Genomic DNA, 45,458 nt, shown 5'->3' on the forward strand with positions numbered 1-45,458 from the left:
CGCCTGACCAGCGAGAGCACCATCTCCTGGCGCGACCCGACATCACCGGATCAAGCTCGCATAACAGGATGAAAGAACGGGAGGAAACGACCTCTTAGAGTCGGCCCCGCCCACGCGGGGGTAGCTCCCGCTGTGCCTCGCGGACGTAGCCCTCCTGCTCGTCGGCCCCGCCAGCGCGGGGGTAGCTCGTGGGGCATCGGGTCCTCCTGGTCTGGAGCGGTGTCGTCCCCGCCAGCGCAGGGGTAGCTCCACGACCGCGCCGGACAGCGGAGTGCCGTGCGGGTCGGCCCCGCCCACGCAGGGGTAGCTCGCCGTGGGCGTCGTCCCCGTCAGCGTGGTGGCATCTGCGGTTCATGGGCCAGGGCCCGTTTGGACAGGGAGTGTTGTTGTGTGTTCCGGTCGGTGTGGTGGGGACGGTGTCGTCTGGTGCGGGGCACACTGGTGGGCACGTGATGGAGGTGAAGGGAAATGAGCGTTGCCAGCTTCGCGCACCACCATGGGCCCTGGACCGTCGATGATGTCCTCGCCCTACCGGAAGACCGATCCGTGCGCTACGAACTACTGGGGGAGTCCCTCGTGATGTCTCCCGCGCCAGGCGTGCGCCACCAGAGGGCTAGTTACCGACTCCACGTCGCCCTCGACGCGGCAGCACAGGCCGCGGACGCCCCGGTCGAGGTACTCGAAGCGATCAATGTGATCTTGCCGTCCGGGCTGGTCGTCCCCGACATCGTCGTCGCCGACGCCGGCGCGACCGTTGAGGACACCGTCAGCATCGACGCCGAGGCCATCCAACTCATCATCGAACTGGTCTCGCCCGGGAACAGGACCATGGACCGCAAGATCAAGCCCTTGCTCTACGCCGAGGCCGGAATCCCGCACTACTGGAGACTCGAGTTCACCCCAGCCCCCCGCCTGATCGTCAGTGAACTAGAGACCGGCCGATACGTAGAGAAAACGATCGCGCTCCCCGGCACCGTCACCCGAATCGAGACCCCGTTCCCCATGAAGATCGACCCAGCCGGAATCACCCAGCAGTAACACCAGACCAAAACCCAGCAGCCACCAACCCACCACACCAACCCACCACAACAAGCTTCCGCAGGCCATGGAACGTGCCACCCCCACCCACACAGCGGGACGTCCTCCTCCGCTCGTGGCCTGGCAGATGACGCCCGGTGTCGCGTCCCCAACTACTCACGGTAAGCCCCGCGGGAGACAACCCCGTAAGTGCACGACCTGCCGCCATGCACGCCCACGCAGAGCAGCCCAACCCACACAGGCCGGGCCGTGAAGCATGTAAAGCAAAACACCATGATCACGTTACAAACCCACAGGTCACGAAGAGTCGTCCCCGCCAGCGCGGGGGTAGCTCTCACAAGGACGGCCGGGTGACCCCGGCCGGGATGTCGTCCCCGCCAGCGCGGGGGTAGCTCTCCACGCGGTCCGCAGTACAGATGGTGGCGGGTGTCGGCCCCGCCCACGCAGGGGTAGCTCCCCGACGTTCTCCAGCGCCTTGATCGCGGACGCGTCGTCCCTGCCCACGCAGGGGTAGCTCGGACAGTGCCGGGGCAGCCGGAGGTAGGTTTGGGTTGTCCTTGCCCACGCAGGGGTAGCTCGGAAACGTGGGCGCCCGCGGACGCTGACGGGCTGTCGTCCCCGCCCACGCGGGGGTAGCTCTCGAGGTCGCGCTGATCGAGGGCGGATCTGCGGGTACGCCCCGCCCACGCGGGGGTAGCTCGTTGGACCGGCCGGGGAGGGACGAACATGCGTAACGGCACACGAGGAAGGGCGTCAGTCGCTTCGGCCCTTCTCGATTCGTTGTCCGCCCCGCCAGCGCGGGGGTAGCTCGGTCGGCAGATCGGGTGAGTACGGCGCGAGCGTGTCCGCCCCGCCAGCGCGGGTAGCTCGGTGTGCAGCATCGGCGCGGTCTGCCGAACCGGGTCCGCCTCGCCAGCGCGAGGGTAGCTCCTCGTGCGTGACCACACCGTCGTCCCACATCATGTCGGCCCCGCCAGCGTGGGGGTAGCTCGTGCTCAGGCTGTCCGGCGGCCGAACGCTTCTCGTCGTCCCCGCCCACGCAGGTAGCTCGGGCAAAGCCGTGACGGTCACGGCCCCGCCGGGGTCGGCCCCGCCAGCGCGGGGACTGCTCGTGCCAGGCTGATGTGGTCGGCCCACGCTGGGAGGCGGCATCAGCGATTGCAGTCGTCGGTGCAGAAGTGTTCGCTGCGCCGTGTGCCGGCGATCGTCGCTTGCCATTCAGCCTCGTCGTGAGATGAGTCGGGCGAGTGCTTCCGTGGGCCAACAGAGCCAATCGAGGAGAGGGCTGGTGATCACGAACCAATGGACACTCACACGGCCATGCTCCTTCTCCAGGATCCTTGGCGCCTCGTCCCGGTGCACGTAACGAAGGTACCTACGGCGAATTGGTGTTCCGGCTATCAGCAACACCGGTGAAGCGACAAGAATGACCGCCGAGACCAGGGACCTCACAGCGGCGAGTTTGCCCCTCTCTTCATATCGCATGTGCTCAGTGTGCTGACCCTCACCGTCTCTGCCAGCCTGCCCTGCGGGTTTTGGTAACGACCTTGTAGGGGGCGGACCACCGTTGAGTGCCCTGCTGAGGCCATGAAATATGTGGCACTGGCGGCTCTTTCAATCCGAGGCCGCTCGGCCAACGCCGCAGGGCGTGAAACAACAGCTGGCTACTGGCCTGTGGCCTGCCGCAGCGTCACGAGCGGAGCAACGACCGAGCGGTACTCGACTCCGAGTCCATCCCGTTCGCCTCCTACAAAGACATCCTCTTCGCGGCCGCGCAGTCGGCCGTCGATGTCCCCGATGGTGGTGCCCGCGCCATGTCCGGTCGTCGTGCCCGGCCCGGTCGTCGACGACGTCGGCCAGGAGCAGGAGCTCGTCCTGGAGCACTTGGCCCACGAGCAGGTCCTCGACTGGCGGGTGTGGGAGATGGAGGACCACGGCGTGGTCTTGGACCACACCGGGTCGCGCTGCGAAGCCTGACCACATCGGCCCCAGCTGGAAAAGGCCCAGCACCCGCCAGCGCGGGGGTAGCTCATACGTGTCCGACGTGACCCGCGACCAGATCGCGTCGTCCCCGCCCACGCAGGGGTAGCTCCCAGCGCTGAACCCGCCGCGGTTCGGTCCCGTAGTCGTCCCCGCCCACGCGGGGGTAGCTCACGACCGGCGCGAACGCGTCGACCGTTCTGGACGTCGGCCCCGCCCACGCGGGGGTAGCTCGGATCTGGGCAAGGCACTGCTCTCTGGGATGACGTCCGCCCCGCCAGCGCGGGGGTAGCTCGAAGGTCCGCCTGTGCGCACACCCCGGCAGGTGGTCGGCCCGGCCAGCGCGGGGCAGCTAGCCGCGGCCGCGCAACTTGAGGAACCGGTCTCGGCCGCGCGGGTCCTCAGCCCTGCTGACTGTGCCCCGTCCACCCGTCGCCACCCCGGTCCCGGAGACCGCCGGCGACGACCAGGAACTGGTCCTCAAGGACCTGACCCGCAACCTGGCCGTCAGCAGCCACGCTGCCACCGTCGACCAGGTCGCCCACGACCACATCGCCTGGTAAGGCGAGCACATCGCGCAACGCTTGTTCACTCAGGCGTTCGTCGCGAGCGTGCAGCGCCTCGCGGGCCTGGGCACCTGGAGCTCTGCTACCGCCTGTGGGGCGGGCATGAACGGCAGCGAGTGTTCGGCGTCGACCTGGCCCGGGTGGCGCTGCGGGCCATGATGGCGGCGGCACGCACCAACGGCGGCAGAGCGTCGCCTTCCTCGGCAAGCCTGTCACGTACGCCTGGTTCGCCTGGTCCGCGACGACGGAGTCGCCACCACGAAGCCGATGGTCACCCGCCTCCCCGAAACCACCGCGCAGGGGGCGTACGCCGCCCAAGGCGAGACTGACATGGTCATCTGGCACACCGGGCTCTGCCCGGCACCCGTCCACCGCGCTGGCCCTCGGACGCGCAGAACCTTGGCCACATCGCCACCGAGCACTCGTGCCGTGGACGAGCCGTACCTGCGCAAACGTCAGGCCGGTTCAGGCGAGGTGTTCGCCGGTTGTCGAGGGGAGTCTTCCGACTCCCAGATGAAAGTGTCTCTGTCGGTGCCGGCTCCCATGAAGGGCCAAGTTCCTTTTATCTGGGTGACACGTTCGGTGGGGTGCGGGAGCGGTTCTCCGCGTAAGTACGCTCCCAGGCAGGCAACGGCGTCCGCACACAAGAAGATCCGGTCCACGCGCTGCTCTTCCCACGACCTCGTGTCATCAGGTGGAGAGAGAGGCAGGTAGAGCGTGGTGACCCGTACACGCTCTCGCAGTTCGGCATGCGGTACACGCTGCATCAGAACCTGAACGGTAAGGATCCGCTCTTGAAGCGAACGCTTCGCGGCGCTGTCCTGCTCTCCAGAACGGCGTGCCCCATGCCAGATGGCGAGCAGATGCTCCAGGGCTTCCTCGGTCGCGGCGGTGGCACGGGCCTGAGCTTCAGACTCTCGCCGGTCTGCTGCCTGGCGTCGATGGTTGATGGTCGTGGACCAGATCGACAGTCCACCTCCGATTCCGGTACCGACCAAGCCGGAGACTGCCGCAACCCATACCGCTGCATCCATGAAGGTGATTGTGTCCGCAGGATGCTTTGGGCGGTAGATCCCTTGGCAGTGGAAGCACATCCCGCGCCCTCGCATGCGGGCCCGTTCCTCAGTGAGCCCCCAGCCCACGCGGGGGTATCTCAGCCATGGGCATGATCGACCACTGTGACTCCATGTCGTCCCTGCCCAACACACGCAGGGGTAGCTCGCACTCCGCCACCCCGCGAGGGGGTGTGCGTTGGTCGGCCCCGCCCCCCGCCAGCGCAGGGGTAGCTCGCATCATGCCGCTGCGAGGTCGTCCCGAGTGGACCCGAGATGTGCCGCGACGAGCTACCGCCTCCCGCGCCACCGCGGCATCGACTGTCGTCCCCGCCCACGCACGGGTAGCTCGTTCGTCCCTGTCGTCGTCCACCACCGCCCCCGGTCGTCCCCGCCCACGCAGGGGTAGCTCGCTGAGGTGACCCGCGCCGACGACGGATGGCAGGTCGTCCCCGCCCACGCGGGGGTAGCTCGCCCCGACGCGGACCCGTCCGTCGGCCCCGTGATGGGCTCGAGGAAGCCGATAGTGCAGCCGTGGCGGGGTGGACGTGGTCGCACATGCAGGTGCATCGCTTGTGGTCGACTTCCCAGGGCCCCGCCTGCGGCATCGGCGGTGGCGGTGTCCTGCTCTTCGTCGTCGTTGACCTGGGTGCCTGCCCGCCGGAGCAGGGGCTCCCAGATGGGAGTCGTTGGTGTAGGCGTGGGTGGCGGCGTGAGGTGGATCACGCATCGAGATCAAGTCAACTGGGCGCACTCACAGGGCGAATCAGATGAGCACGACTGTAGATTCTGTTCTGACTATTACCTGATTGCTTCCTGGGGGAAACTTGCGTCGTTCGCGCATGAAAATTCTGGCCTCGGTTTGCGCCGTGACTACCGTGTTCGCTGTTCTCGGTATTGCCCCCGTGGCGAGTGCTGCCGCGCCGACCCAAGAGTGCAGCCTTCTCTACAATGCTCGTATCACCTTCTGGGCTATGACGTGCAGTCAGCCGGGCGAGCCGATGATCGGGGGGTTCGCTGCATGGCGAAACGTTCCGATTGCTTTCGATCAGGTCGACACGGGGTCAGCAACTGTCAAGGCAGCTAACTATGTGCGCCTCATGCCTAACACGGCGACTAGTTCGTTCTCTCCAAATATTGAGATCGGCCTTTATGCAGAGAAGACCGGGAAGACCACGCACACGTACGGGCCGCGGTGGATGGAGCAGGCGGCTGGTGGCGGTCGCCTGAAGGCCATCACGGCCGGAGTTAACCCGAACAAGCCGGATGGTCGTAACCATACCTATATGACGCTCCGTCAGGATACGGGAGATCAGTGGGACATTCTTTACGACTTCAACAAAGTTGGTTCCACTGCAAATCAATTGAAGGTGATCGGTGGCAACACCAATCGCATCGACGTCGGCCTTGAGGTTACTGGGCAGACATTCATAGATGTTCCTTCGATCGGGAACCGACTGCAATTCATGACGGGGAACAAGGTGTGGCAGAAGGTGGTGACTGCCAATGTGGCTAGATCCGTCACTCTGCCTGGATGTAGCACAACCCAGAAGCCGCCAAACTGCTTCACTGTCAGGCTCACTGATAGCAGCGAGTTCACCCAATGGAGCGTGAGTAAACCGCGCCGGCAGGCTGCTGCCGTGGCTTCGCCAGGGATGACAACAACTCCGTCCCTGCACGGACCATCAATTCACGGAGCTACTCTTCCCTCCACATTCAATGGCGTGGATCAGCACGCTTTACAGGCTTGCATGGAGACTGATCCCGATAGTTGCCTGACCACCGTACCTGGCTTGTCGGAGTGTGTGGTCACCGTACGGATTTGCAACGCCGCTGCATTGCCTTCCGGCGGTAGTTCCGAGGGCGACTCAGCCCGTGCAGATATATCGTCCGCCGACATACGAACTCGAGCCGCCACCGCCTTCGACGTACCCGGGAACACTCTGTCTGTCGAATCGCCTACTTCACCCGCCCGGGCGGGCGCGCGACACTCAGAAGGCACGAAGAGTACTGACGGAACCTGGACAGTTTCCTCCACTAGCCCTACCCCTGGACTGCAACACACCGGCCGCCTCTTCGACGGATTGGTCGCCCGCTACTGTGCATACACAGGTGCCCTGCTAGAAGCATGTTGGGGCGAACCCTGCAACACTCCGTGACAAGTCACGTGCCACAGTTTCCCGTCCTCTCATCGCACTTACTCGGAGACCATTGGTGAGCGTACACACTGCACTCAAACGCCTCGTGCGTGGCGCCGCTGCCACAGCAGCTCTGGCGTTGCTTACCCCGACCACCACCGCCGCCAACTTCACCTCAACCATGAGAAATTCGACTCCCGAGGCCGGGGCGTTCGTAGATGCTGCATCCCTGCCCGCCAATGAGCTGCGAGGCTTCAACCACCCCATCTCGTACGCCGACTACGCTCGACAGCAAGGCGCGAAGCCCGTAGCGCGGCAGACAATGAGTAATCCCGTTCCCGCCAATGATCAGAATCTCTTGCGGCAGCAGTGCGCTACACACGCGGAGCGGGCAAAGACCGCGCGGGGGTGGATCAAATCTCGATTCGAGAGTTGCCAAAAGCGTCCGTTTGATCTGGTCTTACGTGATAAGCGGGGCACTACCACGATCGGCCGCCTCTGGTTCGATCAATGGGTTCTCGGCTTCACCCATGATGGAGATCGCCGCGTCGACTACATCGCCAGTATCGAGAACATAGTCGTCCAACCCGAACCGCACGAGGACGCCACCAAGTGGCGCATCGGGCAGCACTTCCGTGAGAGCACCAACGCTTCGGAAAGCGACGCGGATGCCACGGTAACTGCACCACAGGCCACGGAACGCGATGAACTTCTCGGAGTGTGGGACGGTGCGCCTAAATGGACCCTTACCTACACCTCACCACACAAGGGGCCTCTGTACCGCCAGGGAAATTACCAACGCGTCTTTTCGACCATTTCGATGGACCTAAGCGTCAGTTCCCCCAACTCCTCCCCTTATGAAGGCGGTAGCGCCACTTACACCTCCAGTGTTCGCTATGACTACGCTGGTCATGTGGCGGGTAAACATAGAGGAACGGTCTTCACGGAAGCCCGAGTGGAGCTCGTCCTGAACCAGAATGATCCGCTAGTAGACGAAAGCGCACTTCATATTTACGATGCCCTGAATCGTCCCGAACGCACCTTCCCATCCTGGCCGGGAAAGACGATCCCAGGTCTCACGACGCCGCTTCATCGGATGATTGATGAGGTCAAGAAGAAAGACAACCGTGAAAAATCCATCAAAGAATGCAAGAAAGTCTGGGGGAATTACGAAGGGAGCCGCCTGGAGTGTGATGAGTATCCTTTTGCTACCACCCACGAAGGCTCCACGAGCGGAGGCGAACGATTTTCCGTCCGCCTGATTAGCGGCATGGATAATCGCAAGAGCGGAAATGCTCTTAATTTGACGTACACCAACAATAGAGTGCTAGATAAAGACCCATTTTATGTGAAGATAATCAATGAATAGAGAGGTCTCATTCCCGTGACACTGCTCGCCGAACACGCGCTGAAGGCCACTCCCGGCCGCGGTGTTCTACAGGTGTACGACGTTGAAGCCTACGAAGGCGATGAAGCGGCCCTGGATGCTGCGGAGGTACAGGTTGTCGCCGGCAACGGCTACCACTTGTACCTTCTCAGCCTGCAACCAGACATGGCCGTCCAAGTTGTCATCCGTGTCTGGGACACACCACCTTCGCCACCCGCTGACGCCGAAGGCCACGTCAACATCAGTCTCGAATCAGCGACGGGCATCCTCGTCATCGGTCAACTTGACTCCGGGCCAGCAGGCGACATCAGCCTGCCCCGACCAGGTGTCTACGACGGCCACGCTTGGTGGCAGAACCGAGAAGCGGCAGCCGAGTACTATGCCTCCACACTCCAAAACGTCACGGACGACACTCCCGACGGCTACCTTGTTCAAGCGTGGGAGGAGTGCCCGGTCGTTGAACGCTACGTCCTCGACCTTGCCTACATCCGGGAACCGGAACCCGTCAACGACCCCATCCAGTAGGGATGAGGGACGGCAGAGCCTCCCGCTGGTGGTCCTCTGTAGGCGCCATGTCGCGTAAGGCGATGACCACATCTTCCCGCATATCCACCGGGTGAGGTCGCAGCTGCTCGTAGTAACTACCAGCCCGTCCTATTAATCCGAAACGCTTTGATTTAGGGCTCGTTGATGGTGTGACTACCCTGGTAGGGATGTGCGGGTCTGGGCGCCGGACGCGTAGGCGGCTGTGCGGTTGCTGGCGGTGTCGGCGCTAATGGAGAGGCAAGGTTGAGTTGTGGGCCGCCTGTTCAAAGCGTCGGTGAAGACCGTGAACAACAGTATGTAAAACAAAGCGTCGTGAAAGACGAAGAGCTACCCCCCCGCCAGCGCGGGGGTAGCTCGGCGTTGCGGGGGTTCGGCCTGGGTCCCCTGTTGTCGGCCCCGCCCACGCAGGGGTAGCTCCATGGTTTCTCCCTTGTGTCCGTGTACTGGTGGGTCGTCCCCGCCCACGCAGGGGTAGCTCGTACGCGCTCCTGCTCCGCATGGTCACCCGCCTGTCGTCCCCGCCCACGCAGGGGTAGCTCGCGGGTAGGGAGGTTGAGGGGATCGGTCGTATGGTCGTCCCCGCCAGCGCGGGTAGTTCGGGGAGCCAGTCGCAGTGCGCACGCTCCCACTTGGTGGGTGTATAGGGTGTGCCCCGCTGCGGACATGGAGTGCCGGATGCGTGCGTCGAAGGGCTGCCCATCTCGGATGGTCTGGCTTCAGCGGACGCAGATCACGTGCGCACCCCCACGGCGATCGTGTTAGACCCGCCGAGTGTGGACAGCGCTCGCAGGATGATCGCGAGGCGCCGCTCACCCAGGTGTTCCAGCGGCCACAGGGGCACTTGCCGTGGGAACGCGATCGCCACGACGAAGTCGAGGAACGCCCGCTCGCTCGTGTCGAGGACGAGGGCCTTGCGGTACTGGTCCTCGAACCGGGTCCACTCGCAGTACACCCGCATCCCCGTGTCGACCAGGAGCAGGGCACGAACATCCGCTCGGGCCAGGACGGCGTCCTCCTGGACGAGCGCGGTGACCGCGGCCCGCATCGAGTGGTCCACCTCCGCGGCCCACTCCACCAGCCGGTCGGTCAGCAACTCGGGCGGAGTCGTCTCCGGCTCGGGCTCGAAAACGACGACGGCCGCCGGTTCCTCGCTCATGCCGCCGCCCCTCGCTGGAGGACGTCCGACAGCCGCAGCGCGACAACCGCACGCACGCGGCCGAGGTCGACGAGAGCGGGGGCTCCCTGGGCTACCGCGAGGGACGGCAGCACGAGTCCCGCCCCGTCGAGGGCCTGCCGCAGGAACTCGACGCCGGGAAACGGGACGACGGTGACATCGAGGGCTGGTCTGGTAGCCATAGGCGGACGGTAGAAGCGCAGGGTTTCTCGCCGCATCCCCAGTTTCACGAAGTCTCTTGACTCATCGGCAGAGTTGCGCAAGGTTTCCCATGCGTGTCAATCCCTGTGCGTGTCAAGAGCGTTGACCTCGGAAAGGCTGGGAGCCACATCGCTCATCACACCGGAGGACCTATGCGACGACTGCGCTTCAACGGCACCGGCTCCGGCGGGGGCGGTTGCCCGGGCGTACACGAAGACCTCGACAGTGGGGAGGTCGTCGTCCACGGGGCACAGGTCACGGACCCCGCCGACCTCAAGCAGCTCCAGCATTTCGATGACGGTGAGGTCGCCGTGATCGTCCCCCGCAACACTCTGGTCGACTTCGGCCCCCGCGACGAGACGCCCCAGATCATCAACGCCGATGACGAGTTCGATCGGCTGTTCACGGCGTTCAACCACACAGCGTGGCGCCTGGAGACGCGGCGCCGCTACGCCAGCGACGAAGCCTGCGCAACGTGGCAGCAGCACATCGCCGGGGAACCCATCGACTGGGACTACGACGACGCATGGTGCCGCAATGTTCGGCAGCAGACAGAGGCTGGCAAGCGGATCGAACGCGTGCGGCTCGTAGACACCCCCGCCACCTCGGGGCAGCGGTACCTGCACAGCAACGCTGTCAGGAACAACAGCGTCGGCGAGGACATCCGCAACCTGACCCGAACCAACGCCCAGCACCTACACCTGCCCAACGAGGACTTCTGGCTGTTCGACTCGCGGCTCGTCGCCCGCCTCGTGTTCGATGCAGACGACAACCTGACTGGCGCCGAGCTGATCACGGAGCCGGCCGCGGTCAACCGCTACTGCCAAGTGCGCGATGCGGCCTGGCACCATGCTGTCCCATCCAGCAAGTTCAAGCTCGACTAGCGACGAGGCCCGGTGAGCACCGACTACCAGCAAGCACGCGCAGCCCTGGGACACAGGCTCCGGGAGCTCAGACTGACTTGCCCTGATGGTCGGCTCACCGGGCAACAACTCGCCACCCGCCTCGGTGGTACCTGGACCAAGTCCAAGGTCAGCAAACTAGAGAACGGCAAGCAGACTGCCGATGCTGGCGACCTCCGGGCGTGGGCGAGCGCAACCGGGCAGCCCGAGGCGTACGACGGGCTGCTCGCGCAACTGCGGGGCTTCGAGTCGCACATCAGGTCGTGGCGCCGGCAACTGTCCTCAGGTCACCGCCCGGTGCAGGAGGCGATCACCGCCGAGCACGACCAGACGCGGGTGCTGACCATCTGGGAGAGCACCCTCGTCCCCGGAATGCTTCAGACCGCCGACTACGCCCGCCACGTGCTCACTCGGCACGCCACCCTGATGCAGTCGCCACAGGACACCGAGGACGCGGTGCGCGCCCGTATCCGCCGGCAGGAGGGCTTGTACGAGCCGGGGAGACGGTACCGGATCTTGATGTGGGAGGGAGCGATGCGCGCCCTGGTGTGCCCTCCCACGGTCCTTGCGGCACAGCTCGACCGGCTGGCCGCGGTCATTGGCCTGGACACGCTGGAGCTGGGTGTCGTCCCCTTTGCGGCCTCTTTGAAGATCTACCCGGGGGGCGGCTTCTGGGTCTACGACGAGCGGCGAGTCGTGGTGGAGGACTGGCACGCCGAGCTGTGGCTCGACGACGCTGCCAGCGTCGCCCTGTACCTCCGCACCTGGAACACCCTGGAGGCGTCCGCGGTGTACGGAGCCGACGCGCAGAACGTGATCCACGGGGCGCGGCAGGCGCTGACCTGACCGGCTAGCTGACCCGGGCTGCGCCCTGGCCTTCCCTCGGAGGGCCAGGGCTGCGGGCAGCACCCGGGGAGAGCGAGCCGCGATGCGGCACACCCGCTACAACGGCGACGGTCGTCTGGCGAAGCCGAGACCGCGGGCCGTCCGAACGGTACCCCGCGACGCGCTACCGCCTCCTCACGAGTGCGGCATCAACTCAGCGCTCGCCAAACCTGGACGGAAGCCCGATGCTGCGGTACCAACGACTTCAACCCACACAAGCCCGGCCGTGAAGCATGTAAAGGCAAACACCATGATCACGCCACAAACCCGCAGGTCACCAAGTGTCGGCCCCGCCAGCGCGGGGGTAGCTCCCGTCCGGTGCTCGCCCACGCCCTGACCGCCACGTCGGCCCCGCCAGCGCGGGGGTAGCTCCTATGCAACGGTGCGTCCAGCGGCTACCTGTGCGTCGGCCCCGCCAGCGCGGGGGTAGCTCGAGACCCGCCGCCGGGGCCCGCACTGGTTCACGGTCGGCCCCGCCAGCGCGGGGGTAGCTCCTTCAGGGGAGACCCCGCACGATGTTCCAGCCCGTCGGCCCCGCCAGCGCGGGGGTAGCTCCACCGACTGATCGCCCGCACCATCACCGTGACCGTCGGCCCCGTCAGCGCGGGGGTTGCTCGGTGGGGGAGCGGCGGCCGATCTGTTGTTGTGGTCGTTGCCTTGGCCGAGGCAGGGGAGTTCGCTGATCTGTGGTGGCAGAGGTGGAGCGACGGCAGGTGTGACGACCGGCTGCTGCTCGGCGTTGTGAATGTCGAACGGTCCCCGCGCGGTGGGTGCTCCAGGGGACGCGGTGGGCCGGGGTCGGTAGGCGTACGAGGTCGACGAGAGGAGTGGCGCTCGTTGGGCAGGCCGCGTCGAGGCTTGAGCCCGTCGAAGCCGTAGCCGCACGCGTGCTGACGGACCCACGGATCTGGTCGTCATTGCCCGCAGCCCGTCCGATCGCCACGTCTGCTTCCACCGTCAACGATGCCTACCAGGTGCCGTTCGTTCTGGAGAACCTGATCCGTGAGTCAGTACTCCACTGGGCGCCCACGACAGCTGTGTGGCGAAGCGCCGACCGCAGGCCGCCCGAACAATGCGCCGCGACGAGCTACCGCCCCTCGCGCTGCCGCAGCCGACTCAGCGTCCAGCCACACCCGGGCAGACGCCCAACACATCGGCGCCAACGCCACACCGAGCAGGAACAGTAGAGTGGGATGGAACCCCGACCCGCACAGAACCGGCCGTGAAGCATGTTAAGCAAAACACCATGATCACGCCACAAACCCACAGGTCACGAAGCGTCGTCCCCGCCCACGCAGGGGTAGCTCGTCGAGGAACAACTCCGGCGGCTGGAGGCCGAGGTCGTCCCCGCCCACGCAGGGGTAGCTCCTCGACGACGGCGAGTCCGAGCGCGGCCTGCGCGTCGTCCCCGCCCACGCAGGGGTAGCTCGTCCCACAACCCTCTGAGTCACCCTCTGAGTCAGTCGTCCCCGCCCACGCAGGGGTAGCTCTCATCTGCCGGGGGTCTGCCGGGTCGTCCCCGCCCACGCAGGGGTAGCTCGGAGTCCTTCTCCATCTGGCGGAACGGCACGCCGTCGTCCCCGCCCACGCAGGGGTAGCTCCAGCCCCGAGGGCATCAAGGCCCGCCTAGCGGCGTCGTCCCCGCCCACGCAGGGGAGTTCGTTGGTCTGCTGCGGCAAAGGGGGGCGGCGGCGTCAGGTGTGTGACGAGCGGGTGCCGCTCGACGTGGGTCGAGGACGTCAGCGCCGAGTGAAAGCAGTCCGCGCCGACAGGGCCGCCGCGGTACAGGCCCGTGCCGAAGCTGTGGCCGCGCTACCAGCCCGCCAATGCCCCAGCCGGTCACCCCGATGGCAATGCCCGCGCCGCGCCCGGTCAAAGCGCCTGACCCATCGGCGCCAACACAGCACCGAGTAGGAACAGTAGAGTGCGATAGACCCTCAACCCACACAGGCCCAGCCCTGAAGCATGTAAAGCAAAACACCATGATCACGCCACAAACCCACAGGTCACCAAGTGTCCGCCCCGCCAGCGCGGGGGTAGCTCGTCGTCAGCGGGGGCACTTGTAGTGCCCCAAACGTCCGCCCCGCCAGCGCGGGGGTAGCTCCCACCAGACCCGCAGACACGCCATGCAGACTCGGTCCGCCCCGCCAGCGCGGGGGTAGCTCCTCGATGCTGTTGGCGTCGACCAGCGATTGCTCGTCCGCCCCGCCCATGCGGGGGTAGCTCCGCCTACCTCCGCGACGCCGCCGCCGACGCCCGGTCCGCCCCGCCCACGCGGGGGTAGCTCGATCGGACGCACCTCCGGGAACATGCTGACCCGGCCCGCACCGGTCGGCCAGGTGCTTGTCGTCCCTGCCCACGCAGGGGTAGCTCGAGGCCCTGCGCCGCGCCCGCCGCGAACCGCTCGTCGTCCCCGCCCACGCAGGGGAGTTCGTTGGTCTGCTGCGGCAAAGGGGGGCGGCGGCGTCAGGTGTGTGACGAGGGGGTGCCGCTCGACGTGGGTCAAGGACGTCAGCGCCGAGCGAAAGAGGCGGCACAGTCCGGGTGCTGCCACAGCGCTCGGCGCCACCGCCCCCACAACGCTGAGACCGGATGACGCGGCAGGACGGCGATCATGCGGCGACGCGAAGCTCCTTGTGGGTGACGGAGACGCCCTCCAGCCAGGCCGGCGGGACGGTTCCGTAGGGACGGATGCAGGGGTCAGTGTTCGGTGAGGTCCCGGACGTCCCAGCCCGCGTCGATCATTACCTTCGCGTATCGCTGGCTGCGGTCTCGGTGGGCGGCGAGCACCAGCAGGTGAGTGGGGCGTGTCGCCCCGACAAAGACGAGCTGCACAGCGGCCCGGATGCTCTTCAGCTCCCGCTGGGGGTCGCTCCCCTCCGCGACCATGCGTAGCGCCTCGGTCACGTCGAACTTCTTACCGGTCTTCTCAAGGCACTCCAGGATCAGCGTCGCCGCGTGGGTCTCGCCCTTCGCGCTCTGGATGGTCCCGGGTACGGAGCGCACCGCCGGCACTGCGGCGGAGTCCCTGGGGACGCCGCCCACTGCTGCGGCAACCTCGGCTGCGGGGGTGAACTCCAGGCCGACGGTCTTCAGCGGCCGGTCGGCGAGCAGCTCCATCTGAACGTTGAGCTGCTCGGCGATCATGCCCCAAGTTGCCTCGCTGAACGTGGATCCATGGGTGAGGAGTTCGCGCAGCAGGATCCGTACCTTGCCGCCGGAAGTCACCGCAGACCTCTCAAGGCGGCCCAGCGCCGGTAACGCTTCGCCGGTCAGGGGCGCAAAGGACGCGCGCAGGGCATTCCACAACTCGGTGGCCGCTTCGTGGCTGTTTGCGCCGGACCTCCACTGGGTCCCTGCCGCGCGGGCCGTGTCGATCAGGATGCGGTGTGCCATCGGGCGGCCCGGCGGGGTGTAGCCGGGCACGTAGCAGGAGATCGACTGTGGGTAAGCCTGGGAGCCTCCCCGGTCCTGCCGCGCGCCCAACACACGCGGGGGACGCCTGAGAAGGATGTCCTCGGGGACGATCGCGGCGGCCATGCGTTCGAAGGTCGGCACAACGTGGGTCGCCGTGGCCTCGTCGAACAGCAATACCGCCACCTGGCCGTCGGGACCGGCTCCGTGGACTTGCTGGGGACGACGGACGGCCAGGCGACTGGCCACTGCCGCGATCTGCGGTCCGAAGCGGCGACTGACTGGCAGCTCCGCGGCACCGGGCAGTGGGAACGAGGCAGGTCCGCTCACGGCGTCGGCGTCACTGTAGATGCCCTGATTGGTGTCGCCTACTCGCTGTACCACGGCGGGCGAGGAGGCGAAGATGAGGTCTAGCAGTTCGTGCTGGGTGACGCTAGTGTCCTGCATCTCGTCGAGGAGAACGAACGGGAAGCGCGCGGAGACGGCCGGGACGATGCCTGGGTGCTCGGCGAGGTACTGATGGGCGATGGCGTACATATCCTGGTAGCGGAAGACGCCTCGACGGGCCAGACTCCACTTGAGGTTGGACAGTTGCTTGCCGCTGGCCGTCTCGGCGCGAAAGGGGGGTTCCCTGGTCGCTCCGGTGACCACGAGCTCGCCGCCCTTGTAGGTGAACGTCGCTCCGCTAACGATGCCGGTGCCGTCGTGCTGGCGTTCCACGTAGCTGCGCAGCGTGGAGTAGTTGGGGTGCTGCAGGAGCCGGATTGCTGCGGTCTCGAAGGCCGCGTCGTCGATGGACCGGACCTCGACGCCCTTGGCCCGCACGGCCGGCAGCGCGAGGAAGGTGTGCACGAAGGACTGGATGGTGCCGATGAAGTGCGGGTAGCGCAGCAGGCTCCGCCCGGCGGCGAGGGAGGCCACCCGGTCAGCAATCTCATTCTTGGCCGTGTTGGTGTGGGACAGCACGCACACCCCGCACGTCACGGAGGTCCATGCGTCGGCCATGAGCGCGAGCTTGAGCCCGATCAATGTGGTCTTGCCCGACCCCGGGGCGGCCTGTAGGTCCTGTGTGGTCTCGCTCTGCAAGAAATCCCACTGCTCGGCGTCAAGCGGGTCAAGCCCGAGGAGCTTCACCATGGCCTCCACCTTGTGTGTGGCGAAGGCATCGGACAGGTAGGCGCCGGTCACAGGGCCGCCTCGCCGCACAGGTGCTTGAAGGCGTCGACCAGATAGGGCGGGACGTCGCCCTTTGTTACCGAGGTGGAAGCGAGGAGCTGCGCGGCGAACTGCGCGGTGATCGACTTGCTCGCGCTGTTGAGCTTGAGCGGTCTGTAGATAGCCAGAGCAGCCTGCTCGAGGGGGACCTTCTGACGCAGCCAGCGGTCGACGACCTTGTCGGCCCGTGCGATGACCTGATCGGTCTTGGCGGCGTCCGGCCAGGACCGTTCTGCGACGGATGCGAGCTTGACCGCGCGGTGCATCAGTCTGGCCATGGTCCAGGACGTGACGGCGAGGTCGTACTCCAGCGTCCACCAGTTCGACACAAATGTCTTCACCGGCCCGCCGTCGTCGCTGGCGAGGCCCGCAATGTGCGCGGCGATCTCCTGCTCCGTCATCTCGTCCCAGCACTTCAAGCTGCCGCGCATTTTCTCCGAGGTCCTGGCGGGGACGAGGTCGCGGTCGCGGATACAGGCAACGGGAACGGGTATCTGCTCGCCGGAGCGCTGGAAGACGCGGCTGTACCGGAACAGGCCGACGTGGCCGACGTTGACCACGCTGACGCCGTGCTTGTTGAAGGGCATGCCCAGGGCGGCGGCGAGAGCGGGCAGGAAGATCGCCTCGGCGTCGCCCTCGACCATCGCCAGGCCGCGGGCGAAGAACATGTTGGCCTTGGTGACGTCCAGAAACCGGGTCAGGAACGCGTAGTCCTCGCCGGTCAGGCGCGTGATTCCGCGCCGCAGCGGAAAGGTGCGGGCCCCGACGACTAGGGTCAGGCACTCGACCGGCGTCGACGAGGCGAGGTTGGGGCTGTGGGTGGTGAGGATGACCTGGACCGGGGCCCTGCCAGCTTCCTGCGGACCCTGGGCCTTGTCGCGGAGCAGGTCCATGATCCGGGTCTGGAGCTGAGGGTGGAGGTGCGCCTCGGGCTCCTCGATCAGCAAAAGGGGTGCCAGTTCGCTCTTGCCCAGCAGGAGGAGCTTCGCTGCCATGAACAAGGCATTGTTGTAGCCGAGCCCGCGGCGTGTCCACTCGTCGGACTCAGCGAAGAGGTTCAGTTCGAGCCGTTCCAGCGCACGGGCCAGCGTCGCGTCGGTTGCGACGCTGATCTTGGCGCGCAGGACGTCGTCGCCGATGGCGAACCGCTGCAGGTAAGCCGAGTTGATGTCCTGGCTCACATCAGAGACGGCATCGTTGCATCGGATGTCGTGCTCGGCGCGGCGCAGGATCCCCACCAGAGTGGACGGAGGGTCGTCACCCTCGGGGTCGTAGTCATCGATGCCCTGGTCCTTCATCGCCGGGTAGCCAGCGAGGATCTGGGACAGCCGTGATCCGCGGCCCGAGCGCAGTTCCGCCTCCGCGTCGCGAAGGGGGCGCAGGTAGGTGGCACGCAGGAGTTCGCGTGCGGCGCCGTCGAGGGCGGGGCCGTTGCCGTCCGGTCCGGTCCGGGTGGTGACCGAGATGCGGTTCCGGACCGGGTCCATCCGCTGGGCCTTGAACGTCACACAAAGCCAGGCGGCGCCGCCGCGGTCGTGGGTAAGCAATTCCAGGAAGACCGCCTGCTCCTCGGTCGACAGGGCGGTGAACCCGCACACAATGGTGAAGGTCTCCGCCCGCCCGTCCTTTCCGAGGTGGAAGTCGTCCTGGGAGACCCGGTAGTAGTCCGTCGCTGCGGTCTGCAGGCACAACCGGATCGCATCGATGATCGCCGTCTTCCCGCTGTCGTTCTCGCCGACTAGCACGTTCGTCCCGGCCGTGAACGACAGGTCCAGCGACGCGTCCGTCTCGCCCTCGCTCTGGGCCGCAGCTCCGAAGACCCGGAAGTTCTCGACCCGAAGATGCGCCAAGTACACAGATTCCCCCGCCGACGGGGCCGCGGCGCCCTCTTCTCCGGGAAGGAGTCCCCCGGGCTGGGCGGCCCGTGATCGATACTTGCGAGATCCTATGCTCTCCGAGGTCGCCGCACCGGGAATCCAGCAGATTGCGGGAGACAAGGGTCTCGGGCGCCTCGCAGGCCCGAACGGCCGTGCTCCTGCGGGCCACCGTGATGGCCTTGGCTGACCCGGCCGACCAGCGCGAGAATGAGGGCCCCACTCCCCGCAAGACCTCGCCCTGATCGCCGACATCGAGTCTAAGGGGGCATCTCAATTGGTCACCACGCCACCCGCGAGGGTGCGGCGCAGGCGCGAGAACTTGACCGTGATGTGAGACTTTCAGTATGGACATGGGGAGTGAGTCGCGGTGGGAGAAGGACGCGATGACGGTGGAGATCGTCTTCGCCCTGGTGACTGCTGCCGTGCTGGCGGGGTTGATTTTTACCCTTGCCTGGTCTTTCGCCCTGACCCTTGACCTCTCTGGATCGGCAGAGAGGCACGTCTTGGTGGGCGGCGCGCTGCTCGGAGCGGTAGCCGGAGTGTGGCGTCTTGTGCGGGTGCTGCTTCGGTTCGACAAACAGCGCCGCTTGGGCCGCTGACCACGGAATTTTCCATTAGGGCCGGTAGCCTCTCAGCGTGGGGATCGTTGAGCGGCTGGTGCCGGGTGAGCTGTGGGAGCTGTTCCAGCGGGTGGTTCCGGAGGCGCCATCACGACCGCAGGGAGGCGGCCGGCGCCGTCACGGCGACCGTGAGGTGCTGGCTGCGATCGTGTTCGTGGCGACTTCGGGCTGCACATGGCAGCAGTTGCCGGCGGCGTCCTTCGGATCGTCTGGCGCGACGGCCCACCGCAGGTTCACTGAGTGGACGAAGGCCAGAGTCTGGGCCAAGCTGCACCGCTTGGTCCTCGACGAACTCGGTGCACGTGGCGACCTGGACTGGTCGCGGTGTGCGATCGACTCGGTGAACATGCGTGCCCTGACAAGGGGGACCTGACAGGTCCGAATCCTGTTGACCGGGGCAAGTTCGGCTCGAAGATCCATCTGATCCCCGAACGGACCGGTCTGCCCCTGTCCGTCGGCATTTCGGGGGCCAACGTCCACGACAGCCAGGCGCTGATCCCGTGAGTGAAGGGCATACCCCCGATTCGGTCCCGCCGGGGACCCCGTCGGCGCAGGCCTAACAAGCTCCACGCCGACAATGGTTATGACTACCGTCATCTGCGGCAATGGCTGTCACGACGCGGCATCCAGCACCGCATCGCTCGCAAAGGCGTTGAGACCTCACAGCGACTCGGGCTGCACCGTTGGACCATCGAACGCACGATGGCCTGGCTCGCCGGCTGCCGCCGACTCCACCGCCGCTATGAGCGCAAGGCCGAGCACTTCCTCGCCTTCGCGAGCCTCGCGTGCACCCTCATCTGCTATCGCAGACTCGCCAAATGAGATGACTCGTTAACGCCAAGCCCTACCCGGACGCCTACCAACTGGCGGCAACGCGATTGGGGATCCCATCCCACCGCTGCGTCGTCGTCGAGGACGCCCCAGCGGGGATCGCCGCGGGCAAAGCGGCCGGCTGCACCGTCATCGCAATCACCAGCACCCACAAGGCCACACAACTGCCCGGAGCGGACGCCTACGTGTTCTCCCTCGCAGAACTCAGGGACCACCTCGCGCCTCTGATCACGGGCGGCCTATCCGCCGGGGACACATTCACCCCATCGGCTTGAAGACAGCGCGACGACCACGGCACGCAGTCCCAACGTCGTCCCCGCCCACACAGGGGTAGCTCCGGGGCCACGCCGTGCTCAGGGCCGCGCCGTCGGTCGGCCCCGCCAGCGCGGGGGTTGCTCGGTGGGGGAGCGGCGGCCGATCTGTTGTTGTGGTCGTTGCCTTGGCCGAGGCAGGGGAGTTCGCTGGTCTGTGGTGGCAGAGGTGGAGCGACGGTAGGTGTGACGACCGGCTGCTGCTCGGCGTTGTGGACGTCGGACGGTCCCCGCGCGGTGGGTGCTCCAGGGGACGCGGTGGGCCGGGGTCGGTAGGACGCCCAACACATCGGCGCCAACGCCACACCGAGCAGGGACAGTAGAGTGGGATGGAACCCCGGCCCACACAGAACCGGCCGTGAAGCATGTAAAGCAAAACACCATGATCACGTTACAAAACCGCAGGTCACGAAGTGTCGTCCCCGCCCACGCAGGGGTAGCTCGTTCCGGATGGTGCGCCAATGGCCGCCTCCGCTGTCGTCCCCGCCCACGCAGGGGTAGCTCGTTGATCTGTGCCGCGGCTGACATCGTCTCCCCGTCGTCCCCGCCCACGCAGGGGTAGCTCCCGGTGCAGCCGGTAGGCCAGCTCCGGCGCCCCGTCGTCCCCGCCCACGCAGGGGTAGCTCCCTGCCCTCCCGGGAATCCACCAAGGAGGAAAGGTCGTCCCCGCCCACGCAGGGGTAGCTCGAGCGAGCGTGGACATGAGATCCCCCTAGATCGGTCGTCCCCGCCCACGCAGGGGTAGCTCACACCGCACCGGCGCCCTGGGCAGTCTCCACAGGTCGTCCCCGCCCACGCAGGGGTAGCTCCCGGACCGGGTCGCGGACCCCACGAAAGCCCGCGTCGTCCCCGCCCACGCGGGAGTAGTTCCGGCCCGGCGGCGCCTGCTCCGGCTCGGCCGGGGCCTCGGGCGCGGCGGCGGGTAGGGATGACGGCGGCGGCCATACCGCTGCCGGAGGACGGGGAGGAGTGGTCGTGACGGTGGCGTGGGAGGGGTGCGGGTGCAGGGAGGGTGGCCTCCTGCACATGGCGTGGGAGGCGGAGTGGGCGGCGGCGGCCCGCGGCCACGACACGGCCGGGGAGGCGACGGCGGTCGGCCTCCGGCTGGAGCAGCACCTGGCGGTCGTGCACCCGGGGCTGGTGCCGGGTGCGGTGGCGGGGTGCGAGGAGTGCGCGCGGTGGGTGGAGGACGCGGCGGACGGGTGGGAGGTGTGGCGGGCGGCGGAGCCGACGTCCCGTCTGACGTGGGCCCCGTACCCGGGGCTGGGCCCGTTCCTGGCGGCGTGTCACCGGGCCGGGCACAGGTTCCGCGCGGCGGGTGGCCCTGGCCCCGGCTCCATCTGACCCGCACCCGCCTGGCCAGCCACCGCGAGACCCGTCCGTCCCGCCCACGCGGGGGTAGCTCGGCACCGACCGGGGTGCGGGTGGGCACGGTGAAGTCGTCCCCGCCCACACAGGGGTAGCTCGGTTCCGCGCCACAGCCGGATGTCGTCCCAGCCGTCGTCCCCGCCCACGCAGGGGTTGCTCGTTCCTCGGGCAGGTGCGTCCGGTCAGGCTCCTCGCCAAGTTCGACTACGACCTTCTTGGGTCGATCGACCAGTCGGCCCCGCCAGCGCGGGGGTAGCTCTCCAGCCACCAGGAGCAGCCCGTGGCCTCGCCCGTCGTCCCGCCCACGCAGGGGTAAGTTCCGATGGCTTGTCGGATCTGCTGCGCGAGACGCTCGCTGTCCAGCGCATGGTCAACGTCCTGCGGATCAGCGACGCGGCTGGTGCCTACACCTCGGAGGCGAAACGGGGGTACCTCATCCGCCGGGTCGCACTCGACGAGCGGCACGTTGCGGTCGTCGACCGCACCTGCTGTGAACCTTGCCGAAGCGGCGGCCCATTGCCAGTCAGACGGCGGTCAAGCTGCAGAAGCATGATGCTCTCCACGGCAGCACCTCCAGTTCCATGCCTGCGACCGATCCGGCCTGGACGATCTTCCGGGCGGATGGGTAAGTCCGTCCGGAGCTCGTCGCGGGGTCTGCGCGGTGCGGTAGCCAACAGTGCCGGATGAGGGGGGAGACGGTTCCCAGTCGTCTCCCCCCTCATTCATGTCGGGGATAGCGGTGCTCCGTTCCCTTGGCCCAGCGTTCAGGATGAGGAGGCAATTCCATCAGAGCTTGTGGCCGGCGGAAGGGCGGCTGTCAGCCGGTCACGGAAGTCGCGGACCGCAGGGAGCGTCTTGTGAGATCCCATGCGACGTGCCAGGCCGTTCAGGGTGCCCACCGAACGATGAGAGCTGATCGTTTCGGTGAGGTCCAGTGCCTGCCCGGCGGTTGAGCACGCGCCGTCGATTTCGCCTTGGCTCCATTGGGCGTCTGCCCGGCGGGCGAGGAAGAGCGCCTGTGTGCGGACACGGTCGGCCGGGAAGAGCGCGGCCCCTTCGGTGAAGGCCCGTTCGGCTCGGTCGGGGTGGCCCAGATCGAGATGGGTGGAGGCCAGGGCCCCCAAATGTTCGGCTTGGTCGAACCAGTACACCCACTCGGGGTCTGCCTCCTGCCCTGTGGCGTCCACCAGGTCGGCCGAGCGGTCGAGATCGGTGTAGGCGAGTGGGTCGTGCTGCTTCGCGCGGGCGCGGGCGCGGCGGGAGAGCAGCATGGCTTCGACGCGGGGGGTGGTGCGGCCTCGGGCTGCGGCGAGTGCGGCGGTTGTCATGGTTTCCGCGTCGGCGGCTCTGTCGACGCTGCTGGCGGCGATGGACCAGAACGCGAGGACGTGGGAGCCGAGGACTGGGTCGGAGGCGGCGTGCGTGGCTTGTAGGGCGGCTTGGAAGGTGGCGTCGTCGCAGGTGCCGTGGATGTCGAACGCGGCCCAGGCGTGCATTCGTGTGAGGTCGGCTGCCGCGGCGTGGAGGCGGGCGCCGTGTGCGTTGGTGTACGTGCGGTCCTTGAGGAGTTGGATGGTCATCCGGAGGCTGAGGGCCGTCTCTGTGAGAACTTGGCCGCCGCCGTCCTCGTCGTCGGCCCGGCGCAGGCGGCGGACTCGGTCTTCGATGTGGCCGACCGCAGCCGCGCCGAGCCGCTTGCCGTGGGCGAGTTGACCGGCGGCGGCCGGATCGGCGGTGAGCCATGTCCAGAGCGACGTGGTGAGGGCGCCCCCGGTCAATTGGACGAAGTGCCGGCGGTGCAGTTGTTCCATGGTGTCCCTCCAGGGCACGTCTTCCAGAGCCCGGATGGCGCCCGACGCGTCCCAAGGGTGGTCAGGGGGCTGCTGGAGCGGGTCTAGGGCGAGCCAGTGCGGCCATGGGAACCGGGGCACGGCCTCACCGGCGATGCCCAGCAGTTCGGCGATCAGGCGCTGGGTGGGTCCGTCCGGGGTACGGCCCGCGATCCAGCGGTAGACGCGGTCCTTCCCGGTGCCCAGGGGCATGCCGCGTTGCTCGGATAACGCACGGAGCCTGCGGGCGCATTCGGGTGGATTCCAGCCCCGGGCGTCGAGGGCCCGAGCTAGCGGGTGCATCGGTCGTACGCCTCCGGACAGAAAGAAAAATGGGGACGCGAAGTGCCGAACAGAACGACGGTAGCCGCCGGGTGGCCGTAGGGGAACCACCGGCCGGGGTGCTCTGTGGGTGCTCCACAGCGCATCCCGGAGCACCCGCCCCGGACCTGTCCCACACAGGCCCGGTGCCCGAGGGTGAGTGCACTGCCCGCCCCGCACCGACCCGGTCCGACGCCGGGAGTCTCCGGTGCGCAGCGGATGAGTTCGAGGAGGTACTCGATGAAGAAGGAGAACGAGGGTCAGGGGTACGAGCCGCCTGTGGTGGAGGAGGTCGGCACCGTGACCGAGGCCACCCTCGGCGCCAACAAGAAGGACGGCCAGGACGACACCGAGTACTGGCACTGACCGTACCGGTGGCGGTGGCCGCTGGGCGGTGACCGGTTCTGAAGCCCGCGCCCGGAGCCGCCAGACGACCGGCGGCTCCGGGCGCTCCTCTTCCCCGCCTGTTCTCCCCGCCGAAACTCCCCCGGTCATGGCCCTTGGTGGGGCAGGGCACTCACCATCACGTTCGAGAGGACATCCGTGCACACCCTCACCGACAACCACGCCTTGGAGGCGGCCCCGCTCACGGTCGACCGCCGGTTCCCGGCCTTCGCGACCGATGTGTCGGAGAAGAGCCGTCAGACGCTCCTCGCGATCGCCGAGGGCCTGACGGGCGAACCTCTCGCTGTTCGGCTCGGTATCTCCCGCAACACGATCCAGGACCGTATCCGCAGGCTCCGACTGGTGCTCGGATGCCCGGCGCCCTTCCCACTGAGTGAACTGGTGGCGCGCGGCTACGAGACCGGGGCGGTACCGCCGCCCGCCCGCACGACGGAGGAGGCCCCCGGCCTAGGCCGCAAGGAGGCGGCCCTTGTACCGCATGCCGCTGCCGGGCTGAGCTTCGTCGTGATGGCTGAGCGCACCGGCATCCCGCTTCCAGTGGTACGAACCACTATCTACGCCCTCCGTGAGCGGACCGGCGCCGTGAACGCTCCTCATCTGGTGACTCGCCTTCGTGAGCTGGGACTCGTCACTCCTGCTGTCGACCGGAAGGTGTGACCGTGATGGCCGGCCCTCGTTTTGTCGCTGGGGTGTTCACGGATCGCCCGGGGATCGTCCCGGGCGGGCCCAGGCCGGTGGCCGGGCACACGATTCTGGATCGGCCCGGGGCGCGGGCGTGGGCGGTGGGCCACACGGTGGCGGAGACGCCGCGCCCGGTTCGCGGACCGCAGGGGGATGCCCAGTTGGTGACGGCCGGAGCCTGCTTCGCCGACGCCGAGGAGCGCCGGGCCGCCCTGGGGGCGGCTTGCACCGGCCCGCTCGGTCCGGTTACCCGGCTGCCGGGTTCGTACCTCGCCTTGGTGTGGCGGGAGGGCGTCCTCACCGTGGTCGGTGACCGTGCCGGGGTGGTGCCCGTGTACTGGACACGACAGGAGGGTGCCGTCTGGTGGGCAACCGCCGGTGCGCCGCTCGCCGCCCTCATTGGTACCGGCCCGCGGCTGCCGCTGCTGTTGGCGGACCTGACGCTGACCGGCGTGGACATCACCCAGGGCGATGCCCACTACGACGGCGTACGACGTGTTCCCCCCGGCCACGCCCTCGTTCTCAGCGCGGGGGCCGCCCCACGCACCCAGGACACCACCGCGGCCCCGGCCCTTACTTCAGGCGAAGGCGCCCAGCGCCTACGGACCGCGCTCACCACCGCGGTCGGCAGGCGTACCCAGGGCGGCACGATCACCGCCGACCTCTCCGGAGGCGTCGACAGCAGCACCATCACCTGCCTCGCCGCCCGAAAGCGCCCGGTGTTGGCCGTCACCTACACCGACGTTCACCTTGCCGAGGACGACGACCTCTACTACGCCCGCCGGGTCGCGGCCGACGTCGACGGCATCACCCACCAGGTCATCGACGCCCAGCAGGAAGGGGTGGCGCAGTTCGATGGCCTGGAGGACCCTGACGTACTGCCGTTCACCGACATCCCCTCCCTCGCCCTGGGTGTGCTCGCCATCAAACGGGCCCAGCTCGCCCCGGTGGCCGCCGCCGGATCGACCGCGCACCTGACCGGCCGGGGTGGGGACAACGTCCTCACCGCCGCCCACTCCCACCCCGCCGACCAGTTCCTCGCCGGACACCGGCGAGACGCCCTACACGCCGCCACCGAGTACGCCCGCGCGCACCACGTCGCCCCGTGGCAGGTGTGGCGGCAACTCATACGCACGGTGGGCACCTCCTACCCGCGGGCACTGGAGCGCCTGGCCGCCACGGTCGGCGGCGCGGCCCCGTTGATGGTCCGGCGTTCGGCCCGGTGGGAGGACCTGGCCTGGTGCTCACTGACCGCCGCCGCCCAATGGCTCACCCCTGCCGGCCGCCGGGCAGTCGCCGAACTGATCGAGGCACGCGCCCAGGCCGCGAACCCGGCAGCCGCCCCGGCCGCCCTTCACGACCGGTTGGACCTGGAGTTCATGGCGGGCAGCCACGCAATGTATGACGCCATCGCCCGCCAGGAACGAGGCGTCGCCGTGCACGCCCCGTTCCTGGACACGGCGGTCGTTGACGCCTGCCACGCGGTTCCGGGCTTCCGGCGTGTCGAGAGCGGGGTCTACAAGCCCTTGGCGCGGGCGGGGTTCGCCGGGCTGGTGCCCGATTTCGTGTTGCGCCGTCAGACGAAGACCGCGTTCACGACCAGCCTGTATTCCGGGCTTGCCGCGAACGCCGCCACCCTGCGCCGCATCCTGGCCGAGTCCCGGCTCGCGCAGGCCGGGTTGCTCGACGGCCGCCGCGTGGGTGCCGCGCTGAACGCTGCCGTCGCGGGTGCGCCCGCGCCGCTGGCCGCGCTGCACACCCTGATCGTGACCGAGCTGTGGCTCACCACCCTCCCGAGCCAGGCCGGCCTGGCTACCTGGTGGCAGCCCGACACCGAGCGGAGCCCGGTATGACCCCAACGCCGCAGGTCCACACCGCCGTACTCCCGGGCGGTGGAGTGGCCGTGATGGACATTCGCCGGGGCCGGGGCCGCTGGCGGCACTTCAACGCCACCGCCGCCGCACTCTGGCTCACCCTCGCTGACGGCGTCCCGCTCGACCGGGCACTCGACGACCTCGCCGCCCGGTTCGAGACCCTGGGCGGCGCCCCCAAGGTCGTGCGGGCCGACCTGGACGCCCTCGCCGATCAACTCGCCGCGACCGGGCTGCTCACCGCCAGGACGGCCCCACCCCTTACGGTGGCCGACTCCGCTGTTCGCCCGCCGCTGCCCGCGGAAACCCCGCTGTCCAGCGCCGACCGCCGGGCCGCCCTCCTGGGCATGTGCGCCGCCCTGGTCCTGCTGCGCTGCACCCCCATCCGGACCACGATCGGCATTGCCCGACTCCTCGGCCGCGCCCCGCGCCGGGCAGCAACCCCCGACGAAGCTGACCTCCTTCACCACGCCGTACGGCGCGCCGCACGGCTCTGGCCTGGGAGGGCCGCGTGCCTGGAGGAGTCGCTGGCCGTGCACATCGCCGCAGCGCTTCGCGGACGGCGGGTCACCTGGGTCCTGGGCGCGCGCACCGCTCCCGCCGCAGCGCACGCCTGGGTCGAAGCCGACGGCAGCGTGATCGGACAGGACCCGGTAGGCCGGGTCTGGCCGTACACCCCGGCCCTGAAAGTCTGAACGTCCCCCGGAAGAGCGAGCATCCGAACATAAATTCGCCACCCGCCGCCACCCCTGGGGCGCGTGACCACCCAAACGGGTGAACCGTTCCCCGGGTGTGAGCACTGAACCAGACCCCACCACCGCACCGCAGTCCCGCATCCCCCGAGGCCGCCAGCCCCGCCCCGCCGGGCCCGCCATCCCGCAGTACACCGTCAGCGCTGAACGCCACGACCACGCACTCGACACCTCCTGGTGGACCATTGCCCGCCGCCTGCCCCGGCTCTCCACCATCGTGCTCCGGCTCGCCTGGAGCGCCGACCCCCGCGCCTGCCTCATCACGGCGGTGCTCCAGCTCGCCGCCGGCGCGGTCACCGCAGTCGGCCTCTACGCAACCACCGGGGCCCTAGCCCCCCTCCTAGCCGCCGGTCCCACCACTGACCGGCTCCACGACGCCCTGCCCTCGATCATCACCGTCGCCGCAGCCGCGTGCGTCCGCTCCCTCGTCGGCGCGCTCACCATCGCCACCACCGCCCGGATCGGGCCGAAGGTCGACGGCATCGCCGAGGTCCGCTACCTCGATGCCGCCACCCGCGCCCCGCTCGCCGCCTACGACGACCCCGCCTGGTGCGACCACAGCGAAGCGGCCTCCCGTGCGGCCAAGGACGCCCACCTCATGGTCGAAGCCCTCGGCCTGGTCACCACCGCGGTCCTCGGACTCGTCGCCGCCGCTGGCGTTCTCGCGCATCTCCACCCGGTCCTGCTGCCCCTGCTTCTTCTCGCGGTTGTCCCTCGCGGCTGGGCCGCCGTCCGCGCAGCCCGCGCCGGGCACGCCGCCGACCGCCACACCCTCTCCGACCGGCGCCTTCGCCACAGCCTGATGTTCCACACTGCGGGCCGCGACCACGCCTTGGAGGTCCGCGCCAACACGATGAGGATGTGGCTGCTCGACCGGTTCCGCGCCGTCGCCCAGCGCCTCGAACAGGCCGCATCCGAGGTCGGCCGCACCCACGCCCGCTACCAGCTCGTCGGCGACGCCGCCGCCGGACTCGCCACCGGCGGTGTCTATGGCGCGCTCTTCTGGCTGGCCGCCACCGGGAACATTGCCGCTGCTGCCGCCGGCACCGCCGTCATCGCCGTCCAGACCAGCGGGCGCCTCCTCACCGGCCTGGTCCAAGGCGCGAACTCCGGCTACAAAACCGGCCTATACCTTGACGACTGGGACCGCTTCCTCCACCACACCCACGCCCGCACCCCTCGCCCGGACACCACCCTCCCTGTCCCCGCGAACCCCGGAGTCATCGAAGCCTGCAACGTCACCTTCCAGTACCCGGGCAGCGACGCGCCCGCCCTCACCGGTGTCACCGTCCGCGTCCACCGCGGAGAGGTCCTGGCCATCGTCGGCGCCAACGGCTCCGGAAAATCCACCCTCGCCAAACTCCTCGCTGGCCTCTACCACCCCACCGCCGGGACGGTCACCTGGGACGACACCGACCTCACGCGCACCGACCCCGAACAGATCTGGGAACGCCTGGCGATGCTGCCCCAAGACTTCGGCCGCTGGCCCGTCACCGCCCGCGAGAACATCACCCTCGGCCAGGGCACCCAGGACCCCACCGAGATCGAGACCGCCGCCCGCAACGCCGGGGCCGACACCGTCCTCGCCACGCTCCCCGGGGGGCTCGACGCCAGCCTCGCCCCGTCCCAGTGGGGCGGCCGTGACCTATCCGGCGGACAATGGCAGAGGATCGCCGCCGCCCGCGCCTTCTACCGCTCGAACGCGCCGGTGCTGATCTGCGACGAGCCCACCTCCGCCCTCGACCCTCTCACCGAAGAGGCCGTCTACGAGCGAATCAGTACCCTCAGCGCGGGCCGCACCGTCATCCTCATCACCCACCGGCTCGGTTCCACCCGGGCCGCCGACCGCATCATCGTCCTCGACCGCGGACAACTCATCGAAGAAGGCACCCACGAGAGCCTGCTTCCACAGGCCGGGACATACGCGACCATGTGGAACACCCAGGCGGCCACGTATGGCACTCCGACGGACCGCGGCGCCCCGGAAACGGTCCGCTGAGCACCACCTCGCCATTCCTGTCCTGGTTCTTGCGCGCTGATGAAGGACGAGGGGTGAGCAGGCTGTTAGCCCGTCCGCCCTGCATGAGTTGGCCAGGGCGGATCACGGAGCCGGACCTAGAACCCGCCGAACCGCACTCTGTGCTGCAAACGCGGCGACGAGCAGCGTGACCGAGGCGCCATCGACCACCTTGGAATCCCGTGCGGCCACTCAGTCGGGCACGCGGGCCACCTCCTCGCGTCACGCCATGGGGCATAAGCTGCGGGTACACGATTGGATCATGGACGCTGTCGAGCGGAACGACGACCACGATAAGCAATGACGCCGACGGCCCTGGCCACGCAGGGTTGCTCGACGGTGACGAGCTTCTACTCGACAAGCACCGGGTCGGTCTGCCGAACCGGTGCTCTTTCAGCAGGGCCTCAACGACGCAGAGCAAGAGGCATAGGGTGTGATGGAGCCCAACCCACGCGGGTATTCACCTCCGAAGCATGTAAAGCAAAACACCATGATCACGCCACAAACCCGCAGGTCACCAAGTGTCGTCCCCGCCCACGCAGGGGTAGCTCTTCACAAAGCGCGCCAAGTTCCGGATGGTGCGCGTCGTCCCCGCCCACGCAGGGGTAGCTCCCCTGATCCGGGGGTACGTCGACTCGATCACCCGTCGTCCCCGCCCACGCAGGGGTAGCTCGCCGGTGTCGACCTGCGCCCGTACGTCCTGCGCGTCGTCCCCGCCCACGCAGGGGTAGCTCCACAGCGGTGGCGGCCGCGGTGGTCACCGGGCGGTCGTCCCCGCCCACGCAGGGGTAGCTCGCAGGTCTCGCGTACGAGCTCACCGACCTTCTTGTCGTCCCCGCCCACGCAGGGGTAGCTCCGCGCCTTCGACCCAGCGACCGGCGAGATCTTCGTCGTCCCCGCCCACGCAGGGGTAGCTCTCCTCCGGCCACCGTGACCGAGCACCGCGATACGTCGTCCCCGCCCACGCAGGGGTAGCTCGCTGTTCGTGGAGAAGGCCGTGTCCGGCACCGTATCGTCCCCGCCCACGCAGGGGTAGCTCCACCGGGCACGGCGCGGCCCCTGGCTCCAACCGGTCGTCCCCGCCCACGCAGGGGTAGCTCGCGATAGTCCGCCCTTGAGCCGCGCGCTTTGGGGTCGTCCCCGCCCACGCAGGGGTAGCTCGATGGTCGGCGGACTGCGCGACCGCTTGGTGAGGTCGTCCCCGCCCACGCAGGGGTAGCTCGCGCCGCGGGCCGAACAAAACCTTCGTCGGCTCGTCGTCCCCGCCCACGCAGGGGTAGCTCGTGCGGGCCGCCGCCCGTCATCCCGCGCAATGGGTCGTCCCCGCCCACGCAGGGGTAGCTCTTTGGGAATGAGCCGTCCTGGCGGTCCTGGCCGGTCGTCCCCGCCCACGCAGGGGTAGCTCGGTTGAGGGCGCTGTGAGCGAGGTGGTGCCGGGGGCGTCCCCATCAACGCAGCGGTAGCTCCGTACCGCAAGGTTGTGAGCTGCGGAGATGTGGGCGCAGTTGGCTTCTCGTCTGGGTTTCGGTTGTGCGGGGTCTCTTCGTCGAGGGGTGTTGTCAGTGGTGTCGCATAGGGTGCGCGGCATCTATCGACTTGGTGGAGTGGAGGACGCGTGGTGAGTGGTGGGTCGGTCGTTGGGTTAATGCGGTCGATGGGGTTGGCGCCGGAGGTGGTGTGGCGGTTGTCGGTGTTGTGGGGGAAGTCGGCGGCGCGTAATGGGGGGCGGACGCACCTGTTGTTGGGGCATCTGCTGGATACAGCGGCGGTGGCGGGGGTGATGTGGGATGAGTACCTCGCTCCGTCGTTGCGTCAGCGGTTGGACGAGGTGAGTGGTGGGCGTGGTCGTGAGTGGTTCATGTGGGTGTGCGGTGTTCACGACTGTGGGAAGGCGACTCCGGCGTTCCAGTCGGTGGATGCGGATGAGGCGGCGCGGGTTGTTGCGGCGGGTTTGACGTGGAGGCGTTGGTCGAAGACGAGGCGGTGGCGTCACGATGTGGCGGGTGGGGCGTTGTTGGCGCCGTTGTTGCGTGAGGCGTGGGGTGTGGAGGCTGCTGGATGGGTGTGGCCGTTGGTGTCGGGGCATCACGGGGCGTTTCCGTCGGCGGGGAGTTTGAGGGCTCCTTCTGAGTTGCAGGGGCGTGGTCGGGAGTGGGTTGAGGTTCAGCGGGCCTTGGTGGAGGTATTCACCCGTGCGGTGGGGTTCGAGGATTTGCGGGCGGCGTGTCCGGTGGTGGGGTTGCGGAAGGCTGAGCAGTTGGCGTTGTCGGGTTTCGTGGTGATGGCGGACTGGATCGCGAGTGACAGCTCCTGCTTCCCGGGTTTGGGGGAGGCTGAGTTGGTGTCGTGGGAGGGTGCGCAGGGGCGTGCTGTTGCTGGGTGGGCTCGGTTGGGTCTTCGGGGTGGGTGGGGTCGTCTGGAGGTTCCGGGCGGTGTGTTGGAGCCGTTGGAGGGTCGGTTGGGGGTGGTTCCGCGGGCGTCGCAGGTGGAGTTGGTGGAGCGGGTGTGGGCGTTGCCTGTGCCGGGTTTGGTGGTGGTTGAGGCGCCGATGGGGGAGGGGAAGACGAAGGGGGCGTTGGCGGCTGCGGAGGTGTTGGCGGCGCGTTTTGGTCTTGATGGTGTGTTTGTAGCGATGCCGACGCAGGCGACGAGTGATCCGATGTATGAGCAGGTGTTGTCGTGGGTGGAGTCGTTTGATCCGCGTTTGGTGGATCAGGTCGCGTTGTTGCATGGCAAGCGGCGTTTCAATAAGCGGTGGCGGGGGATCTGGGATGCTTCGCCCGCTGCTGGTGGTGATGAGTTCGGTGCGATCGACGAGGACGACGAGTTCGGGTTCGGGGCGGATTCGTGTGGGGAGGCGGAGCGGGATGCGCCGCGGCGGTGGTTCTTGGGGAGTCGGCGTGGCTTGTTGACGGGTTTCGCGGTGGGGACTGTTGATCATTTGTTGTATGCGGCGACGCGGACACGTCATGTGATGCTGCGGTTCGCTGGCCTGGCGGGCAAGGTGGTGATCGTCGACGAGGTGCATGCGGCCGATGTGTACATGCAGCAGTTCCTTGTCGAGGCGTTGCGTTGGTTGGGGCAGGCGGGGGTGCCGGTCGTGTTGCTGTCTGCGACGTTGCCGCCGGCGATGCGGCAGTCGTTGGTAGATGCGTATGTGTCGGGTGCAGTGGGGCGTGCGGATGTGTCGGAGGCGGTGCCGGCTCCGGTGGGGTATCCGTCGGTGACATCTGCCTATGCGGTGGGTGGCCGGGCAGTGGTGGAGAGTTCTGTGCGGGCGGTGGGTTCTTGGCGGGAGCCGTTGCAGGTGGGGGTGGAGTGGCTTGCGGACGTGTCGGTGGAGGGTGCCGTGGTGGCGGAGGCTGTTCGGGACGCGGTAGCTGGTGGCGGGGTGGCGCTGGTGATCGTGAACCAGGTGGACCGGGCGCAGGGGATCTACGGTGCGCTGGTGTCGGCGGGGTGGTCCGAGGACGAGGTTGTGTTGTTGCATGGCCGGCTGTGTACGGCGGGGCGTGCGGAGCAGACGGAGCGGTGTCTGCGGTTGCTGGGTCCGGGTGCGGGGTCGGGGCGCCCGGGGCGGATGGTGGTGGTGGCCACGCAGCTTGCTGAGCAGTCGTTCGATGTCGATGCGGATGTGTTGTTCACCGATCTTGCGCCGGTGGATCTGTTGCTGCAGCGGGTGGGTCGGCTGCACCGGCACGAGGGGACGCGTCGTCCCGCAGGAGTGGTGGTGCCGCGGGTGGTAGTGACGGGTGCGGCGGATGGAGGGTCGGGCATCCCGGCGTTCCTGCGTGTTTCGCGGAGCATTTATGGGGAGTGGCCGCTGCTTCGTGCGGCGGCACTGGTCGCGGAGGCAGTGGGCGGAGCCCCTCCCGCTGCCGGTGTGGGCGGAGAGCGTATGGGCGCGGGGATCCCGCCAGGTGTGGGCTCTGGGGGCGATTCGGATTCGGGGGGAGTGGGGCCTGGGTGGAGGGTTCCCGAGGATGTGCCTGGGCTGGTGGGTCAGGCCTACTCGGATATGGAGGTGTGTCCTCTGCCGTGGGCTGAGCGTGAGGAGGCCGCTCGCGCGGAGTGGTTGAGGAAGCAGGAGTCGCGGGCGGCGTGCGCGCAGGAGTTTGTTCTGACGCGGCCACGGGATTGGGCGTCGCCGACGCTGGCGGGTCTGCACTACGGGGGCGAGTTCGGGGTGAAGGCCGAGGAGGACCTCGACGCGGTGGTGCGGGATGGTCAGCGTTCGGTGGAGGTCGTCGTCGTTCGGCGGGTGCGGGGTGGGTACGCGGCGCTCGATGGCTGCCGTCTCGGTACCCACGGTGAGGCGGTCCAGGCCGAGGTGGTCGATCGTGTGCTCGGTGGGACGGTGAGGCTTCCAGGGAAGCTGACCGAGGCTGCGGAGAAGGAGTTGTCGGCGCTGCCCGGATGGTCGGGAGACCCGTGGCTGCGGTACGCGCGAGCGTTGGTCCTGGAGGAGGACGGTTGGGCAGTCCTCGGGGAGTACCGGGTGGGCTATGACGCGGTGTTGGGTCTGCTGGTGGAGGCGGTTGAGTGAGGTTCCCCGCGTGGGCGGGGACGACGTCCACCAGTAGACAGGAACACCCCTACCGCGGCAGGGAGCACAAAGGCATCCGGTTGATGCTACGCGGATCGTGTGTGTTGGTGGGCACCGAGCGACAGCGTCACCCGATCGGGCGCATTGCTCCTGGTTTGCTTGGTATCCACCACTAGACATTGAAGACTCGGATCGTCGATGGATGCTTCGCCGTTTAAACCAGGCGTCTGTCGAGCCCGGAAGTTAGCGAAGGGAAGTGTGGTGGACGTTGATCTCGTGCGGGACGGTTGGTTACCTACCGTCGGTACGGATGGCAGCCGGTTCAGCGAGGGCGTGCTGGGTTCGTTGAAGCGGGCTCATGAGATCTGGCAGCTTGAGCTGCCCGTGTCGACGATGTTGCCGGCGGTGCTTCGGCAGGTGCTGCTGCCGGTGGTGTTGGACGCGTTGGGTGCGCCGCGGTCGTCGAGGGAGTGGGCGGAGCGGTTCGAGCGGGGACGGTTCGAGCCGGAGGAGATAGACCGGCTGGCGGAGTATCTGGGCCCGGGCCGGTATGGGAGCCGCTTCCGGCTCCTGTCGTCTGATCATTCTTTCTGTCAGGTGCCCGGATTGGAGGCGGCCAATGGCGCGACGAAGTCGTCGGCGCTGCTGGTGCCTTCGGTCGCGACGGGGAACAACGTGCCGTTGTTCACCCCGTTGACCGAGGCGGATCATCTGGATTTGTCGGCGGGTGAGGCGGCGTTGTGGCTGCTGCACGCGCAGTGCTGGGATACGGCCGCGATCAAGACGGGTGCCGCGGGGGACCCGCAGATGTCTCGGGGCAAGACGACGGGGAATCCGACGGGTCCGTTGGGCCAGTTCGGTGTGATCGTGCCGACCGGGCAGACGCTGTACGAGACGTTGTTGCTGAATGTGCCGATCATGTCGGACGGCCTGGATCCGGCTGACCGGCCGCAGTGGGCCTGGGCGGAGCGGCCCTCGCCTGCGGGGGGTATGAATCCGGGTTCTCCGTTGTGGTCGCAGCGGCCTGTGTCGGGGTTGCTGGACCTGATGACGTTCCAGTCGCGTCGTATCCGTCTGGTCCCCGAGGAGACCAGTGAGGGTGTGCGTGTGCGGCAGGTAGTGGTGTGCGCGGGGGATCGTCTGGTCCGTACTCCTCAGGACGAGATGCATACCGCCTGGAACCACACGGCCAAGCCGAAGGCCGGACAGCCGTCGCAACGCCCGCGTCGTCATGTCTCCGGGCGGGCGGCGTGGCAGGGCCTGGGCGCGCTGTTGGCGCTCGACTTGCCTGAGAGTGGCAGCGGTCCGACGACTTCGTTGTTGCTTCGCCAGGTGGGTGGGCTGCGCGCGGAGGGCTATCTCGCCGCGGACTACCGTCTCGGGGTGGAGATCTGCGGTCTGGAGTACGGGAACCAGAGTGCGGTGGTCGAGAACGCGATCGCGGATCGTCTTCCTCTGCCGGTGAGCGCCCTCGTGGCGGGGGACGCGGATGTCCGCGAGGCGGTTTTGGAGTGTGTGGCCCAGGCCGACGAGGTGGGCCGTGCCTTGGATCGCTTCCATACGGAGTTGCGGCGTGCCGCGGGGGGTGATCCGTTGCCGCGGGACAAGGGGGAGCGGCCGTCGTTGCGGTTGTTGCACGCGGTGGATGGGCGGATGCGGCGGCTGTTGGCGGGGCTGCGTACGGTCGGTGAGGACTGGGATCTGTTGGAGCGTGGGCGACAGGCGTGGGAGCTGACGTTGTGGCAGGTGGCTGGCCGGGAGGCTAGGCAGTTGCTGGATGCTGTTCCGGCTCGGGCTGTGGTGGGTCGGGTGACCCGCGAGAACGGCACGGAGCGTGTTCACCGCAGTGGCTTGGCTGAGGTGTGGCTGTGGAAGGCGCTGCGGGACGCGTTGCCTCGTGCGGTTGAGGAGCGGGATGGCAGGGGGGAAGCTGCGTGAACGCGACCACGAGGACAGCCACCGGGCAGCGCGCCCGGCTTGTGCGGCCGCATTTTTGGGAGAGTTTCACGCCTGAGCAGCCGTACGCGGCGGCGGATCTCGCTGCTTTACGGGCGGGGGTGGGATGTGAGCCGGGGACGGTCCGGCGGATGTGGGCCTTGTATCGGGTGCGGGTGACAGAAGCGGACCGAGTGTCTGGTCAGACACCGGTGGGGTTGGTCGCCGAGCATGCGGTGCTGACGTTGTTCGGGGTTCACCAACAGGGCCGGACCCGCACGGTTCACCAGTCCGGTGCTGGGCTGGGGGACGCCTGCTGGGCGCTGCGCAACTCCGGGCGTTCCAGTCCGGAGGCCGTGGGCAGGCGTCTGGCCGCAATGGCGGGCTCACTCGATCTAGGCGAGCTCACTCATCACCTGCGCGCTGTCGTGGCGCAGCTGCGTGGGGCCGGTCTGGGGTTGGACTACACGCGTCTGTTCTTCGATCTGCGGGCTTGGCAGCAGGAGGGGGCTGAGCGGGACCGGCGGGTGCGAGCCTGGGGTCTGCAGTACTGCGACCTGGCCCGCAGCCGGGCCCGTGCCGGGGCTGGTGTCGGTGTTGCCGAGGCGACGGACGCTGTTGCTGCCGGAGGGCAGGAGCCGGATGTCTTGGGGTTCGATGCCGAGCGCACTCCGTTCTGGGACACGTACGCGCCGTCGATGCCGGGGGCTGGTGCGAACCTGGCAGCCTTGCGTTCTGGGGTGAACCGGGAAGCCGGCACGGTGCCCGCGATGTGGCACCTGTACCGGACAACGGTCAGCCTGTACGAGCAGTGCACCGGTGCTCTCGGGCGTCCGCTGGCTGCGGAACATGCGGCGCTTGCGTTGTTCGGTGTGCACCAGTACGGCCGACGCAGAACGATGCACACGTCAGGTGTGAGTCTCGGAATGGCGTGCGGAAACCTACGCAGGTCGGCACAGGGGAGTGCGGAGGCGCTGGAGCGGCGCTTCGCTAACATCCTCACCTCCGTGGACAGCCACGAACTCGCCCAACACCTTCGAGGGCTTGTCCCCATGCTGGGCGGGGCGGAGCAGCCTCTCGACTACGGACTGCTTCGGGCAGACCTCCTGGGTTGGGACGACCCTGAACGGCAGTCCCGGATCCGCAGTCGGTGGGACAAGGCCTACCGAGCGGGTGGCACCCCCTCCGACTGAGTCAACCCACGCGCAGCCCGGTTGGTGAAGGAGATGCTCACACCCGCCGGCCGGGGTATCACAGTGGTCACGCCAGCAAACCGTGCTGCTCCGCCTGCTGGTCGATTCAACGGCTTCCTGGCAGCCCGAGCTCCGCGTGGACCCATGGCTGCAGTAGTTCAGCAACCCAGGACTGTGTTCGCGGCCTGCCTCGGAACCTGAGGCCGTGCCGTGTCTCCGTCAGTCCCCTTTGTTTGTTCAGTGGCCGTTCAACGGCCATCACCCTTGTTGAAGGAGTTCACCATGACTGTGTCCCCGCTGTTCGTCGAGGTTCACATCCTGCAGAGCCTGCCGCCTTCCAACGTGAACCGAGATGACTCGGGCACGCCGAAGCAGGCCCTGTACGGCGGTGCCCGCCGCGCCCGGGTGTCGTCCCAGGCGTGGAAGCGGGCGACGCGCATGCACTTCGCCGCTGGATCGGAGCAGACGGACCGGGCGACCCGTACCACGCGGATCGGGAGCCTCCTGACCGACCGCCTGGCCCAACCCGCCCACGAGGGTGGTGCCGGCCTCGCCCAAGACCACGCCGCACGTCTGGCCACCGCTCTCCTGGCGCCCCTGGGCATCACCCAGTCCGCGACCAAGGCGAACCAGTCCGCCTACTTGTTGTTCTTCGGCCGGCGGCAACTCGACGACCTCATCGCGCTCCTGGACGGACGCGCCGTCGAACTCGCCGCACTACCGGACAAGGAACTCAAGGCCGAGGTCGACAAGCTGCCCGTCGTCGACACGCTCTCCAGCGGCCACCCCGCGGAGGTCGCTCTCTTCGGCCGCATGGTCGCCGACCTTCCCTCCCTCAATGTGGACGCCGCCGTGCAAGTCGCCCACGCCCTGTCCACCCACACGGTGCGCACCGAGTTCGACTACTACACGGCGGTCGACGACGAGAACACGGAGGGCTCTGGCGCCGGCATGATCGGCACCGTCGAGTTCAACTCGTCGACGCTCTACCGGTACGCCGTCCTCGGCATGCACCAACTGCGCGACAACCTCACCGCAGCGGATGCCACCTTGGATGCCGCGGTGCGGTTCGTGGACTCGTTCACCCGTTCCATGCCTACTGGCCATCAGAACACCTTCGCGCACCGCACCGTGCCGCAGCTGGTACTGGTCACGCTCCGCACCGACCAGCCCATCAACCTGGTGTCCGCCTACGAGCGGCCTGTCACCGGCGACAGCGGACTGACCAGCGAGTCGGCCGCCCGGCTGGCCGCCGAACTGGATGTCGTCGGCACCTCCTGGGGCTCCCGTCCCTCCCGAACCCTGGCCACCTACGCCCTCGAGGCCGACAAGCTCACCGAAGCGTTCGGGGCGTCCGTGCCGTTCCCCACGCTCCTCGACACCCTGCGCGAGACCCTCGACCACTGGCTCACCCACGGCCGGCTCGCGGACGAACAGCACACGCCGCAGGGCGAGGTGCCCGCGGCCCGGAACGGAGCCACACACAGCACCGAGCAGGCGGAGAACGCCTGATGACCGCCTCGGCTGTTCTCGTCCTACGGCTCGCCGCACCCCTGCAATCCTGGGGCGGACCATCCCGATACAACCGGCGGGACACCCACCCCGAGCCCACGAAGTCCGGTGTCCTTGGCCTGCTCGCCGCAGCCGAAGGACGCCGCCGCGAAGCACCCCTCGCTGACCTCCTCGGACTGCATCTCGGTGTCCGCACCGACCAGCCCGGCAGCATCCTGCGCGACTACCACACCGTCAGCGACCACCGAGGGCAACCACTGCCCTCCAGCCAGGTCAACGCAAAAGGCGTACAGAAGAAGACCAGCCCCGCCAAGCACACTGGCATCACCCGCCGCTACTACCTCCAAGACGCCGTGTTCATCGCGGCGCTCCGCGGCCCCGCCCCCCTCCTGGAAGCCCTCGACCACGCCGTGCGCCACCCGGCCTTCCCGTTGGCGCTGGGCCGTCGCTCCTGCCCGCCCACCGGCCCCATCAGCCTGGGCCTCCACCCGGACGCTGACCTCACGGACATCCTGAGTTCCGTGCCCTGGCAGGCCTCCGCCCACCACCGGCATCACACGAAGGGCAGCCAGGTGACCTTGGCCGCCACGATCGAGGATCGGAATGGCGAGCACACCGTCAGCGACACACCCGACACTTACGACCTACGCACCGGCACCATCTTCAGCGACCGCACCGTGCACCACACGTGGGTCACTATCCCCACCGGCCACGCCCCACCCACCGAAGATGACTCGCCCGCTGATCCGGCCTCCGGCCACGACCCTTTCGCCCTCCTGGGCTGGTGACTCCATGCCGTACCTGTCGAAGATCGCCCTCAACCCGCGCCGCCGCAGCAGCCTCGGCCTCCTCGCAAACCCTCACCGGATCCACGCGACCGTCCTCGCTGGCCTCGCCACCCAACCCGTCACCGAACGCGTGCTGTGGCGCCTCGAACACGACAACCCCCACCGCGCGGAACTACTCGTCCTCACCGAAAGCCGCCCCGACTGGACACACCTCGTCGAACAGTCAGGATGGCCCGACGCCGACAACGGCGCTCCCCTCGTAGCCAACTACACCCCCCTCCTAGACAAGATCGTCTACGGGCGGGAGTTCGCATTCCGACTCACCGCCAACCCCGTGCAATCCCTACGCCACCCAACGAAACCGAGCCCCCAGCAGGCCGAACGACGCGCCAAGCAAGACGCCCAACCCGGCACCGCCGCCGAACGCGGCGTCCGCGGGATCCGCATGCCCCACCGCACCGCCCACCAACAACTCCACTGGCTCTACGACCGCGCCACCCGCCACGGCTTCACCATCCCCACCACAAACGAACCCACGACACCACCCACACTCGGCCTCGGCCAACCCAGCACACCAGCCCCCGCCGTCTCCCTCACCTCACGCGACATCCTCCGCTTCAACAAACACCGCAACGGCCCCCGCGTAACCCTCTCCACCGCCACCTACCAAGGCCGCCTCCGCGTCACCGACCCCGACGCACTACGCCACACCCTGCTCCACGGCATCGGCCCAGCCAAAGCCTACGGACAAGGACTCCTCACCCTCGCCCCACTCACCCCGGAGCACCACCATGCCTGAACCCTGGTGGAAAGCCCGCCCCCAAGACGTCTACCGACTCGAAGACCGCATCTCCAGCCTGTACGTCGAACGCTGCCACATCGACCGCGACGACAACGCCATCGTCCTCGTCAACAAAGCCCGCGTCGTCCACGTACCCGCCAGCTACCTAGCCGTCCTCCTCATCGGCCCCGGAACCCGCATCACCCACGCCGCCGTCACCCTCCTCGCCGACTCCTCCACCACTATGTGCTGGGTCGGCGAACAAGGCGTACGCCTCTACGCCTCCGGCATCGGCCCAGCCCGCAACTCCCGACTCCAGTTACGACAAGCCTGGCTCGTCACCCGCCCCAAAGAACGGGTCGCCGTAGCCCGCCGCATGTACGACCTCCGCTTCCCCGGCGAGAACACCACCGGCCTCACCCTCCAACAACTCCGCGGACGAGAAGGCACCCGCATCCGCAAGCTCTACGCCCACCACTCCAAACGAACCAACGTCCCCTGGACCAAAAGAGACTACAAACCCGGCGACGCCTTCGCCGCCGGCGACGACGTCAACCGCCTCCTCTCCGCAGCCAACTCCGCCCTCTACGGCATCTGTCACGCCGTCATCACCGGCCTCGGCGCCAGCCCCGCACTCGGCTTCGTCCACACCGGCTCCGCCCTCTCCTTCGTCCTAGACATCGCCGACCTCTACAAAGCCGACTTCACCATCCCCCTCGCCTTCGACCTGGCGGCCAAAGGCCTCACCGACGAACGCGACGCCCGCATCGCCCTACGCGACAGCATCGTCAGCGAAAAACTCCTCCCCCGCATCGCCACCGACCTCAAGGAACTCCTCGTACCCGAAGGCGAAGCGCTGCTAGACCAAGACCTCAGCGGCCTGTGGGACGAAGACGACACCGTCCTTGCAGGCGGCCGCAACTGGGGAACCGACTCCTTCTCCACCAACCATCACATCGACGTGATCCCACCCACCCCCGGAGATCCCCACCAGACCGACCGAAACAACCCCGAAGAGCCGGGCGCCAATCCATGACCGTCATCATCCTGATCGCCGCACCATCAGGCCTCCGCGGCCACCTGACCCGATGGTTCATCGAGTCCGCACCCGGCGTGTTCGTCGGAACACCCAACCGGCGCATCCGCGACCGGCTATGGCTGCTCCTCAGCAACCGCGTCAACGACGGCCAAGCCATCATGATCGAACCCGCCGACACCGAGCAGCGATGGTCCGTACGCACCGCTGGCCGCGACCGCTGGACTCCCACCGACTTCGACGGAATCACCCTCATGGCCCGGCCAAGGGAGGCGTCCGAAGGATGGCGACCAACCGAATCCATGTAAAGGAAACAGCATGATCACGTAGCTCCACCGCAGGTCAGGAAGTGTCGTCCCCGCCCACGCAGGGGTAGCTCGACGAACCGCGACGGGTCCTTCCGCCGGAAGCCGTCGTCCCCGCCCACGCAGGGGTAGCTCCTCGTAGGGGCGGAGCGTCCGGGTGCCGGCGGAGTCGTCCCCGCCCACGCAGGGGTAGCTCTTCGAAAACGGGCGCCTCAGTGCTGACATCCAGGTCGTCCCCGCCCACGCAGGGGTAGCTCGGGGTCGGTGGGGTCGTCAACGATGACCGCGTCGTCGTCCCCGCCCACGCAGGGGTAGCTCGACCCACTTGGCGCTGCAACTTCTTCTGCGGTCGTCGTCCCCGCCCACGCAGGGGTAGCTCCTAGCCATCAGTTCACACGCCGATACCCTGTCCGTCGTCCCCGCCCACGCAGGGGTAGCTCGGCGCGAGCGAGAGGGACCCTGTCGGCGTAACCGTCGTCCCCGCCCACGCAGGGGTAGCTCCGGTCAGCGCCACGGCTCACCTCCGTCGGCGTCGTCGTCCCCGCCCACGCAGGGGTAGCTCGATCGCCGCCGTGTACGCCCCGGGCGGTGCGTCGTCGTCCCCGCCCACGCAGGGGTAGCTCGCTCGCGCGGCCGGTGCCGTCCCGCTGCTGTGGGTCGTCCCCGCCCACGCAGGGGTAGCTCCCGTGGTGAGCGGCAGTTCGTACTCCCATCCACGTCGTCCCCGCCCACGCAGGGGTAGCTCGCCGAACTCGCACCCCCGACGCAGAAGAAACGGGTCGTCCCCGCCCACGCAGGGGTAGCTCGCGGGAGCTTGTGCGGCTGTGGTCGCGGGGGCGGTCGTCCCCGCCCACGCAGGGGTAGCTCCGTGACGTTCCATGGCCGCTTGGACAGGGCGAGGTCGTCCCCGCCCACGCAGGGGTAGCTCTCGACGGCGGGACGAAGAACTGCGCCCTCACGGGTCGTCCCCGCCCACGCAGGGGTAGCTCGGATGCGGTGGAGCAGTGCAGCGAGCCGGACGCGGACGGCCGTCAGGTGTGCTTTGGCAAGTCGACCCCGGCCCCCAAGGGCAAGGCGCCCCGCGCGTCCGAGAAGGCGGGTGCGGCGGCGACTGCGGGTGTGGAGTGGTGCAATACCAACTTCGAATCCATCCTCGCGACCCGGTTCATCGAGTGCGATGTGCGCTCGGTGCCGGTCATCATCAGCATGAACGGTGTGCCGCAGGCTGTGACGAATTTTATGTTCCTGCGGATGCTGGAACTTGACGGACAGAACACGTTCGCCGAGCACCTGACGATCGAGCCGGCCCAGCAGATCCCGCCCGCGTTCCGTGAGATCAACTTCGTGGGCTGGAAGCATCTGTGCGAAACCTCGTGTACGCCGCAGGAGCAGCCGGTGACGGCGTGGAAGGGCAAGCCGTGGTGGGTGCCGGGTGAAATGCACTCGGCGACGCCGTTCAGCTGGGGTACGTCGCTGGCCGGTACGGACTACCGGTTCAAGCCTGACATTCAGATCGACGCGAACATTCTCCCCGCCGACGGGAGGATTCGCCCGTTCAAGACCGGCTACCAGTGGTCGCTTGACTACAACGGCGGCACCGAGGACCTCGACCGTATCCGCTGCGACACCCCCGCAGCAGACGCCCCGGCGGGGTCGGTTCCGGGCTGTGTGTTCGTCAACGTCGCGCCCACGTACACGTTCAACGCGAAGGCGTTCCCGCAGGCCGCCGCTCACGCGTGGCTGATTCAGAAGGCCACGGCCAAGTACCCGGGTTCGATGGTTGACCAGAAGCCCCTGTACTACATGGGTGATGAGGCGCAGAACACCCGTTCCCGTACGCGGATCTGCCCCACGGGGTGGGCCGCGAACAACGGCGACCCCTCCGCCCTGGTGGATGCGGGCGACACGTTGAACTGTGACGAGTTCGCGTCCTCGTACAACAGCGGCGGCATGTCGTCCACCGAGGGCGGCATCAACCCGGCGATCCCGCCGGGGAAGACCACTCTCCCCCGCGGGGATGCCTGCATTTCGATGTACGCGAAGAAGCACGGCAGCATGATCCACCTGTTCTCGCAGAACGGGGCGGACCCCACGTTCAACGAGGTGTGCGGCCGGGCGGCGATCTCGGGCATGCACAACCAGGAATCCATGGGCGGCCACTTCGCGAACTTCATGAAGCAGATGCGCATCAAGGACAGGGATGCGTACTGGCTGGATACCCGCATGGATGACCGCGGCACCTGCCGTTACGGTGTCGGCGGCGGTCAACCCGTGATCTGCGAACTCGTCGCGCAGTAACACCCCAGCGCCAACACGCTTCGGCCCTCACCCTGACCGTCAGGGTGAGGGCCGAAGCCGTTGTGCAGGCGCGTGCGGCTCAAGGAGTGAGGAGGTGCACGGCGGGGAGATTCCCGGCCTGTGCGGCATCCTGGTCGATACTCAGCCCCGTGTACGCGCCCAGCGCGGTGAACACCAGGGTGGGCAGGCGCGCGCCGTGCTGTTCGTAGTAGGCGGTCACCTCGTCGGCAGTGGCCTCGGGGATGGAGGGGAAGACGGCACCGGCGGCGGTGAGCGCCGCGTCCAACGCCGACTCGTGGCCAGTGGTGGTGCCGAACTCTGCGCGCCGTATCACCTCGTCGCCTTCGACGTGCAGGATCGCGGCGGGCGGGCTGTACAGGTTCCGGCTGGCGCACAGGATCTCTTCACCCGGGCCGGGCCTCATCGAGGGGACACGGCGGAAGCCGGTTGCCCAGGTCGCGGCGTGGTCGTTCTCCAGCACGTACGTCCACTCACCCTCGCTGCCGTACATCGCGTAGGCGTAGCGGGTGGGGTCGTGGCCGGGCGGGGTGGGCTGGCTACGCAGTTCGGCCAGCGGGGCGCGGGCGGCGAGCTGATCGAGGTCGGCCCCGAGGTTGATGAGGAACTCGTCAGGGTCGATGCCTCGGGCGAGGGTGAGGGAGACGCCGCCGCGCATTCCGGGGACGGGCGTGGCGGTGTGGGCGTGGGCGCCTATCCAGGTGAGGCCGTTGGTCATGGAGGGGGGTCCGTTCGCTGGTGGGGTGGGGTCGAGCTTAGCCTCGCGCTTTCGTGAAGCGGGCTTTCCGACGGGTGGTCCGGTAAGCGAGAAAATACCTCTGACCAGCAAGAATGAGGATTGTCGAGGTCCTTGTTCCTGCCACCGCCGGAGGCCTTGCCGATGGCCGAACTCCCGATCACCACACCCGTCCAAGGCACCGTGCTTGAACTCGCCGGGCTCGTCGAGGGGCTGGAGACCGGGCGGCTGCTGGTCGTCTCCGGGGAACGGGCCGGACTCCCCTGCGTCGCGGGCGTCCGCGTCGCCGAGGCGGTTCGGATCGCCGAGGTGCGGCAGGGCATCACCGACTTGGGCCAGAACAACCCCCCGCCCAGCGAGTCCAACCACAGCTTCGCCGTCCACGGCAAAGCGGTGCGCGCCACCCACGGCGAGGCCCGCACCGAGGTCCTCCACAGCGGCGACCCCGTACCTGGGCAGCGCTTCGAGCTCCGCTCCGGCCCCCTGATCTACGTCTCCGCCGTCACCCCGAACGGCGTGCACAGCACCCTGGAGGTCACCGTCGACTCCGTCCGGTGACCGGAGTGCCCCTGGCCGCCCGGCCTCGGGCCCGGCGAGCTCAGATACACCACCGCGACCGACGAGCACGGCGCCACCGCGGTGTTCTTCCCCGACAGGTGTCGGTGCCGCCGCCCGGCCAGCGGCACCGACACCATCCGGTCCCACTAGGGCTGTTCGAAGTTCGGATCATGTGGCTGAGGCGAGGTGCTTCAGCCACATGATCGATCCTCGGAGGTGGAGTCCTGCCTCGTAGCTTTCTGGGGACTTGTCGTAGCGGGTGGCAAGTCCGCGCCTGGTCTTGATCTGCTGGAAGCAGCGCTCCACGGTGTTGCGCCGCCGGTACTGGTGCGGGTCGAAGGCGACGGGTCGACCACCGGCCGAGCCCTTCT

General features: G+C 67.9%; 33 protein-coding genes, 2 pseudogenes and 5 CRISPR repeat arrays. Of the genes and pseudogenes, 27 read left to right on the forward strand and 8 right to left on the reverse strand.

All coding sequences use genetic code 11. From position 1 onward, the window contains the following. The first annotated feature begins 468 nt into the window (after positions 1 to 468). The 3 genes from ACFWIA_RS30445 (at position 469) to ACFWIA_RS30455 (ending at position 3,581) form a co-directional block, all read left to right on the forward strand. Complete coding sequence (locus ACFWIA_RS30445) at positions 469 to 1,038, forward strand: Uma2 family endonuclease (RefSeq protein WP_387010478.1); 570 nt, start codon at positions 469 to 471, stop codon at positions 1,036 to 1,038. Between the two features lie 1,788 nt (positions 1,039 to 2,826). Continuing rightward, complete coding sequence (locus ACFWIA_RS30450; protein ID WP_387010479.1) at positions 2,827 to 3,015, forward strand: hypothetical protein; 189 nt, start codon at positions 2,827 to 2,829, stop codon at positions 3,013 to 3,015. 419 nt (positions 3,016 to 3,434) lie between these two features. After that, on the forward strand, positions 3,435 to 3,581 hold the full coding sequence (locus ACFWIA_RS30455; protein WP_387010480.1) for a hypothetical protein: 147 nt from the start codon (positions 3,435 to 3,437) through the stop codon (positions 3,579 to 3,581). A gap of 458 nt (positions 3,582 to 4,039) precedes the next feature. Here the strand turns inward: ACFWIA_RS30455 and ACFWIA_RS30460 are convergent, their stop codons facing one another. Beyond that, positions 4,040 to 4,618 carry a hypothetical protein gene (locus tag ACFWIA_RS30460; protein WP_387010481.1) on the reverse strand — a complete coding sequence of 193 codons (579 nt, stop codon included), beginning with the start codon at positions 4,616 to 4,618 and terminating at the stop codon, positions 4,040 to 4,042. 860 nt (positions 4,619 to 5,478) lie between these two features. Here ACFWIA_RS30460 and ACFWIA_RS30465 point away from each other — a divergent pair. Genes ACFWIA_RS30465 through ACFWIA_RS30475 form a run of 3 tightly spaced genes read left to right on the forward strand, consistent with a single transcriptional unit; the run spans position 5,479 to position 8,686 of the window. Then, positions 5,479 to 6,795: a hypothetical protein gene (locus tag ACFWIA_RS30465; protein ID WP_387010482.1), complete on the forward strand. Its 1,317-nt coding sequence runs from the start codon at positions 5,479 to 5,481 to the stop codon at positions 6,793 to 6,795. 55 nt (positions 6,796 to 6,850) lie between these two features. Then, positions 6,851 to 8,143 (forward strand): NucA/NucB deoxyribonuclease domain-containing protein, encoded by a 1,293-nt coding sequence (locus tag ACFWIA_RS30470; protein WP_387010483.1) that lies wholly within the window; start codon positions 6,851 to 6,853, stop codon positions 8,141 to 8,143. A 15-nt stretch (positions 8,144 to 8,158) separates the two neighbouring features. Then, positions 8,159 to 8,686, forward strand: coding sequence for a hypothetical protein (locus tag ACFWIA_RS30475; RefSeq protein ID WP_387010484.1), 528 nt, complete (start codon positions 8,159 to 8,161; stop codon positions 8,684 to 8,686). A gap of 751 nt (positions 8,687 to 9,437) precedes the next feature. On the opposite strand, the gene ACFWIA_RS30480 is transcribed toward ACFWIA_RS30475, so the two are convergent. Both ACFWIA_RS30480 and ACFWIA_RS30485 read right to left on the reverse strand, forming a co-directional pair. After that, entirely contained in the window at positions 9,438 to 9,863 is a 426-nt protein-coding gene (locus ACFWIA_RS30480; RefSeq protein WP_387010485.1) for a hypothetical protein, read from the reverse strand. Continuing rightward, the gene (locus ACFWIA_RS30485; protein ID WP_387010486.1) at positions 9,860 to 10,063 is read right to left on the reverse strand and encodes a hypothetical protein; all 204 of its coding nucleotides are present in this window, start codon (positions 10,061 to 10,063) and stop codon (positions 9,860 to 9,862) included. The genes ACFWIA_RS30480 and ACFWIA_RS30485 overlap by 4 nt, the downstream gene beginning before the upstream one ends. Before the next feature lie 171 nt (positions 10,064 to 10,234). Between ACFWIA_RS30485 and ACFWIA_RS30490 the strand changes: the two genes are divergently transcribed. Continuing rightward, positions 10,235 to 10,966: a DUF6879 family protein gene (locus tag ACFWIA_RS30490; protein ID WP_387010487.1), complete on the forward strand. Its 732-nt coding sequence runs from the start codon at positions 10,235 to 10,237 to the stop codon at positions 10,964 to 10,966. A gap of 12 nt (positions 10,967 to 10,978) precedes the next feature. Next, positions 10,979 to 11,830 (forward strand): helix-turn-helix domain-containing protein, encoded by an 852-nt coding sequence (locus ACFWIA_RS30495; protein WP_387010488.1) that lies wholly within the window; start codon positions 10,979 to 10,981, stop codon positions 11,828 to 11,830. Positions 11,831 to 12,152: 322 nt separating this feature from the next. Next, positions 12,153 to 12,485: a CRISPR direct-repeat array (repeat unit 28 nt; unit sequence GTCGGCCCCGCCAGCGCGGGGGTAGCTC). Between the two features lie 663 nt (positions 12,486 to 13,148). Further along, positions 13,149 to 13,531: direct repeats of the CRISPR family, unit length 28 nt; unit sequence GTCGTCCCCGCCCACGCAGGGGTAGCTC. Positions 13,532 to 14,569: 1,038 nt separating this feature from the next. On the opposite strand, the gene ACFWIA_RS30500 is transcribed toward ACFWIA_RS30495, so the two are convergent. Together ACFWIA_RS30500 and ACFWIA_RS30505 are read right to left on the reverse strand one after the other, a co-directional pair. Continuing rightward, the gene (locus ACFWIA_RS30500; protein WP_387010489.1) at positions 14,570 to 16,471 is read right to left on the reverse strand and encodes a UvrD-helicase domain-containing protein; all 1,902 of its coding nucleotides are present in this window, start codon (positions 16,469 to 16,471) and stop codon (positions 14,570 to 14,572) included. After that, positions 16,468 to 18,348 carry an ATP-dependent endonuclease gene (locus ACFWIA_RS30505; RefSeq protein WP_387010490.1) on the reverse strand — a complete coding sequence of 627 codons (1,881 nt, stop codon included), beginning with the start codon at positions 18,346 to 18,348 and terminating at the stop codon, positions 16,468 to 16,470. The genes ACFWIA_RS30500 and ACFWIA_RS30505 overlap by 4 nt, the downstream gene beginning before the upstream one ends. Before the next feature lie 371 nt (positions 18,349 to 18,719). Between ACFWIA_RS30505 and ACFWIA_RS30510 the strand changes: the two genes are divergently transcribed. The 4 genes and pseudogenes from ACFWIA_RS30510 to ACFWIA_RS30525 all read left to right on the forward strand — a co-directional run bounded on the left by ACFWIA_RS30510 (position 18,720) and on the right by ACFWIA_RS30525 (position 21,481). Beyond that, positions 18,720 to 18,974: a DUF6332 family protein gene (locus ACFWIA_RS30510; RefSeq protein ID WP_387010491.1), complete on the forward strand. Its 255-nt coding sequence runs from the start codon at positions 18,720 to 18,722 to the stop codon at positions 18,972 to 18,974. Between the two features lie 37 nt (positions 18,975 to 19,011). Continuing rightward, positions 19,012 to 19,817: pseudogene (locus tag ACFWIA_RS30515) on the forward strand (IS5 family transposase). Between the two features lie 20 nt (positions 19,818 to 19,837). After that, positions 19,838 to 20,101 (forward strand): annotated as a pseudogene (locus ACFWIA_RS30520) (HAD-IA family hydrolase); the annotation flags it as partial. A gap of 451 nt (positions 20,102 to 20,552) precedes the next feature. Further along, positions 20,553 to 21,007: direct repeats of the CRISPR family, unit length 28 nt; unit sequence GTCGTCCCCGCCCACGCAGGGGTAGCTC. A gap of 156 nt (positions 21,008 to 21,163) precedes the next feature. After that, complete coding sequence (locus ACFWIA_RS30525; protein WP_387010492.1) at positions 21,164 to 21,481, forward strand: hypothetical protein; 318 nt, start codon at positions 21,164 to 21,166, stop codon at positions 21,479 to 21,481. Between the two features lie 788 nt (positions 21,482 to 22,269). Here the strand turns inward: ACFWIA_RS30525 and ACFWIA_RS30530 are convergent. Next, a complete protein-coding gene (locus ACFWIA_RS30530; RefSeq protein ID WP_387010493.1) occupies positions 22,270 to 23,547 on the reverse strand; it encodes an XRE family transcriptional regulator in 1,278 nt (425 codons plus the stop codon). A gap of 348 nt (positions 23,548 to 23,895) precedes the next feature. On the opposite strand from ACFWIA_RS30530, the gene ACFWIA_RS30535 reads away from it, so the two are divergent. From ACFWIA_RS30535 to ACFWIA_RS30600, 14 genes are all read left to right on the forward strand, one after another. Next, a complete protein-coding gene (locus ACFWIA_RS30535) occupies positions 23,896 to 24,021 on the forward strand; it encodes a lasso RiPP family leader peptide-containing protein (protein ID WP_387010494.1) in 126 nt (41 codons plus the stop codon). Between the two features lie 177 nt (positions 24,022 to 24,198). Then, positions 24,199 to 24,717 carry a hypothetical protein gene (locus tag ACFWIA_RS30540; protein WP_387010495.1) on the forward strand — a complete coding sequence of 173 codons (519 nt, stop codon included), beginning with the start codon at positions 24,199 to 24,201 and terminating at the stop codon, positions 24,715 to 24,717. A 5-nt stretch (positions 24,718 to 24,722) separates the two neighbouring features. Further along, positions 24,723 to 26,594 (forward strand): albusnodin/ikarugamycin family macrolactam cyclase, encoded by a 1,872-nt coding sequence (locus ACFWIA_RS30545; RefSeq protein ID WP_387010496.1) that lies wholly within the window; start codon positions 24,723 to 24,725, stop codon positions 26,592 to 26,594. Continuing rightward, a complete protein-coding gene (locus ACFWIA_RS30550) occupies positions 26,591 to 27,307 on the forward strand; it encodes a lasso peptide biosynthesis B2 protein (RefSeq protein ID WP_387010497.1) in 717 nt (238 codons plus the stop codon). The genes ACFWIA_RS30545 and ACFWIA_RS30550 overlap by 4 nt, the downstream gene beginning before the upstream one ends. A gap of 97 nt (positions 27,308 to 27,404) precedes the next feature. Next, positions 27,405 to 29,363 (forward strand): ABC transporter ATP-binding protein, encoded by a 1,959-nt coding sequence (locus ACFWIA_RS30555; RefSeq protein WP_387010498.1) that lies wholly within the window; start codon positions 27,405 to 27,407, stop codon positions 29,361 to 29,363. 541 nt (positions 29,364 to 29,904) lie between these two features. Beyond that, positions 29,905 to 30,847: direct repeats of the CRISPR family, unit length 28 nt; unit sequence GTCGTCCCCGCCCACGCAGGGGTAGCTC. Between the two features lie 188 nt (positions 30,848 to 31,035). Further along, on the forward strand, positions 31,036 to 33,927 hold the full coding sequence (gene cas3 / locus ACFWIA_RS30560) for a CRISPR-associated helicase Cas3' (protein ID WP_387010499.1): 2,892 nt from the start codon (positions 31,036 to 31,038) through the stop codon (positions 33,925 to 33,927). A 261-nt stretch (positions 33,928 to 34,188) separates the two neighbouring features. Further along, positions 34,189 to 35,865, forward strand: a complete 1,677-nt coding sequence (casA, locus tag ACFWIA_RS30565) for a type I-E CRISPR-associated protein Cse1/CasA (protein ID WP_387010500.1) — start codon at positions 34,189 to 34,191, stop codon at positions 35,863 to 35,865. Positions 35,866 to 35,906: 41 nt separating this feature from the next. Further along, entirely contained in the window at positions 35,907 to 37,055 is a 1,149-nt protein-coding gene (gene casB, locus ACFWIA_RS30570) for a type I-E CRISPR-associated protein Cse2/CasB (RefSeq protein WP_387010510.1), read from the forward strand. Between the two features lie 282 nt (positions 37,056 to 37,337). Beyond that, on the forward strand, positions 37,338 to 38,567 hold the full coding sequence (gene cas7e, locus ACFWIA_RS30575) for a type I-E CRISPR-associated protein Cas7/Cse4/CasC (RefSeq protein WP_387010501.1): 1,230 nt from the start codon (positions 37,338 to 37,340) through the stop codon (positions 38,565 to 38,567). Then, positions 38,567 to 39,355, forward strand: a complete 789-nt coding sequence (gene cas5e / locus ACFWIA_RS30580; RefSeq protein WP_387010502.1) for a type I-E CRISPR-associated protein Cas5/CasD — start codon at positions 38,567 to 38,569, stop codon at positions 39,353 to 39,355. Before cas7e ends, cas5e begins: the two co-directional genes overlap by 1 nt. 4 nt (positions 39,356 to 39,359) lie before the next feature. Continuing rightward, a complete protein-coding gene (gene cas6e / locus ACFWIA_RS30585; protein ID WP_387010503.1) occupies positions 39,360 to 40,154 on the forward strand; it encodes a type I-E CRISPR-associated protein Cas6/Cse3/CasE in 795 nt (264 codons plus the stop codon). After that, on the forward strand, positions 40,147 to 41,172 hold the full coding sequence (gene cas1e, locus ACFWIA_RS30590) for a type I-E CRISPR-associated endonuclease Cas1e (RefSeq protein WP_387010504.1): 1,026 nt from the start codon (positions 40,147 to 40,149) through the stop codon (positions 41,170 to 41,172). Before cas6e ends, cas1e begins: the two co-directional genes overlap by 8 nt. After that, complete coding sequence (cas2e, locus tag ACFWIA_RS30595) at positions 41,169 to 41,480, forward strand: type I-E CRISPR-associated endoribonuclease Cas2e (protein WP_387010505.1); 312 nt, start codon at positions 41,169 to 41,171, stop codon at positions 41,478 to 41,480. Before cas1e ends, cas2e begins: the two co-directional genes overlap by 4 nt. A 43-nt stretch (positions 41,481 to 41,523) precedes the next feature. Continuing rightward, a CRISPR array of direct repeats spans positions 41,524 to 42,466; the repeat unit is 28 nt; unit sequence GTCGTCCCCGCCCACGCAGGGGTAGCTC. 7 nt (positions 42,467 to 42,473) lie between these two features. Then, positions 42,474 to 43,775: a hypothetical protein gene (locus ACFWIA_RS30600; RefSeq protein ID WP_387010506.1), complete on the forward strand. Its 1,302-nt coding sequence runs from the start codon at positions 42,474 to 42,476 to the stop codon at positions 43,773 to 43,775. Between the two features lie 79 nt (positions 43,776 to 43,854). Here ACFWIA_RS30600 and ACFWIA_RS30605 read toward each other — a convergent pair whose 3' ends face one another. Further along, complete coding sequence (locus ACFWIA_RS30605) at positions 43,855 to 44,511, reverse strand: hypothetical protein (protein WP_387010507.1); 657 nt, start codon at positions 44,509 to 44,511, stop codon at positions 43,855 to 43,857. Positions 44,512 to 44,673: 162 nt separating this feature from the next. Between ACFWIA_RS30605 and ACFWIA_RS30610 the strand changes: the two genes are divergently transcribed. Beyond that, positions 44,674 to 45,087: a hypothetical protein gene (locus ACFWIA_RS30610; RefSeq protein WP_387010508.1), complete on the forward strand. Its 414-nt coding sequence runs from the start codon at positions 44,674 to 44,676 to the stop codon at positions 45,085 to 45,087. A 168-nt stretch (positions 45,088 to 45,255) separates the two neighbouring features. Here the strand turns inward: ACFWIA_RS30610 and ACFWIA_RS30615 are convergent. Next, positions 45,256 to 45,458: transposase (locus tag ACFWIA_RS30615; protein WP_387010509.1), on the reverse strand; the 203-nt coding region annotated here is incomplete at its 5' end.

This window comes from Streptomyces sp. NPDC127068, assembly GCF_042724695.1.
In the GTDB taxonomy this organism is placed as follows: domain Bacteria; phylum Actinomycetota; class Actinomycetes; order Streptomycetales; family Streptomycetaceae; genus Streptomyces.

Bases quoted from the DNA above. Each gene is read 5' to 3' on its own strand.
- ACFWIA_RS30535 (WP_387010494.1), top strand. From the start codon at position 23,896: ATGAAGAAGGAGAACGAGGGTCAGGGGTACGAGCCGCCTGTGGTGGAG.
- cas6e (WP_387010503.1), top strand. From the start codon at position 39,360: ATGCCGTACCTGTCGAAGATCGCCCTCAACCCGCGCCGCCGCAGCAGC.
- ACFWIA_RS30445 (WP_387010478.1), top strand. From the start codon at position 469: ATGAGCGTTGCCAGCTTCGCGCACCACCATGGGCCCTGGACCGTCGAT.
- cas7e (WP_387010501.1), top strand. From the start codon at position 37,338: ATGACTGTGTCCCCGCTGTTCGTCGAGGTTCACATCCTGCAGAGCCTG.
- cas2e (WP_387010505.1), top strand. From the start codon at position 41,169: ATGACCGTCATCATCCTGATCGCCGCACCATCAGGCCTCCGCGGCCAC.
- ACFWIA_RS30550 (WP_387010497.1), top strand. From the start codon at position 26,591: ATGACCCCAACGCCGCAGGTCCACACCGCCGTACTCCCGGGCGGTGGA.
- cas5e (WP_387010502.1), top strand. From the start codon at position 38,567: ATGACCGCCTCGGCTGTTCTCGTCCTACGGCTCGCCGCACCCCTGCAA.
- ACFWIA_RS30530 (WP_387010493.1), bottom strand. From the start codon at position 23,547: ATGCCCCTGGGCACCGGGAAGGACCGCGTCTACCGCTGGATCGCGGGC.
- ACFWIA_RS30460 (WP_387010481.1), bottom strand. From the start codon at position 4,618: ATGGATGCAGCGGTATGGGTTGCGGCAGTCTCCGGCTTGGTCGGTACC.
- ACFWIA_RS30480 (WP_387010485.1), bottom strand. From the start codon at position 9,863: ATGAGCGAGGAACCGGCGGCCGTCGTCGTTTTCGAGCCCGAGCCGGAG.
- ACFWIA_RS30605 (WP_387010507.1), bottom strand. From the start codon at position 44,511: ATGACCAACGGCCTCACCTGGATAGGCGCCCACGCCCACACCGCCACG.
- ACFWIA_RS30450 (WP_387010479.1), top strand. From the start codon at position 2,827: ATGTCCCCGATGGTGGTGCCCGCGCCATGTCCGGTCGTCGTGCCCGGC.
- ACFWIA_RS30510 (WP_387010491.1), top strand. From the start codon at position 18,720: ATGGACATGGGGAGTGAGTCGCGGTGGGAGAAGGACGCGATGACGGTG.
- ACFWIA_RS30525 (WP_387010492.1), top strand. From the start codon at position 21,164: ATGGCGTGGGAGGCGGAGTGGGCGGCGGCGGCCCGCGGCCACGACACG.
- ACFWIA_RS30545 (WP_387010496.1), top strand. From the start codon at position 24,723: ATGGCCGGCCCTCGTTTTGTCGCTGGGGTGTTCACGGATCGCCCGGGG.
- ACFWIA_RS30490 (WP_387010487.1), top strand. From the start codon at position 10,235: ATGCGACGACTGCGCTTCAACGGCACCGGCTCCGGCGGGGGCGGTTGC.
- cas3 (WP_387010499.1), top strand. From the start codon at position 31,036: ATGGGGTTGGCGCCGGAGGTGGTGTGGCGGTTGTCGGTGTTGTGGGGG.
- ACFWIA_RS30485 (WP_387010486.1), bottom strand. From the start codon at position 10,063: ATGGCTACCAGACCAGCCCTCGATGTCACCGTCGTCCCGTTTCCCGGC.
- cas1e (WP_387010504.1), top strand. From the start codon at position 40,147: ATGCCTGAACCCTGGTGGAAAGCCCGCCCCCAAGACGTCTACCGACTC.
- ACFWIA_RS30465 (WP_387010482.1), top strand. From the start codon at position 5,479: ATGAAAATTCTGGCCTCGGTTTGCGCCGTGACTACCGTGTTCGCTGTT.
- ACFWIA_RS30610 (WP_387010508.1), top strand. From the start codon at position 44,674: ATGGCCGAACTCCCGATCACCACACCCGTCCAAGGCACCGTGCTTGAA.